Source organism: Aeromonas sp. (assembly GCF_050252055.1).
GTDB classification, from domain to species: Bacteria; Pseudomonadota; Gammaproteobacteria; order Enterobacterales; family Aeromonadaceae; genus Aeromonas; species Aeromonas caviae.
In genome coordinates this window covers 154,453-212,123 of the sequence record NZ_JBFWLQ010000001.1, presented here as the reverse complement: position 1 = coordinate 212,123, position 57,671 = coordinate 154,453, and the positions used below count along the sequence as shown (strand labels likewise).

Here is a 57,671-nt window from a genome sequence, read left to right as displayed (position 1 = left end):
CGTGAAAACCGTTGTACCAGTAAGCCCCGCAGAAGTGGGTATGCTGATGGCCACAGATCTCGCCCCGTCGCTGCTGGGCGGCGATGGAGCCCTGATTGAATACCGGATGATGATAGACGAAACGGCGCAACACCTTGCTCTCGTCCACCCGTCCACGGGGATTGAGGCTGACGCAGAAGGGCGCGGAGGAGCTTACCCCCTGCAGGATGTTCATGTTGTAGCTCACCAGGGGGCGCGCCCCGTCATCCTCACCGAGCTGGTAGTTCCAGCTCGCCCACGCCTTGCGGCGCATCGGCAGACAAGAGGCGTCGGTGTGCAGCCAGACGTCGTTGGCCTGATAGGGCATGTTCCCGAGGATGGCCCTCTCTCCGTCGCTCGCATCCGCCAGCAGGGCCAGGGCCTGATCGCTGTGACAGGCGAAGATCACCTCGTCAAAATGGGCCTCCTGCCCCTGGCTGGTGACCACGACGCCATCCGCCACCCGGCGCACCGCCTCCACCGGGGTAGCGAGGCGGATGCGCGACTGCCAGCCCGCCGTGAGCGGCCCTATGTACTCTCGCGAGCCACCCGGGATCACATACCACTGGGGCCGGTTCGCCACCTCCAGCAGCCCGTGGTTGGCGAAAAACCGCAGGAAGAAGCTCAAGGGGAAGGCACGCATGTCCGCCAGGGTGGAGGACCAGATGGCCGCTCCCATGGGCAGGATGTAGTGGCGGGCGAAATAGTCGCTGAATTTCCCCGCCTGCAGGAAGTCCCCCAGGGTCAGCTCGGGGGTCAGCTCCCGCTGGCGATGCGCGGCCAGCCAGGTCCGCGCCTCCCGGTTGAAGCGCAGGATCTCGGCAACGAAGCGATAGAAGCGCGGGCTCAGCAGATTGCGGCGCCGGGCGAACAGGGTATCGAGGTTGTGGCCGTTGTACTCCATCCCCTCGGGACTCTTGACCGAGAAGCTCATCTCGGCGGGTTGGCGCCCCACCCCGATGCGCTCCAGCAATTTGAGGAAGTTGGGATAGGTGCGGTCATTGAAGACGATGAAGCCGGTGTCGATGGCATAGTGGCGCCCAGCCTGTTCCACCTCCACGGTGGCGGTGTGGCCTCCCAGGGTCGGCGCCGCCTCGAACAGGGTGATGTCATGCAGCTTGTGGAGCAGAAAACCGGCGGTGAGACCGGAGATACCGGAGCCGACGATGGCGATCTTTTTCTTCATGAAGGGCGTCCTTTCGAAACGAGTGTGCGGCCAAGGCGCAGCCAGAGCCCTGTCGGCAGGGCGCCGAGCAGGCGCAGCAGCCAGATGAAGCGACGGGGAAAGTGGATCTGGTGGCGACCGGCGGCAAGCCCCGTCATGATGGCGCGGGAAGCCTCTTCCACCGTCACCAGGCAGGGCATGGGAAAATCATTCTTGTCGGTGAGCGGCGTCTGCACGAAGCCCGGGCGGATCAGGGTCACCCCGATGCCCTTGCTGGCCAGATCCAGGCGCAACGTATCCGCCAGATAATCGAGGGCCGCCTTGGAGGCGCCATAGGCCTCCGCCCGTGGCAGGGGCAGCCAGCTCACCGAGGAGCTGACGATGGCAAGCCGTCCACCCGCCCCCAGCCGCGGCAGCAAGGCGGCCAGGGCGTTGCCGGTGGCAATGAGGTTGGTCTCGATGACCCGGGCAAACAGGGCGCCGTCAAAGCCTTCTGCCGGATCCATGTATTCACAGTTGCCCGCATTGAGAATGAGCAGGTCGAGGGCGGGCAGACTCGCGGCCACTCCGGCCATGGCGGCGCTATCGCGCGCATCAAATCGCAAAGGGGTGATCCCCAGGTCGGCCAGTGCCTGCAAGCGCACCTCGTCCCGGCCACAACCCCACACCTGCCAGCCGGCGCGCCGATAATCCAGCGCCAGCTGGCGGCCGATGCCCGAGGTGGCCCCGGTGATCAGCACCCGGCCGCTCATGTCCCCAGCCTCCCCTTGATGGCACGTACCACGGGCCCCAGCAGCGGCAACTGCTCGTAGAGCATGGCCCCGAGATCGAAGTAGTCCCGGTGCAGGCACACCTTGCCCCAGGAGTCGAACGTCAGCCGGGTGGCACCCTCGACCCTGACAGCCCGGCCACCGGCAATCCTGGGGTGGGAGAAGGTCATGACCCAGGCGAGCCAGGCTTCGTTGCCCGACTGCTGCTGACTCGTTATCTCGAAACTGCACTGGGCAAGGCGCTCATAAAGGGAGGAAAAGTAACGGGTGAGCGCGGCCAGCCCCTCTATCCGGTGCGCAGGATCGATGAAGAGCACCTCATCGGCATAGACCTCCGGCAAGCGGTGCAACTGATGCTTGTCCAATTGCAGGTAGAGGATGACAAAGCGGGCCAGCGCGTCATTCATGCTAGTTTTTCTCCAGTTCGCGGAACATCTCGATGGCCCTCACCCGTGCAACGGCATGATCCACCATGGGGGCCGGATAATCCTGCCGCCCCTTGAGCCGCAACCAGTCGTGGGGCTCGTGGAGATAGGCAGCAGGCACATCCGCCAGCTCAGTGACCCAGGTACGAATGAACTCCCCTTGTGGATCAAATCGTTGCCCCTGGGTGGTGGGGTTGAAGACCCGGAAATAGGGCGCCGCATCGGCCCCGGTCCCCGCCGCCCACTGCCAGCCGCCATTGTTGGCCGCCAGATCCCCGTCGATGAGCCGACTCATGAAGTAGTCCTCCCCAAGCCGCCAGTGGATATGGAGATCCTTGGTGAGGAAGCTCGCCACTATCATCCGCAGCCGGTTGTGCATCCAGCCGGTGGCGTTGAGGCAACGCATGGCCGCATCGACCACGGGGTAGCCGGTGCGCCCCTCGCACCAGGCGGCGAAGGCATCCGGATCCCAGCTCCACGGCAGGGCCGCCGTCTCCGGCTTGAAGGGGCGGTTCATGGAGAGGCTCGGGATCAGCACCAGCAAGTGGCGGTAGAACTCGCGCCAGATGAGCTCGTTGAGCCAGACGAAACCGGGTTGGGCCTTCGACTGGGGCCGGTAGCCGAGACGCTGCTGCAGCGCCCCCACGCACTGGCGGGCACTGGTGATGCCCGCCGCCAGATAGGGGGAGAGCACGGAGGTGCCCGCCAGCGCCGGAAAGTCCCGGGTCTCGCCGTAATCGAGCACCGCCTGATCCAGAAAGGCGTGCAACCGGCGGCTCGCCTCGGCCTCCCCCACCGGCCAGCGGGTGTCCGCCGTCAGATCCCCCAGCCCGTCGTCCACCCACTCCCGCTCGGCCAGGGGCAGCCACGGCAACGGCTCGCCGCGTGGTGCGGGGGCACGGTGAATGACGAAGCCATCCTCCTCGAGAGCCTTGAGCCAGGCGCGGCTGAAGGGGGTGAAGACCTTGAACATCTCCCCCGACCCGGTCAGCACACGACCGGGCGGCAGCACGCAGCAGCCGTTGAACCAGTGGCTGGTCATGCCCTGCTCCCCCAGCGCGGCGCTGACGGCCTGGTCGCGGCGCAGCTCGTCAATCTCGATGGCCTGGTTGGCGTAGAGCTGGCTCACCCCGAGCTCCCGGCAAAGCGCCGTCAGCGCCGTCGGCACCTCGGCAAAGGTCTCGACCCGCAGCAGATGAAGCGGAATGCCGAGGGCCGCCAGCTCGCGGCCCATGGCATCCACCTGTGCCAGCATGAAGCGCTGGCGGACCGGGGCCAGCTTGTGCGCCTGCCACTGGGTCGGCGAGACGATGAAGAGTGCGGCGACCGGTTCATCTCCGGCGCAGGCGTGGCGCAGGGCCGGGTTGTCGGCCAGACGCAGATCGTTGCGAAACCAGACCAGCCTCATGACGGTGTTCTCCCGCCCTTGCCCTTCGCCTTGGCAGTGCGGGGCGTCGCACTGACCTCTGCCAGGGTGGCGTGCCAGTTGCGGGCACGCCGCCACGGCTCATCGTAGAGGCGTCCCAGCTCGCCAAAGAAGCGGGTGCCCTCAGGCCATTCGGCTGCCTGGTCCTGCTTGCCGAGCCCGGCCCCCAGCAGGATCAGCCAGGGGGGAGTGGCGCGCCCCTCCAGCAAGGTGGCATGGCGGGGCTCCACCGCCCCCAGCAGTTGCACCTCATATCCCTGACCGATGAGCTCATACGCAGCCCAGACAAGATCCAGCGGCCCCACCTGCCCCCAGCTTGCCAGGGTGACGGGGATGCCCTTCTCCTGCTCGATGAGGTGGCGGGCGAAGCGGGTATGCAGCCAGCCGAGCCACACCTGTTGCAGCAGCTCGCCATCGGGACGCTCGCGCCAAAGCCCCAGCAGCCGCTCCACCAGGGGCTGCAGTACCCGGCTGCGCACCAGCTCGAAGGGGTAGCTCGCCAGCAGATCGCCAAGCTCGGCCTCCGCCTTGCGCTGGTTGAAGGCGAGCAGCGCCTGGCTGAACTGCTCCAGGGTCTGCTGCCAGTGATCGCTCACTGGCGCACTCTGGGGCTCGCTCAACAGCCCCTTCACCTGACCTATGCTCACCCCCCGCTCCAGCCAGCTCAGGATCTCGCCTATCTGGCGGATGTCCTGCTCGCTGTAGAGGCGATGGCCCTTCTCGGTTCGGGCCGGTTGCACCAGCCCGTAGCGGCGCTGCCAGGCGCGCAGGGTGACGGCGTTGACGCCGGTGAGGCGGGAGACCTCGCGAATGGGGTAGACGCCCTCGTCGGGGAGAGGCGCGGCGGCTTGTGATTCATCAGACATGAGAGAGTCCATCAGACGTTGGGAAGAGGCCCCGGTGATCCGCCGGGGCCTGCACAGGGTGTTCAGAGCCCGTAGCGCAGCTTGAGCGTGTCGGGATGAAGGTCGAGGTAGGCCTGATCGGCCAAATCCAGCCACACCTTCACAGCCCGTAACGCAATTTCAGCGTGTCGGGATGGGGATTGAGGTACACCTGCTCGGCGAGATAGGGGTTCGGGTACTCGCGCAGGTAGTGGCGGATCAGGGTAAGGGGCACCAGCAACGGGAAGACCCCGGTGCGGTACTTGTCGATGGTGTCGCACAGCTCCTGCTTCTGGGCCGGGGTCAGCACCCGCTTGAAGTAGCCCTGCAGGTGCATCAGCACATTGGTGTGGCTGCGGCGGTTGGCCCGCAGGGTCAGCGCCGCCATCAACCCCTGGATGTAGCTGTCGGCCACCTCCTGCAGGTTGGCCTTGCCAAGGTTGGCGAGCAGGCGCCCCAGCGCCCGGTAGTGGGTGGTGGCGTGGGAGAGCACCAGGTACTTGTAGCGTGAATGGAAGCGGATCAGGGCTGAGGCGGTGATCCCCCGGGCGCAGAGCTGCTGCCAGTCGTGGTAGGCGAAGACCCGCAGCACGAAGTTCTCCCGCAGGATGGGGTCGCACAGGCGGCCATCTTCCTCCACCGGCAGCAGGGGGTTGGCCTCCATCAGCGCCTTGGCGAAGAGGCCGACACCCTCCTTGGCGCTCCCCTCGTTGTTGGCGCCATAGATACGCACCCGCTCCATGCCGCAGCTGGGGGACTTGGCGCAGAGGATGTAGCCGGAGAGGAAGTCGAGCTGGCGTGCCTTCTGCTCGCTGAAGGCAATCAGCTTGTCGGTGACGTCGAAGCTGCCGTTGCTTGCCTCGGCCCGCACCTCGCCCTGGCGCTTCACCAGCCGGATGGCGGCGCGGGGTGCGCCCAGGCCAATGGCCATCTCGGGGCAGACGGGGTGATAGTCGAAATGGGCACCCAGATCCCGTTCGCAGAAACTGGATCGTTTGTGGCCCCCGTCGAAGCGCACTTCCTGGCCGAGCAGACAGGCACTGATACCGACCTTGATCTTGTACATGATGAAGCCCCTTGTATAAGCCTTGAGTAAGTTATAGCAGTTATACAAAAAATTGGAAGCTGTATAACTATTGCGAACTGATACGGCCAGGGGGCGGCGGGCGGATCAGCCCCCATAAAAAAAACCCATGACCGAAGTCATGGGTAAAGGTGAAGACCCTGCAGGAAGGATGATCAGAAGCTGTATTTCACACCCAGGCTGGAGATGGAGCCTTTTTGCAGATCCCAGTTGCGATAGGTGTAGTCGGCGGTGAGGGCCAGGTTCTGGGTCAGCTTGTACGCCGCCCCCGCCTTGAAGTCGTGCATGTCGTCGGTCATGTTGGCGTAGCGATAGCCGGTGGAGAGCTCGACGGCGCCGATGTCGTAGCGCAGGCCCACTTCTCCGTAGAGGCTGCCGCTCTTCTTGCGGGCCAGGGTATCCCAACCGGAGTGGTTCACGTCGGAGGCCAGCTCCCGTTCCAGGCTGTAGCCCATCAGGCCGGTTTCACCGTAGAGGTTCAGGCCGGTGCTGAGGGGGGTGTAGACACCCATCCCCAGGCTGGAGATGGCCATGCTGTCGTTGCCGCTGCTGCGGGAGGTGTATTCGCTGCCGATCCGGCCATAGACATTGCTGGTGAAGCTCTTGGAGAGATCCAGGCTCAGGCCGCCGAAGTCGCGGTTCTCCCCATCCTTGCCACCGATGTAGTCAGACTTGGTGTGGGCCCAGGTGGCAGAGCCCTTGGCATAGCTGAAGGCATCTTGCGCCAGGACGGAGGTGGAAGAGAGACCGGCCAGAACCAGAACAGACAGTGCGATCTTTTGCATTTTGTTGACTCCATGGGTTGAGTTAGGCGGACCTAACTGGAATGGAGCCATTGTGACGGGCAAAGGGGGCAACGCCGAGGAGCAAGCTGTTGCCAAACCATGTCAGATGTAAGCGGATATTGCTGGCGGTTACCGGTGCAACACTCTGCGGGGGAGCGAGGGCTCCCCCGCCGTCATCCTAGCGGAATTCCACCTCGTCGATCTGCACCCGCACCAGCGGCTTGCCGGTGAGGCCGGCGGGTCGTGCCAGCTCGATGGCCCGGGAGGCGCGAGCCTCCCCCTTGCGCAGGTAGGAGTCAGGCAGGCGGTTCTCCCCGACCCAGAAGCGCACGGGCTCGCTCGAGAGCTGCACCCCGTCGGCGCTGAACAGGGTCAGGCTGCCGTTGACGCGCACCACGTTGCGACTGCCGGTGTTGCTCACCACGAACTGCAGGCTGAGGGGATCGTCCCCCGCCACCTGGTCCAGCTTCACCGTGATGCCGTCCCGGGTCGCCTGGGAGAGCAAGTCGGGATGGGCCATGGCCTGCTCGGTCAGCACCGGGGCCGCGACACTCGCCGTCACTGCCTGACCGGCTACCGTGGCTGCCGGCTTGACCAGCAGGTATTCCCAGGTGAAATCGTCATTGAGTTGCACCTGGCGACCATCCGGCAAGGTGATCTGGTGCAGGGGAGCCGCCTCGGCCAGCAGAGGGCACAGACAGAGGGCGACCAGCAGTCGGGAGAGGGGTTTCATGGGCAGGCACTCGATAAAGGATGCGAAGGGGGCAGTATAAAGAGTCGCGCCCTCCTTGCCTATGACCCCCCTCACGTTACGCCCCGGCTCAGATGACCAGGGGGTGGGGATCCTCCAGCGTGGCCAGATCCAGGGTCACCAGATCGAACTGGGCACTCCTGAGGGCCTTCTGGATGGTGGGCTGCATGTCGAACACCAGGGCCCGCAGCCGTTCGGGCACCCGGATCCTCGCAAGGGTGGTGACCCTGTCACCCAGGGTATGGAAGAAGACCTGGGCTCCCCCCAGCCCCATGTCCACCAGCATCTGCTCGGCCATGTCGACCATCCGCAGGTGCCGCCTGTCCAGGGAGGCCATATCGACAAACCGCCGGCTCAGGCAGGCCTCCCCCACGTCTCCCCAGAGCGCCAGTTGCCGCTTGTGAAAGCCGTAGCGAAAATCCCGGTTGGTCATCCCCTGCTCGGCAAAGATCCAGAGGGTGTTGGCGGGCAGGCTGTGGAATCGGCGCAGGTACTCCCGCTTCTCCTCCACCGAGGCCGACATCAGCAGCGGCGGGCCCTCTTCATGTTCGAGCTGCTGGCAGAGGTAGCGCACCGGGTCGGTCACCTCGGCGAGGTGGCCCAGGTGGGCGCTGAAGATCATCTCGTCGGTCTTGAGCACCTGATGGGGGATGCCGTAGTGCCGGCAGTAGCGCTGTGCCCTGGCCACCGACTGGCGGCTGAGGGTGGGGTTGTCCAGGGTGATGGCGCGAAATCGCACCCCGCTGGCCCGGCACAGATCCATGCTGTAGCAGGATTCCAGTCGGCCGGAGAAGGAGACAAGCAGTTCGCTGTAACCGGCCAGGGTGTTGATGAGCCTCTGTTCCCTGGCTTGAAAGGTCTGATCGTATCCCCGATGCAGCGCAACGACATTGGCATCCATAACAACAACTCCGGATGATGAACTGGATACCATTTTGCCCGCACCAAGCTGAATATACACTTAAAGAGCATGGATAAAGCTGTACGTTATTTGCCCTCAATCAAGGTTTTGCACACTTTTTTCGCTGCGAAGCGAAACTGGCTCTCCTCAGGCAGGCAACAACCCCTGAGCGATCAGATGCGCCCGGCACCGGGCCGGATCGGTGAAGATCAGCCCCCGCAGACCGAGCGCCTCGGCCGCCGCCACGTTGGCCGGGCTGTCGTCGATAAAGAGGCACTCCCCAGCCTTGAGGCCGAACGACACCAGCAGATAGCGGTAGATGTCGGGCTCGGGCTTGAGCATCCGCACCCGGGCCGACACCACCTTGCCGCTGAAGAAGCGCCAGAAGGACTGATGCTGCTCCAGCCAGTCGATGCTGGCGTGCCCCATGTTGGAGAGGGCATAGAGGGTGTGGCCTGCACCGTGCAATTCTTCGATGAGCGCCACCATGGCAGGATCCGGCACAAGGGAGGACGGCACAGCCTGCAAGATGGCCAGATTCTCCGCCATCGACAGGCCGGTGCGCCCCTGCGCCTGACGGGCCATGGTGTGCAGGGAGAGGGTCCCCCTGTCCACCTCCAGCCAGTCCGGGTGGTTGAACAGCTGATCCGCGATCGCTGTCGCCCCCTTGGGTCCGCGCACCCCACTCACTATGGCCACCGGATCCCAGCGCACCACCACCCTGCCCAGATCGAAGATCACCGCCATCGTCTCGTCCCCTCTATGTGTTGTTGCCACGGATGTGGTCACGGCGGTTGCCACAAACAGGGACCAGAACGACGCTCACTCCCCCTCGGCAACCCGAGCCACCACCCTGCCCCGTTCAACGCCCCCGGGCAAGTTTTACTTGCATCGCACCGCCAAATCCCTTAATGGTTATGGCGTTACATTCAGGACACGCCCATGAACACACCATTCTTCTTTGTTTTCTCGTTTACCCGGCCCACATGAGGGAAGGCCCGTCGTCACGTGAACCATTCGCGTAAACAGAAACCAAAGACGAATCGAGCCTCCCCAGCGGAGGCTTTTTTTTGCACCACACACCACAGAATCACTGGATAGGGAACCACTATGGCAACGCTCGACGAGATCAGACACGACATCACCCAGTTGGATCAGGAGCTGCTCGCCCTGCTGGCCAAACGCAAGACCCTCAGCATCGAGGTCGCCCGCGCCAAGCAGGCCAATCCCCGTCCCATCCGTGACCACCAGCGCGAGCAGGACTTGCTGGTCGCCCTGATCCAGAAAGGGCGCGCCCTCGGACTGGATGCCCAGTACATCACCCGCATCTACCACACCATCATCGAAGACTCCGTGCTCTCCCAGCAGGCCTACCTACAGAGCCTGCTCAACCCCCAGCAGCAGGAGCCCATGACCAGCGTTGCCTACCTGGGACCACGCGGCTCCTACTCGAGCCTGGCCGCCCGCAAGTACCTGGCCCGCTACAAGGATCAGGTGATCGAGGTGAACTGCCAGAACTTCCGCGAGGTGCTGGACACGGTGGAGTCGGGCCGCGCCGCCTTCGGGGTGCTGCCTATCGAGAACACCAGCTCGGGCTCCATCAACGAGGTGTACGACGTGATGCAGCACACCACCCTCTCCATCGTGGGTGAGCTCACCTATCCCATCGAGCACTGCATCCTCACCGCCGTGCCCACCGAGCTGTCCCGCATCAAGACCTTCTACGCCCATCCCCAGGTGTTCCAGCAGTGCTCCCATTACCTCAGCAAGCTGGAAGGGGCGCGCCACGAGATCTGCGACTCCTCCTCCAGCGCCATGATGAAGGTCAAGGAGCTGGCAAGCCCGGAGGCGGCGGCCATCGGCAGCGCCGCCGGCGGCGAGCTCTACGGCCTGGACGTGCTGGCCGAGCAGCTCGCCAACCAGAAGGAGAACTACAGCCGCTTCATCGTGGTGGCGCGCAAACCCATTGACGTTGCGCCCCAGATCCCGGCCAAGACCACCCTCATCATGTCCACCTCCCAGAAGCCGGGCTCCCTGGTGGAGGCGCTGCTGGTGCTGCGCAGCCACGAGATCAACATGACCAAGCTGGAATCCCGTCCGGTGCAGGGCAACCCCTGGGAGGAGATGTTCTACCTGGATGTCTCCGCCAACCTGCAGACCCCGGCCATGCAGGCCGCCCTGCTGGAGCTGACCAAGATCACCCGCTACATCAAGGTGCTGGGCTGCTACCCGAGCGAAGACGTCAAGCCGACCGCCGTGCCGCCCGTCTTGATGGGAAGCTGATGGGGAGCGGATCCCGCCCCTGCCACACAAAGGCGAGCCCCGGCTCGCCTTTGTGCTCTCTGCGCCCTCCCCGTGAGACGCGGCCCAGTCCCGCCCTTCCCTTCCGGCATTAAACCGCCCTCCACCCTCTTCCTCGTGAACCCGGGATCCTGGCGCTGCTGTCTTTCCACTCACCATCAGGCCATCTTCCTCCCGTTGCGGCCTCCTTTTGCCGCCTGCCGGGCCTTTCTATCGTTTGGCTTTATTTAACGACATGGCAACATCGTTAGATTTCCCTAAACAAAAAAGGCCGCCATTCCGGCGCCCGGGCACCTCTTGTTCGATCTCAGCCCCCTTTTTCCTCGCTACAGGCCGGATCCCGCCCGGCACCTCAACCCCGTTTCTCCTGCCGAAGACCAGCTCCTCCCAAGACGCCAACCCCGGTTATCCTCCCCAGGCGCTATACCGCCCACGCGCCAACCCCGGTTACCCTCACCGCTGGCCCTATCCCGTCCAACGCGCCAACCCCGGTTATTCCCCGCAGATCCGAGCCCCTTCCCGACCAAACAAAAAGGCGAGCCTGCGCTCGCCTTTGTCTGTACCGTGATGATCGCCGGGCTCATGCCGGCGCCCCCCGGACCCGCCCTAGAACTGGCCCGCCATCAGCTGGTTCAGGTGATAGAGGTTGCGGGTATCGAGCTCCAGCTCGGTGGCATAGGTGTTGCCACGGGGATAGGTCGCCACCACCCGGGCACCGCGCACCATGCCCGCCACCGACACATCCAGGGAGTTGGAGGTCTGGGTCAGGTCCTTGTAGCTGCTCTGGCCGCGCACCTGCTGGCCGTTGAGCTGCTCCGCCAGCTCCCGGTAGGCGTCCATCTTGGAGGCGCGGATCGCCTGCAACATCTTCTCGGACTGGGAGGGACCGGGCTGGATGTCGATCACCGCATACCCCACCGCCTTGAGCACCGGGAAGTCATCGGGCTTCTCGCCCACGTCATAGTTCACCACCCGGTTGCCACTGCACGCCGTCAGCAACATGGCCATCAGGCAACCCAACAAGATTTTCATCGCTGTTTCCCCGTTTTCCTGTTCACCACACCCGATGTTTCACGGCTCAATATCAGCCAGCCCGCTTCACGCTTCATGACGCGCCACCTCAAGGGGTCAGGTTGACCAGATGACCGGACGGGCTCTGGCCCCCCCGCATCAGGTAACCGCGATTGATGGAGGCCCGGCCAAAGGAGTTGCTGGCACCGGACAAATATTGTTTCGGGATCAAGCTCTGGGCCGTGGTCTCGACCATCTTGGTGCGCAGATCGATGATGCGGGCGTTGACCAGGATCCCCTGCTGATTGCGGCTGAAAGTGCCGGTCAGGATGCGGGAGATGGGTAGCCGGGACGAGAGATCCTTGTAGTTGCGGCTCATCACGAAGTCCCCCTGCGGGGTCACCTGGATGTTGCCCGTGGTCTTGAAGTCCACCACCACCTCACCGCGCCGGTTCAGCTCGTAGATGAAGCTCTCCTCGATCTGCTGCCCCATCCAGTTGGTGTCCTTCAGGGTGTCGAGATCGACAAAGGAGGCGACCGCAATGGGCTCGGTCAGGGTCGTGAGGGACTTGCGCTCCATCAGCTGATCCGTCATGCGGGCCACCAGCCAGTTGAGCTCCATCCCCTTCGCCGCCTGGCGGGGGTCTCCCAGCTCCCGATTGATGGGGTCGGCCGACCCGCAACCGACCAATGCCAGCGCCACCGCCAGCACCGTGATAACTCTCTTCATGGATACCTTTCCTGTATCTGCACCTGACCTGTTATCGGTCGCAACCGCCAACACTTGAGGCGGGAATGCGCGCAGGATCCTCGATGATCCCCGGGCAAAGGCGCGCACTGTGCCACCGGAGCCCACCGTACGGGCTCCGGCCAGGGAAGAAGGCATGGTTCTTGCTTTTATTTGGTCACCCGCTCCGGTGCAGACCGGATCTGTGTCCAGGATCCCTGACCCGCCCCACCGGCGGCAGCGGGGTCGCCCACTCAAGGTGTTTGTTATGAAAGTTTCGCTGCTGTTCACCCTGCTGCTGGCCAGCCTGTCGGCCAGGGCCGAACTTATCGAGGCCCAGGGCAGTGCCGCCATTCTGGGGGGCGACGAGGTCTACGCCCGCGAGCAGGCGACCCGGGATGCCCTGCGCCAGGCGCTGCTGGCCAGCGGCGCCTCCGTCTCCAGCATCCAGCGCCTGGAAAACGGCAGCCTGCGCTCCGAGCAGATCCAGATCCGCTCCGGCGGCGACATCCGCCAGTACCGCCTCAAGCGCGAAGAGGTGCGCAACGGCCGCATGTACATCACCCTCGTGGCCGACATCCAGGCGGAGCGGCAGATCTGTCAGACCCAGCACTACGCCAAGGATTTGACGCTGGTGCGTCTGCGCATGCGCTACCCGGACCAGGCGAGCACCGGTGCCCTGGACGACATGCCCGCCGATCTCTCCCGCCGGCTGTTTGAAACCATGGCGACGACGCCCCAGGTGGTCGCACGCCAGTGGCTGGACGAGAACCTGCGCATCGACCCTCTCCATCTGCAACAGGGGGATCGCAGCGCCCTCGAGGAGATCAAGGCCCTGAGCCTGCGCACCGACAGCCAGTATCTGGTGCTCGGCAGCATCGACGACCTCTCCCTCGAGCCCCAGGGCAACGCCCTCACCAGCTGGTATGAGGATCCCGTGCGCAATTTCTCCATGCAGCTCTACCTGTTCGACGGCATCAACGGCAGCCTGCTCGGCCGCAAGGAGTACAAGGGCCGCGCCAACTGGACCTTCTCCAAGCGGGAACAGGTGGGCAGCAGCGGCGGCCAGTTCTGGCAGTCGAGCTTTGGCCAGGAGGTGGGCTACCAGTTGAAGGAGGCGGCCCAGGACATCGCCGCCGAACTCGCCTGTGCCCCCGTCACCGCCCGGATCGTGGCCCAGCACGAGCGCGGCCCCCACATCAACCTGGGCCGTCGCAACGGGGTCAAGCTCGGGGACCAGTTCCGGGTCCAGCACAGCGCCGACTTCGTCGACCCCTATGGCAAGTCCAGGGTGATGCGCAACCCCGCAGACGGTCTGTTCGAGGTGGTGCAGGTGTTCGAGGATGGCGCCATCATCAGCAGTCAGAACAAATATTCGCCGTTCAATGTCCAAATCGGTGACCTGGCCGTATTGGAATAGGAATCAAGGGTTTAAAAGCACAATGCTTCTTGTATAATGCCCGCCACAAGGTTCCCGTAGCTCAGCAGGATAGAGCGGTCCCCTCCTAAGGGACAGGCCACTGGTTCGACTCCAGTCGGGAACACCATACACAGCAAGGGGCTGGCATCGTCATGATGCCAGCCCCTTGTGCGTTTCTGCGCCATTTCCCCCTCATCCCGGGCGCCACATGGCGGGCCTCGGGGAGCGACACCCCTCGCCACGGCCTGTGCGCCATGCCCGCCAGATCAGGCAGGCATCAGCTCGGGGACGAGGTCAGGTCCCCTCAATCCCATCTAGCGCTCTCCGAATGACTCGCTCAGGGTCTTGCGCAGGGGCTTGAGCAGGTAGTCCATCACGGTACGATCACCGGTGCGGATATCCACCTGGGCCGTCATCCCCGGCAACACGTCGATCTCCCTGCCCGTCGTGGAGGTCACGGGGTAGCTGGCAGGCTTGATCCGCACGCGATAATAGATGTCCATGCCGCGACTGGTCTCTTCCTTGAGGCTGTCAGCACTGACATAGGCCACCTCCCCCTTCACGCCGCCAAAGATGGTGTAGTCAAAGGTGTCGAAACGGATCGTCGCTTCCAGACCCGGCACCACACGGGCAATGTCCGCGGTGCTCACCTTGGCCTCAATCATCAGATCGTCGTCGACCGGGATGATCTGCATCAGCTCCTCCCCGGCCCTGAGCACACCGCCCACCGTGGTGACCCGGATGTTCTTGACGATGCCAGGCACCATGGCGGTAAACATGCTGTCCTGCTGCTCCTGCTTGCGCAGGGTCAGGGTCTGCGCGCCCTGCGCCATGTCATCCTCCGCCTTGGCCAGCTCCAGTCTGGCCTCCTCAAGGAACTGGTTGCGCCGGTTCACCAGCCGGGCCTCGGCCTCATTGAGCCCACGCTGCACCCGCAGCAGTTCGGAGCCGCTGGCATCGCCATCAGCATAGAGCTGCTCCACCAGACGCAGCTCCTTCTGGGCCAGTGACACCGCCACTCGCATGGTTCTCAGCTCTTCCCTGAGGCCGGTCTGGCGCTGCTTGAACAGCGCCTCCTCGACACGGGCCGTCTCGGGAGAGCGTGCCAGCAGGTCAGGTGAGAAGGTGAGTCGCGGTTCACCGATGACTTCCGCCCGCAGCCGGGTGGCCCTCGCCTCCAGCGCAAACAGGCGGGCCTCCACTTCTCCGACCGACGCCCCCACTCTGGTCTGCTCCAGACGGGCGAGCAACTGACCGGGGGCCACCCTGTCCCCCTCCTTGACCAGCAACTGCTCCAGCACGCCGCCATCCACCGACTGGATGATCTGCACCCGGCTGCTGGCAATGACCTCGCCCGTGGCACGGGCGACTTCGTCCACCCGAAACCATGAGGCCCAGGCAACAAAGATCGCCATCAGGAGCGCCGTCATCCACAACCAGCCCTGACGGCCCCGGTGAGAGTTCTGCAACTTGCGGATCCGAGCTTGGGTACGCGCATCATCGTCTTGCAGGAAACGATCAGACCACATCAAGCATTCCTCCTTTGCCAGGGTGCGAAGATGCCGCCGGTCGGGCGAGCATCTGTGTCAGCACCCGATCCGGCGTGCCATCTTTTACCACCCGCCCCTGTTGCATGGCGATGACCCTCGTCGCCAGCCGGGCGGCCGCCATGGGTCTGTGGGTCGCCACGATCACGATATCCTCGGGCTGTATCGCCCCTTGCAAGGCCGTCCAGACACGCTGCTCGGATTCGCCGTCAAGGGCCGCCGTCGGTTCGTCCAGCAGCCATACCCTGGGCTGGTTGATCAGGACGCGAGCAAGCGCAACCAGCTGCCTCTGGCCGCCAGAGAGCCCCTCTCCTCCCTCGCTGATCACGAGATCCATCCCCTGAGGGCTGGATGCCGCAATGCCGTCGATGCCGAGCTCGCGGGTGATCTGCAGCAGGCGAGAGTCGCTGGTCACGCCGGTCAGGGCCAGATTGCTGCGCAGGGTGCCCTTGAACAGCTGTACGGCTTGCGGCAGATACCCCACCTGGCTTGCCACCAGTTGGGGATCGATTTCCCACAGATCGGCGTCTCCCAGACGGATGCGGCCTTCGCTGGGGCAATACAGGCCGGCCAGCATCTTGAGCAGCGTCGACTTGCCACACCCGATCGGCCCGACCAGCAATACCCGCTCACCGGATTTGAACTGCAGGCGCTCGATGTCGAGCTGGCAGATGGGCGATTCGGGATAAGCGAAACGCACGCGCTCCAGGGCCACCTCCCTGGGGAGTTCGTCCGGCAGCAGCAGTTGCTGCTCCGGGCGCCGATCCCGCGACAGGGACAAGACCTGGTGCACCATCTGCAACGCCTGTCTGACTTGCTGCCACTGCGCAAGATACTGGACGCTCTGGGCGATGGGGGCGATCACCCGCCCCCCCAGGATGCTGCACGCGATCATCCCCCCCATCGTCAGGAGGCCAGCCTCGATCTGCCATACCCCGACAACCACGGCGGCCACATAGGCCAGGGTTGACAGGCTGCTGGTGCTGACGCTGGAGAAACTGCTGACCGCCTTCTGCTGGATGTTGTAGCCATCGATGGTCGCCGTCACGTCTTGCCACTCCTGTGCAAAACGCCAACCGGCATTGTTGGCGCGAATCGTCTCTGCGCCCCGGATCGTGTCGACCAGCAACCCCTGGCGCTCGTTGCTGCGCAGCATCTGCTGTGACAGCAAGGCGCGAAGGCGCCACTGGCTGACATATCCCAGCAGCAATGCCACTGGCAGCAGCAGGGTGTACACCCAGCCCACCGCGCCGCCGATGATGGCGATAAATGCCAGAAACAGGGCGGCAAAGGGCAGATCCACCAGTGCAAACACCACGCCGGCACTGAAGAACTGACGCACGGCATCCAGCCCGCCAACCTGGGCCGCCAGAGTGCCCAGGCTGCGCGGCTGCTGATCCAGGCGCAGATGCAGTACATGCTCGAAGACCTGCTGCGAAACCCGCTTGTCGACGGCACAGGAGAGGCTGTCCAGGATCCTGGCCCGGGTGATCTTCAGCATCCAGTCCAGCAGGATGATCAACCCCATGCCGGTCACCAGGGTGGTCAGGGTCGAATAGGCCAGGGTCGGCACCACACGGTCATAGACCTGCATGGCGAAAATGGACGTGCCGACGGCCAGCAGGTTCACCAGCACGGTGGCCACGATGACTTTCCACAGCCAGCCCCGCTCTCGAAAGAGTTCTCGCCACACCAGGCGAGACGCCAGGTTGCCGGAGAAGACACTGTCGGCATCGGCACGTCTGCTCACCGGTGCCCGCAGCCAGACCACCAGGGCATCCTGCAGCTCGCTCTCATCGGCCTCACGGCGCATCCCTGCCCCATCGAGCAGGGTCAGGCGGCCCGTGGCATCCCGCTCCGCCAGCATCCACTCCCCCTGGGCACAGACCAGTGCCGGCAAGCGGCGCTGATCAAGACGACGCCAGGCGAGTTGCACGGGTGCAAGGTTCTTCAATCCGGCCTGGATCAGTACCTGCCTCAACCACTGCGCGGGCCCGAGGGTGGCCGTGGCTGGCGCCGCCTGCTCCCACGCCTGTGCCAGTGCATCGCGGTCGAACGGGATCTGTAACGTAGCCAACAAGTGTGTCACCAACGCAGATGACATGCCGTGCGGCGCCTGCTCGGCGGTTTGCCTATCCATGGGGTTGTAACTCCTCACCGTTCAAGGTCACCAGGGGATCCAGCCCCCCTGTCAGGGCAGCCAATTGCAAGGAGTAAATCTCCCAGTCACTCTTTGCCTGAACCAGTTGCAACTGCTGTTCACTGAATTCGCGCTGGATATTCAGCACATCGAGCCAGCTCTTGGTCCCTGCCACATACTGGCGTTGATAGGATCCCAGCACGGCCCCCAACTCCGCCAGCGACTCAGTCTGTACCCGCACCAGCCCGGCCTGCAGCTCACGGCTGCGTTGCAGGCGACGCACGCTGCGCTCCAGCTCGCTGACGGCGTAGGCCAGGTCATCTTCGGCCGCGCTCTGCTGCGCCACCGCCGCGTCTGTCCTGCCACGGGTCGCAAAGCCCATCCCCTCCAGCGTACCCTCCAGCACCAAACTGACCCGGGTATCATCCCGGTAGGATGGCTGATCGTAATCCTGCTCTGCTTGCAGGTAGAGCGTGGGCATGGAGGCCGTTCTGACCTGCTCCACACTCGCCCTGGCCCGCTCGATCTCCTGCTTCTTGTAACGCACTTCGGCGCTGCCCTGCAGGGCGGCCTGGTGCAATGCCTCGCCCTCGCTGATCTGCAGCAGATCCGGTGTCACCGGTTGTCGGGCAGGAACGGGCGTCTGGGTCAGGGCCAGCAGATCGCTTCTCGCAATGGCCAGCTCCCCTTCGTATCGCTCCACCCTCGCCCTGGCTTGCGCGAGGCGAGTGGCCGCCAGGCGCACATCGGCCGTCGATGCCAGCTGACCCTGCTCCCGGCGGCTGATCTGCTCGAACAGCGACTGATGGGCAGCCAGACTGGCTTGAACCACCTCCAGGCGCTGACGGCTGCCAAGGACATTGGAGTAGGCCACGGCAGTCTGTTCCAGCAACTGGCGCCGCACTCGCAGCAGGTCGACACGCTCGACCTCTGTGTCGGCATCGGCAAACGCAATGCTGTTGTCGATGCGCCCGAATGCCCACAAAGGTTGGCGAGCGCGCAACGTCACCGGCGTGGAGAGGTCCTCTCCGGTCGCAGTATCCCGACTCGATTCTGAATACTGCTGCACCTGGGCAGTCACGCTGGGGTAGCGCTGACTGCGGGCTGCATCGGCAGAGTATTCCCTTGCCTCGATCTGTGCCCGTTTGCCACTCACGGCAGGGTGCTGACTCAGGGCCGCCTGCAACGCCGCCTGCAAGCCATCGGCCTGTTGTGCATTCGCGGCGGGCAGGGTCAACACGGCCAGGCTCAGGAGCAGCAGGCCATGCCGCCTCAGCCGCGGCAAGCTAGTTACCATGAACATTCTTCGTCGATTTCCTGTTCGTTGTGGGGCAAGGCTGTCTGTGCCACAGGCGGCGCCTTGCGCAACAGTTGCACCGCCTTTTCCGGCTCGCCCGATAGCGTATATGCCTGCGCCAGATCTTCGCGCCATTGCCCATGCCAGGGGCACTGTTCGTGGGCCTTGTGCATCAGAGCGATGCCCTCGGCCAGATGGCCCTTGCGCACATAGACAAGCCCCACCATGAAGGTGGCGGCAGCGTGCTCGGGCAGGTGATGCAGCAACTGCTTGAAGCAGTGCTCGGCCTCGTCCAGCTTCTCTTCGCGGTAGCGCGCCACGCCCGTTTCCAGCAAGCCGGGCACGGGTAGCGCCACCATGTCGTCGATCGGCTGCCATTGGATGCGCCCATTGGTGCCGCGCAGCAGCGGGGCAAGATGGGTCTCGTAACGCGCCCATCTGGCCATGGAGCTCTTGTACAGCGGCTGGCGCACCTGCCAGACGCTGGCTGTTTTCACCGGCCGTTGCAACTCGCTGAAATTGAGGACCTGAGGCTCCCAGGCCACCCCGACGTAATCCAGCATGCGCCGCGCCTCGCGTTCGGGGTCCGCCAGCACATCCTCGTAGCTCACCTCCAGGATCTCTCCGGGGAAGAGCTGGTTCCAGTGGTGCATCAGCAGGTTATGGTCGGCGAGCTGTTCCCCTATCCAGGTCAGGTCATAGGCAAAGCCCATGCCGCCGTGTTTGGCCGCGTAATCGGTAAAGTAGTTGGAGATGGCGATATCGCGGGGATCCCGCCGCACCGAGATGATCCGCGCATGGGGGAAGAGCAGCTTGATGAGACCGATGTTCTCGAAGTTGTGGGGCAGCTTGTCCACCACATGCCGCGCCCCGGGAGCATACTCCTGCAGCTCTTTGAGAAGATTGCCCGTGATGCCCGCGATCACCTTGGCGTCCAGATCGTCCACACAGTCGGGGTAATGTCGGCCGGAACCGACCCGGCGCTCCCACCGTTCAAGGCCCGCAATCACGCCGGGGATGAGCCCCAGCTCGCCCGCACCGTGGACCTGGCTGTGGCCGGCCAGCATCTGCTCGATCAACGTGGTGCCGGAGCGCGGCATGCCGAGCACGAACACCGGCAGCGTCGACTCATTGCCAATACCCCGGCGATGTTCATAGAGCGATCTGCTGAAGGCATGACGGATGCGCGCGCAAGCTTGCCGGTGCGCCGCCGGGTCATAGCCGAGCAAGGCGCGGCTGGCGCTGTTGGCCTCATCGGCGAGGGCAAAGGCCTTGGCATAGTCCTGGCGCTTCTCCCAGGAGGCCGCCAACTGCAACAGCAGACCGGGTTTCACCAGCCCCTCTGGACCGGGGCGGCGGGCCAGTACCTCCAGATGGTGCAGGGTGGCGTCATCCTCCGGGAAGCGCCGCGCATTGATAAGCGAGGCATATCCGCGCACCGGGTCGAGCTCCTTGACCCGTTCAAACAGCGCCACCGCCTCCTCAATTCGTCCCAGTTGCAGGTACAACTGCCCCAGCCCCAACAAGGCCGGCACCTGTTGCGGATGCGCTTGCAGCACCTGGCTGTAGCGCACGTCGGCTTCGTCATACTGCTGCTCCTGCGCCTCGACCCCGGCCAGCGCCACCTGTGCTTCGGCCAGCCAGTGGGATCGGGGAGCCCCGTCGAGACGCTCTGACGGCGGCAATGCCTGCGCCTCTTCGAGTGCCTGAGTGGCCATCTCTCTGGCCAGCCCCGTCTGCCCCTGGGTCGCAACGGCAACCAGCTTGAGGCGCAATGCCAGCACGGGCTGTTGCTGCTGGCCCGCCAAATGGATGGCCCGGCGCAGCAAGGCAATGGCCTGGGATGTGCGTCCTTGCAGCTCAGCCAGCTCGGCGCGATGCTGATGCAAGCCGGGATGGTCGGGATACTCTCTTCCTCCCCGGCACAGGGCATCCTCGGCCTGGGCATGGCGACCTTGCTCGGCCAGCCGCTGGGCGTATCCCCTGATCAGGCCGCAATAATCCTCTTCGTCCAGCAAGCGTTGCTGCTCGTCCAGCCAGGCATCGGCGGCGGCATATTCCTCTGCCGCCAGCCACAACTCCAGACGCAGACCTCGCAATTGCTGGCCATGCAAAGACGCCTGTGGCTCGGGCCAGTGCTCCCGCTCCCCCTCCCAGAAGGCCTCGGCCCGGGTCAGCAGTTGCTCGCCCAATGCGATGGCCCCGTCCTGCAAATAGAGGCGCAGCAGTTGCTGATAGATCAGGATATTGGGCGCAAGGGCAAGGCTGCGTTCATACAGTGGCCGCGCAACCGTCGTTTGCTGGCGCCTGAGCTGACAGGTCGCCAGCCGCGCCAGCAGCAGCGCATGATCCGGTGCGTCATGCCGGGCTGCTTCGAGCAGCGCCTGCGCCATATCAAGCTCACCCAAGAGCAGTTGGACAGCAGCCAGGTCGACACGTCCGTCGACATCAAGAGCGGCAAGATCCAGCCCTGCCAGCGCGTGGCGTGCGGCATCCAGCTCGCCAAGCTGGGCACAGGCCAGCGCCAGCAATACTTGTTCGGCGGGGTTTTGTGGGACACCGCAGGCCTCCTGCAACAGCACAAATTGTTGCTGCAGGGCCAGCGTGCGCAATAGAGAGAGTGAACTCATGGGAACCGCGGGATCCTGGGACTGGATCGCCCCTCAATGAGGGGCGATAAGGGTGAATAATTAGAGCCGGGTCAGACCAGCCCTTGAGAGGTCAGGACACCGTTTGGCATCTGGAGCATATGTGCATCATTGAATGCTTTTCCCGCATTGATGTTGGCCCAGGTGCCGTTCCACAAATCGCCGTTCCCATAGAGAGTCCCCGGAACCTGTCCGGTGCTCCATGCTATGCCACGATAGACAGTTCCTTTGGCATAAACCGTCATACCAAGGAATGACGACATCGTATATATCGCATAGTAATCCTGTGTGTTCGAACCATTACGGCCTGCTTCCGCTCTTCCTACAACGCGCCATTGCGAGCCGCTCTTGGCCATGACCCCCTGTCCCGTTCCCACAAACACCACCTTGTCATCCGCCCCCAGATTATTGGCCCCCGACCACATTCCCCAGGTTCCAGGCCCATTACCTGCGGTGCTCATCTCGGCCTTCTGGCTCTCCACACGGATATAAATGGTGTAACTGGTATTTGCATCGAAAGTACGGCTGCTGTGGTCCGAACTGACCCCCTGCACCAAGTCAAACACCACTATGCTGGTGTCGGCCACAGGCCCGGATGTATCGATCACAATGGCTTCATTTGCCCCGAGCGAACCGACCCCGCCCGGGGTCGGCAAGGTCAGCGTGGCGTTGTTGCCAGCGGCGTCGAGGATGGTGCCGCCATTGAGGCCGAGTGCCCCCGCGCTCAGGTAATCCAGATCGGCACTGGTGTCCCCCGCCTGCACCGTGTAGTTGAAGGTCAGGGTATTGGAGCCTGAACCACTGACGTAATTGATGGTCCGATCCGTGGCACCGGTCTCCAGAGTCAGTTGCGGCGTGCCAGAGACGGTGACCGCCTCACTGAAAGTGACCTGGATGCTGATCACACTCCCCACGCCGTAGGTGCCCGCCGCCGTGGTGCTGCTGACCCCGCTCACCACAGGCGCTGTGGTATCCACCAGGTAGCTGGCGTTGTCGGCCACCAGGGAATGGCTCAGGCTCGCATCATTACCCGCGGCATCGCTCAGGGTGCCACCGTAGGCCTCCAGGCCATTGGCAACGATCGAGATGCCGTTGGCATCGGTCTGACCCGCCAGAATGGTGTATTGGAACAGCAATGAGGCCGTGCCACTGCCCGAGACATAATTGGCGTAGACGGTACTGCCCCCGATATTCAGCGCCACACGGGGTGTGCCACCTGAGGTATCGACCACGGTCGCTTCATCCATGGTCACGGTGACGCTGACCACGTCACCGGCATTCAGGGTGTTGCTCTGCACACCGCTGGCCCCCGTGATACCCACACTGCTGACAGCTGGGGCCGTGGTGTCCACCAGGTAGCCGGCGTTATCCGCCACCACGCCATGAGCCAGATTGGCGGCATTGCCCGCTGCATCACGCAACGTGCCGCCGTTTGCTTGCAGTGCATCGGCATCCAGACTGATGCCGTTGGCATCGGTCTGGCCCGCCAGAATGGTGTATTGGAACAGCAAGGAGGCCGTGCCACTGCCCGAGACGTAATCGGCGTAGACGGTGCTGCCACCGACATTCAGCGCCACACGGGGTGTGCCGCCAGTGGTATCGACCACAGTCGCTTCATCCATGGTCACGGTGACGCTGACCACGTCACCGGCATTCAGGGTGCTGTTCTGTGCACCGCTTGCCCCACTGATGGCGATGCTGCTGACTGTCGGTGCGGTTTCATCCACCAAATCGTTGATAGCCAGGGTGACGGTTTGCTCGCTGGCATTGCCCGCCGCATCGGTGGCCACCACTGTGAAGCTGTAGCTGGCCTTGTTCTCGTAGTCCGGGTTGCCCGTCAGGGTCACGGCACCTGTGGTGGCATCGATGCTGAACAGCGCCGCGTCCGCTCCCGCCTTCAGGCTGTAGCTGGTGCTGCCGGTCGCGATGTCGCCGCTGTCGGTGCTGGTCACGGTGTAAACCACCTGCCCGGCACCGCTGTTCTCATTGATGGCGCTGGCCGTGGCCCCCGAGGTGATGGTCGGCGCTGTGTCATCCAGGTTGTTGATCCCCAAGGTGACCACCTGCTCGCTGGCATTGCCCGCCGCATCGGTGGCCACCACGGTGAAGCTGTAGCTGGCCTTGGTCTCGTAGTCCGGGTTGCCCGTCAGGGTCACCGCGCCCGTGCTGGCGTTGATGCTGAATAGCGCAGCATCGGCACCCGCCTTGAGGCTGTAAGTCACGGTGCCTGCATCCGTCGACGCTGCGGTGTAGACAATCTGCGCAGTGCCACTGTTTTCATCAATGGCGGTGGCGCTAGCCCCCGAGGTAAAGCTTGGTGCGGTCGTGTCGACCAAGTAGCCGGCGTTATCCGCCACCACGCCATGAGCCAGATTGGCGGCATTGCCCGCTACATCACGCAACGTGCCGCCGTTTGCTTGCAGTGCATCGGCATCCAGACTGATGCCGTTGGCATCGGTCTGGCCCGCCAGAATGGTGTATTGGAACAGCAAGGAGGCCGTGCCACTGCCCGAGACGTAATCGGCGTAGACGGTGCTGCCCCCGATATTCAGCGCCACACGGGGTGTGCCGCCCGTGGTATCGACCACAGTGGCTTCATCCATGGTCACGGTGACGCTGACCACGTCACCGGCATTCAGGGTGCTGTTCTGTGCACCGCTTGCACCGCTGATGGCGATGCTGCTGACTGTCGGTGCGGTTTCATCCACCAAGTCGTTGATAGCCAGGGTGACGGTTTGCTCGCTGGCATTGCCCGCCTCATCGGTGGCCACCACGGTGAAGCTGTAGCTTCCCTTGGTCTCGTAGTCCGGGTTGCCCGTCAGGGTCACCGCGCCCGTGGCGGCATCAATGCTGAACAGCGCCGCATCCGCTCCCGCCTTCAGGCTGTAGCTGGTGCTGCCGGTCGAGATATCGCCGCTGTCGGTGCTGGTCACGGTGTAAACCACCTGCCCGGCACCGCTGTTTTCATTGATGGCGCTGGCAGTCGCCCCGGAAGTGATGGTCGGCGCCACTTCATCCAGGTTGTTGATCCCCAAGGTGACCACCTGCTCGCTGGCATTGCCCGCCGCATCGGTCGCCACCACGGTGAAGCTGTAGCTGGCCTTGTTCTCGTAGTCCGGGTTGCCCGTCAGGGTCACAGCGCCCGTGGCGGCATTGATGCTGAACAGCGCCGCATCCGCTCCCGCCTTCAGGCTGTAGCTGGTGCTGCCGGTCGCGATGTCGCCGCTGTCGGTGCTGGCGACGGTATAGACCACCTGCCCGGCACCGCTGTTCTCATCGATGGCGTTGGCCGTGGTCCCCGAGGTGATGGTCGGCGCCACTTCGTCCAGGTTGTCGATGCCCAAGGTGACCACCTGCTCGCTGGCATTGCCCGCCGCATCGGTCGCCACCACGGTGAAGCTGTAACTTCCCTTGGTTTCGTAGTCCGGGTTGCCCGTCAGGGTCACTGCCCCTGTAGTGGCATTGATGCTGAACAGCGCAGCGTCCGCCCCCGCCTTCAGGCTGTAGCTGGTGCTGCCGGTCGAGACGTCGCCGCTGTCGGTGCTGGTGACGGTGTAAACCACCTGCCCGGCACCGCTGTTTTCATTGATGGCGCTGGCCGTGGTCCCCGAGGTGATGGTCGGCGCCACTTCGTCCAGGTTGTCGATGCCCAAGGTGACCACCTGCTCGCTGGCATTGCCCGCCGCATCGGTGGCCACCACGGTGAAGCTGTAGCTTCCCTTGGTCTCGTAGTCCGGGTTGCCCGTCAGGGTCACCGCACCTGTGGTGGCATCAATGCTGAACAGCGCTGCGTCCGCTCCCGCCTTCAGGCTGTAGCTGGTGCTGCCGGTCGCGATGTCGCCGCTGTCGGTGCTGGTCACGGTGTAAACCACCTGCCCGGCGCCGCTGTTTTCATCGATGGCGCTGGCCGTGGTCCCGGAGGTGATGGTCGGCGCCACTTCGTCCAGGTTGTTGACCCCCAAGGTGATCACCTGCTCGCTGGCATTGCCCGCCGCATCGGTGGCCACCACGGTGAAGCTGTAGCTGGCCTTGGTCTCGTAGTCCGGGTTGCCCGTCAGGGTCACGGCACCCGTGGCGGCATTGATGCTGAACAGCGCCGCGTCCGCTCCCGCCTTCAGGCTGTAGCTGGTGCTGCCGGTCGAGACGTCACCGCTGTCGGTACTGGTGACGGTATAGACCACCTGCCCGGCACCGCTGTTCTCATCGATGGCGCTGGCCGTGGTTCCCGACGTGATGGTCGGCGCCACTTCGTCCAGGTTGTTGACCCCCAAGGTGATCACCTGCTCGCTGGCATTGCCCGCCGCATCGGTGGCCACCACGGTGAAGCTGTAACTTCCCTTGGTCTCGTAGTCCGGGTTGCCCGTCAGGGTCACCGCCCCTGTTGAGGCATTGATGCTGAACAGCGCTGCGTCCGCTCCCGCCTTCAGGCTGTAACTGGTGGTGCCGGTCACTACGTCGCCGCTGTCTGTGCTGGTCACGGTGTAAACGACTTGGCCTGCCCCACTGTTCTCGCTGATAGCTGTTGCGGTAGCAGCGGAGGTAATGGTCGGGGCCACTTCGTCCAGGTTGTTGATGCCCAAGGTGACCACCTGCTCGCTGGCGTTGCCCGCCGCATCGGTCGCCACCACGGTGAAGCTGTAGCTGGCCTTGGTCTCGTAGTCCGGGTTGCCCGTCAGGGTCACCGCGCCCGTGGCGGCATCAATGCTGAACAGCGCAGCGTCCGCTCCCGCCTTCAGACTGTAACTGGTGGTGCCGGTCACTACGTCGCCGCTGTCGGTGCTGGTCACGGTGTAAACGACTTGGCCTGCCCCACTGTTCTCGCTGATAGCTGTTGCGGTAACAGCGGAGGTAATGGTCGGTGCTGTGTCGTCCAGGTTGTTGATCCCCAAGGTGACCACCTGCTCGCTGGCATTGCCCGCCGCATCGGTGGCCACCACGGTGAAGCTGTAGCTGGCCTTGGTCTCGTAGTCCGGGTTGCCCGTCAGGGTCACAGCGCCCGTGGCGGCATTGATGCTGAACAGCGCCGCATCCGCTCCCGCCTTCAGGCTGTAGCTGGTGCTACCGGTCGAGACGTCGCCGCTGTCGGTGCTGGTGACGGTGTAAACGACTTGGCCTGCCCCACTGTTCTCGCTGATAGCTGTTGCGGTAGCAGCGGAGGTAATGGTCGGGGCTGTGTCATCCAGGTTGTTGATGCCCAAGGTGACCACCTGCTCGCTGGCATTGCCCGCCGCATCGGTCGCCACCACGGTGAAGCTGTAGCTGGCCTTGGTCTCGTAGTCCGGGTTGCCCGTCAGGGTCACCGCGCCCGTGGCGGCATTGATGCTGAACAGTGCCGCGTCCGCTCCCGCCTTCAGGCTGTAGCTGGTGCTGCCGGTCGCGATGTCGCCGCTGTCGGTGCTGGTGACGGTGTAGACCACCTGCCCGGCGCCGCTGTTTTCATCGATGGCGCTTGCTGTGGCCCCCGAGGTGATGGTCGGCGCCACTTCGTCCAGGTTGTTGACCCCCAAGGTGACCACCTGCTCGCTGGCATTGCCCGCCGCATCGGTGGCCACCACGGTGAAGCTGTAGCTTTCCTTGGTCTCGGAGTCCGGATTGCCAATCAGGGTCACGGCACCCGTGGCGGCATTGATGCTGAACAGCGCCGCGTCCGCTCCCGCCTTCAGGCTGTAGCTGGTGCTGCCGGTCGAGATGTCGCCGCTGTCGGTGCTGGTCACGGTGTAAACCACCTGCCCGGCACCGCTGTTTTCATTGATGGCGCTGGCCGTCGCCCCGGAAGTGATGGTCGGCGCCACTTCATCCAGGTTGTTGATGCCCAAGGTGACCACCTGCTCGCTGGCATTGCCCGCCGCATCGGTCGCCACCACGGTGAAGCTGTAGCTTCCCTTGGTCTCGTAGTCCGGGTTACCCGTCAGGGTCACCGCGCCCGTGGCTGCATTGATGCTGAACAGCGCCGCGTCCGCTCCCGCCTTCAGGCTGTAGCTGGTGCTACCGGTCGAGATGTCGCCGCTGTCAGTGCTGGTCACGGTGTAAACCACCTGCCCGGCACCGCTGTTCTCATCGATGGCGCTGGCCGTGGTCCCCGAGGTGATGGTCGGGGCTGTGTCATCCAGGTTATTGACCCCCAAGGTAACCACCTGCTCGCTGACGTTGCCCGCCGCATCGGTGGCCACCACGGTGAAGCTGTAGCTCCCCTTGACTTCGTAATCAGGATTGCCAATCAGGGTCACAACCCCCGTCACGGGGTTGATGCTGAAGGCTGCGTGATCACCCACCACCTTGAGGCTGTAAGTGACATCGCCCGCATCGCTTGCGACAGCGGTATACACGCTCTGCAAAGCACCGCTATTTTCCGAAATGGCAGCAGCCGTCGCGCTTGAGCTGAATTTAGGTGCGAAGGTATCAACCACCCCGGCAACGGCATCCGTCAAATTCTGCCCCGTTTGCGCTGACGTATATTCCCCGCCCTGGACGACAATCCCCTGCGCACTTTCTGTCAACGTCGCCTTGCCGTTGCTGACCTGCAACCCGGCAAGCAGATCCTCGATGGTTTTCTGGCTATTGCCACCGTTCTGACTATCGGCACCCGATAGTGCTGCCAGTACGGCTCCATATATTTCGCCTGCGCTCAGGCCGTTGGCGCTATCAAAGGCGCCGCCATTGGTCGGCACTACCGTGGTGCCATGCAAACTCGGCAGACCAAACAGGTCGGCCACGGCATTGTTGATGTCGTTGACCATGGATTCGGCGGGCAAACTACCGGCAGCCGCATCTTGCACCTTGTGATAAGCCAGGGTGCTCAGGACGTTGAGATTGACGGTAACGGTAGAATTAGGCTGCGACACCACTTCCATCGCAAACAGCTCTGCATTCAGGTCTTTGCCTGCCTGGGTCGCCTCATCGAGATAGTCGGCACTGGAGCCGGTGTTAACGACCCGGGCGATGACCACGCCAAGATAGCTGCCAACCGCGATTGAGAAGGTGCCATCCGGATTGACCTGCGCCTCTCCCAGCAGAGTGACACCGTCAGCCTGGTAAACCTCGACCCGCAGATCATTGCCAGCGACAACCGGGCCGCCCACTATGGTCCCCGCAACTCTGTTGACGACGCTGGCATCGGTACCACCATCACTATCACTGCCTCCACTACTGCCAGCAGCCAGCGCAATCCCGCCAAGACCAAGTGCCCCCAGCCCGACCGTGATGGGGGTGAAGAAATCACTATCAGAACTCCCCTGCCAGATGAGTTGCTCACCATTGGCAGCCGTCTCTATTACCGGGCTCTCACTCGTCACCGCGGCACCGTTCAAGGCCGAGCCATCCAGCTCCGCCTGGGGAATAAACGCAGTATCTGGTTCATCATAAAAATCGGTGAGTTCCACCAGAACGCCATCGTCACTGGATTCGATGATCAGCGAGCCGCCCTTGCGTTTGACGAACAAGCCATCTGGGGATTTGCCGGTCGAGGTGTCGATTAACGCGTACTTGGCGCCAGATTGAGCCGGAATGATGACAGCATCGGTAAGAGGTATTTGCCGCAGTGAGCCGTCAGCAAGGCGCTCTACAAGTTGCAATGACTGTTTAACGCCTGTTTTTGAAGCCATGTAGATCTCCCTATCCACTTGTATTTAAATGATATATTTATTAGGAATGACGGCCTGCGACAAAAGGCGACGGAGTCGATACTAGCAGACAAGTTGCAGTCGAAGATAGCTGACACTGACCGGCCCGCGACGGCTCAATCCAACCAGGTGCATACGCCAAAAGACGGTGATGTCCCCCCCTCTCACCATGTCTTGGGGCCAGAACCACTCCCCTGAACCTGATGTCTAACATCCCCCGGTAGTTGCCACTCCCGGTGGCGGCACACCGTCATCTACCCTTGAAGGGCGCCGTCCGGCAGGACGGCCCTCCATTCGCCGAGACACAGAGAAGGACATCATGGGCAGCAAACGAAAATCCAGAACGGAAGAACCGGTCGTGGCCGAGGCGCAAAAGCCCCTTGGCAACAAGGCATACGAAAAGGCGCTGCGCCTCTTGCACGTGGAGCTGGTCAGGCTGCAGCAGTGGGTGGTGCACAAGGGGCTCAAGGTCTGCATCGTCTTCGAGGGGCGCGACGGGGCCGGCAAGGGGGGCACCATCAAGGCGATCACCGAGCGGGTCAGCCCCCGGGTCTTTCGGGTCGTCGCACTGCCCGCCCCCACGGAGCGGGAGAAGAGCCAGCTCTACTTCCAGCGCTACATCCCCCATCTGCCGGCGGCGGGGGAGATCGTCATCTTCGATCGCAGCTGGTACAACCGGGCCGGGGTGGAGCGCATCATGGGCTTTTGCAGCGAGGAGGCGAGCGACAAATTCCTGGCTGGCACCCCCATGGTGGAAAAAGCCCTGGTGGACTCTGGCATCATTCTGCTGAAGTACTGGCTGGAGGTGACCCCACAAGAGCAGGAGCGGCGGCTGCGGGATCGCATCGACGATGGCCGCAAGATCTGGAAGCTCTCCCCCATGGACATCAAGTCCTTCGATCGCTGGGATGAGTACACCCGGGCGCGGGATGCCATGTTCATCGCCACCGACACCGCCTGGGCCCCCTGGTTCGTGGCCCACTCCGAGGACAAGAAACGGGTGCGCCTCAACATCATCTCCCACCTGCTGGCGCACATCCCCTACGAGGCGCTGCCGGCGGAGCCGGTGAAGCTGCCCAAGCGCAAGATAGGCAAAGTCAAACCATCGGATCACCCGCTTCGCATCGTGCCAGCCCTCTTCTAGCCAGACGGGGTGAGCCCTGGCTCACCCCCTTTCCCTTCCAACCCCAAGGGACAACAGGCGCTGCCGGTATCACCCAATAGCTTGTTGTTGTTCACGTTTTCCCGTTTGCCTCCCCTATACTTCAGCGACATTCAGGTCTGGCCGAGCGAGGAGGCCCCCATGTTGCGACTGTTTGCCCTGCTGCTTGTCTGCCTGGTGCTCCCGGTGCGGGCGCTGACCCTGACCCCGGTGGCGGGGGAGCTGCGCCACCCCTGGGGGCTCGCCTTCCTGCCGGATGGCAGCTACCTCGTCAGCGAGCGCCCTGGGCGCCTGCTGCGCATCGACGCGGGTGGCAACCGCCATGTGGTCTCCGGCCTGCCGCCCCTCGCCGCCACGGGTCAGGGGGGTCTGCTCGATCTCGCCCTGGACGGCGATGGCTGGCTCTATCTCAGCTACAGCGAGCCGGGGGACGGAGGCGCCGGCACCGCCGTGGCCCGGGCCCGACTGCAAAAAAACGCCCTCGTCGACTGGCAACTGCTGTTTCGCCAAGAGCCCAAGGTGGCCGGCGGCGCCCATTTCGGCTCCCGCCTGGTGCTGACGGATGACCACCTCTTCATCACCCTGGGGGATCGCTACAGCGAGCGGGAGCGGGCCCAGACGCTGGACAACCACCTCGGCAAGACGGTGCGCCTGCACAAGGATGGCCGGGTCCCCGCCGACAACCCCTTCGTCAAGACGCCGGGGGCCCTGCCGGAGATCTGGAGCCTGGGCCATCGCAACATGCAGGGGGCGGCCCTGCGCCCGGGCAGCCAGCAGTTCTGGGCTCACGAGCACGGCCCCCAGGGCGGGGACGAGGTCAACCTCATCCTGCCAGGCCACAACTACGGCTGGCCCAGAGTGACCTTTGGCGAGGAGTACGGGGGCGGCAAGATTGGCGTGGGCCAGAGCGCGCCGGGCATGACGGCGCCACGCTGGATCTGGGTGCCCTCCATCGCCCCCTCGGGCATGGCCTTTTATCAGGGGAACCTGTTCAGGGAGTGGCAGGGGGATCTGTTCGTCGGCGCCCTGCGCGGTCAGGCCTTGTTGCGCCTGCACCTCGACGGAGACAAGATAGTGTCGGCGGAGCGGCTGCTGACCGATCTGGGGGAGCGGATCCGTACCGTCAAGGAGGGCCCCGACGGCGCCCTCTACCTGTTGACGGATTCAGGCCAGGGGCGCCTGCTCAAACTGACCCCTTAGCATGAAAGGAGCAAGAATGAAGACGAATCGCACGCTGCTGGTGCTGTGCACCAGCCTCTGGTTGCTGGGCTGCAACACCATCCACGGGATGGGACGGGACATCGAGAAGGCGGGGGAGGTGATCCAGGGCTCCGCCAAGCTGACGGACGCACCGGCCGCAGAGGGTCGCTGATCCCGGCCGGGTGGCGCTGTGGTTCGCCGCCTGTCGCCCCTCTCCTTACCCCTGTTCGGCGCTGGCCACCAGACTGGCCAGCGGCGCCATGGTCACCCTGACCCCGTGCTGTGCCAATGCCTCGCGGGCGCTCTGGGGCAGTTGCTCGTCGGTGATCACCTGATCGATCGCATCCCAGCTCACCACGTTGAAGGTCCCCACCTTGCCATATTTGGACGAATCGCAGATGAGGATGCGGGTCGCCGCCGACTCCACCACGGCTCGCTTCACCGGCACCTTCTGTTCGCTCGGGGTGGAGATCCCCTGACTGTCCCAGGAGGAGGCTGACAGGAAGGCGATGTCCAGATGGAGGTTGCGCAGGAAGTGGGCGGTGGCCTCCCCGGCACAGGACTGGTTCTCGCGAATGACCTGACCCCCGGTGTGATAGAGGCGGCAGCGGCCGTGCTCGATGAGGTAGGCGCAGACCATGAAGTCGTTGGTCACTATCATCAAGTCTTCCCGAAGCGCCAGCTCCCGGGCCAGCTCCAGGGAGGTGGTACCGGCATCCAGATAGACGGTGCTCCCCTCGCTCACCTGGGCGGCGGCGAGCCGCGCAATGGCCAGCTTGGCCCCCTGCATCAGGCTGCGCTTGGCAGCGTGAGAGGGCTCGCTCTTGATCCGCTGGGAGAGGCTGACCCCGCCGGAGACGGAGAGTACCCGCCCCTGCTCCTCCAACTTCTGGATGTCGCGCCTGATGGTCATGTGGGAGACCTGCAGCCAGTCGGTCAGCTCCACTATGCTGACCACGCCGCGCTCTGCCAGCAGTTGCAGGATACGTTGCTGTCGCTCTACGGGAATCATCTTGCCTCGCGCCTCGGGAAAAGGAAGGTGCCATTCTACCCCAGCGACCTGGGAAAAAATGATAAATAACCTGAAACGGGCTCACAAATCACATTTATTCACACAAAAAACGCCAAAACTTGACTCGAAAGAATCTCAACCCTCATAAATAACAAAAATTAACACCAATTAAGTTACTTTTTGTGACGACTGCCTGATATTTCATCGCCGCAAGCCTCTACTATCTGCTCATCAGTCGTAATCGAGGAATCACGAGATGAGCACTCCCTATCATGTTGCGGTCATCGGCCTGGGCGCCATGGGCATGGGCGCCGCCCGTTCTTGCCTGCGGGCCGGGCTCACCACCTATGGCATCGACCTCAGCGAACAGGCTCGCGGCCAGTTGCAGCAGGCCGGTGCCGCCGCCGTCATGGCCGATGCCAGGCCCCTGGCCGAGACGCTCGATGCCGTGCTGTTGCTGGTGGTCAACGCCACCCAGGTGCGCCGCATCCTGCTCGGCGAAGCGGGGCTGGCTCGCCACCTCAAACCGGGCACCGCCATCATGGTCTCTTCCACCATCGCCGCCGAAGAGGCGAGCGCCCTGGCTGCCGAGCTGGCGCAGATGGGACTGCCGATGCTGGATGCGCCGGTTTCCGGTGGTGCCATCAAGGCCGATGCCGGCGAGATGACGGTGATGGCCGCAGGCTCCGACGCCGCCTTCGACAAGCTGGCCCCGGTGCTGGATGCGGTGGCCGGCAAGGTCTACCGGGTCGGCAACGAGCCGGGCCAGGGCAGCACGGTCAAGATCATCCACCAGCTGCTGGCCGGGGTGCACATCGCGGTGGCCGCCGAGGCCATGGCCCTGGCCAGTCGGGCAGGGGTGTCCCTGGATCTCATGTATGACGTGGTGACCCATGCCGCCGGCAACTCCTGGATGTTTGAAAACCGCATGCCCCGGGTGCTGGCCGGTGACTACCAGGCCCGCTCCGCAGTGGACATCTTCGTCAAGGATCTCACCCTGGTGGCGGACACCGCCAAGGCGCTGCGCTTCCCGCTGCCGCTCGCGAGCACGGCGCTGAACATGTTCCTCGGCGCCAGCAACGCAGGGTACGGCCAGGAAGATGACAGCGCCGTCATCAAGATCTTCTCCGGCATCCAGCTGCCGGGTCAGGAGGATCAAGCATGAAACTCGGTGTCATCGCAGACGACTTCACCGGCGCCACCGACATCGCCGGTTTCTTGGTGGAGAACGGCCTCTCCACCCTGCAACTCGCCGGCGTGCCGGAGCATGACGGGGATCTGCCCCCGGTCGATGCCGTGGTGATCAGCCTCAAGAGCCGCTCCTGCCCCGCGGACGAAGCGGTGCGCGACTCCCTGGCGGCCCTCGACTGGCTCAAGGCCCGCGGCTGCCCGCGCATCTACCAGAAGTACTGCTCCACCTTCGACAGCACGGCAGCGGGCAACATCGGCCCCGTCACCGACGCCCTGCTGGCGGCGCTGGAGAGCAAGTTCACCCTGATCTGCCCGGCCCTGCCGGTGAACGGTCGCACCGTCTATCAGGGCAACCTGTTTGTCGGCACCCAGCCGCTCGCCGAGTCCGGCATGCGCCATCACCCCATCACCCCCATGACCGACAGCAACCTGCTGCGGCTGATGGAGGGACAGGCCCAGGGCCGTGCCGGTCTGGTGCCGTTCAATACCATCGCACAGGGTCCCGGCGCCATTGCCGACGCCTTTGAGCAGCTAACGCAAGCTGGTGTGCGCTACGCCGTGGTCGACACCCTGACCGAGCAGCACCTGCTGGACATCGCCACCGCAGCCCTCGACATGCCCCTGGTGACCGGCGGATCCGGCCTCGCCATCGGCCTGGCCCGGCAGCTTGGCAGCGGCGATCTGCAGGGTGCCCGCGAAGCGGGCTGGCCCAGAGGCACCCGCGCCGCGGTGCTGTCGGGCTCCTGCTCCGAGATGACCAACCGTCAGGTGGCCCGCTATCGCCAGCACGCTCCTGCCCTGGCGCTGGATGTGGTGCGCGGCCTCGAAGAGACCGACTACCCGGCCGAGCTGGCGCGCTGGGTACTGGACCAGCCCCGTACCCCGGCGCCGCTGGTCTACGCCACCACCAGCCCGGCAGAGCTGGCCCGCATTCAGGAAACCCACGGCCAGCAGGCGGCCAGCGATGCGGTGGAACACTGCTTTGCCCGCCTCGCCCAACTGCTGCAAGGCGCCGGCGTGGACCGCTTCATCATCGCCGGTGGCGAGACCTCGAGCCGGGTCACCCAGGCCCTCGGCGTCAAGGCGTTCCACATAGGCCCGCAGATCGCCCCCGGTGTGCCCTGGGTGCGGGCCATCGACGCCCCCCTGTCGCTGGCCCTCAAGTCCGGCAATTTCGGGAGCGACGACTTCTTCGACAAGGCTCAGGAGTACTTCCATGACTGAACAGGCACTGCGCGACACCATGGTGATGCTGGGAGCCTCCCTCTTCCAGCGCGGTTATGCCACCGGGGGCGCCGGCAACCTCTCCGCCCTGCTACCGGACGGCACCCTGATCGCCACCCCGACCGGCTCCTGCCTGGGACGGCTCAGCGCCGACAGGCTCTCTCACGTCAATCTGCAGGGGGAACACCTGGGGGGAGATCGCCCCTCCAAGGAGGTGGCCTTCCACCTTGCCATCTACCACAACAATCCGGACTGCCGGGCCGTGGTGCACCTGCACTGCACCCACCTGACCGCCCTCTCCTGTCTGGAGGGACTGGATCCGGCCAACGTCATCCGCCCCTTCACCCCCTACTACGTGATGCGGGTCGGCCAGTTGCCGCTCATCCCCTACTACAAGCCGGGGGATACCCGCATCGCCGAGGAGCTGGGGCGCCGCGCTCCCGAAGGCAACGCCTTCCTGCTTGCCAACCACGGCCCCGTGGTGACGGGCAAGGATCTGGTGGATGCGGTCAACAACATGGAAGAGCTGGAGGAGACGGCGCGCCTGGCACTGATGCTTCATGGCCACTCCATCCGCTACCTGAGCGAACCCGAAATTGATGAATTGAGGAGGATGAAACCATGAGCAAGTTTGCCGCCAATCTCACCATGCTGTTTACCGAGGTGCCGTTCCTGGAGCGCTTCGCCGCCGCCCGCGACGCAGGCTTCGAGGCGGTGGAGTTCCTTTTCCCCTACGAGTGGCCGGCCGCAGAGCTGGGCCGCCGCTTGCGCGAGCAGGGGCTCTCCCAGGCCCTGTTCAACATGCCGCCGGGCAACTGGGGCGCGGGTGAGCGCGGCATGGCTGCCATCCCGGGGCGGGAAGCGGAGTTTCGCGGCCACCTGCCAAGCGTGCGTGACTATGCCCTGGCGCTCGGCTGCACCAAGGTACACGCCATGAGCGGCATCGTGGACCCGGCTCATAGCCTCTCGGCCCACCGCCAGACCCTGATCGACAACATCCGCTTCGCCGCCGACTTCCTGGCCGAAGACGGCATCAAGGTACTGCTGGAGCCGCTCAACGATCGGGATGTACCCGGCTACTTCCTGGCCCACCAGCTCGACGCCCTGGCCCTGGTGCAGGAGATAGACAGACCCAACGTGGGGGTGCAGCTCGACCTCTATCACGCCCAGATCATGGACGGGGATCTCACCCGCCTCATCGGCAAGCTGGGTCCGGCCATCGGCCACGTCCAGATCGCCTCGGTGCCGGATCGCCACGAGCCGGACGAGGGGGAGATCGCCTACCCCCACCTGTTCAAGGCGCTGGCGCAGGCGGGCTACCACGACTGGATAGGCTGCGAGTACAACCCCAGAGCCGGCACCCGGGAAGGGCTGGGCTGGCTGACACAACAATAACGACCCTGAACATGAACGAGTCTGAGGATAACAAGATGCAGATCATCATCACCGGCGGCGGTGGCTTCCTGGGCCAGAAATTGGCCCGGGCTCTGCTGCAAGGCCCCCACCCTTTCACCGAGCTGCTGCTGGTGGACATCCAGCAGCCGCAATCCCCCCTGCCGGACCCCAGGGTTCGCTGTCTGCGGGCCGACCTCACCGAACCCGGTGTCGCCGAGTCCCTCATCAGCGAGCGGACCGCCGTGGTCTACCACCTGGCGGCCATCGTCAGCAGCCACGCGGAGCAGGACTTCGATCTCGGCTGGCAGGTCAACCTGGACACCACCCGCACCCTGCTGGAGGCGTGCCGCCATGCCCGGCCGGGCATCCGCTTCGTCTTCACCAGCTCGCTCGCCGTCTATGGCGGCCCGCTGCCGGAGCTGGTGAATGACGGTACCGCCCTGACCCCCACCTCCTCCTACGGCGCCCAGAAGGCCATGGGGGAACTGCTGGTCAACGACTACAGCCGCAAGGGCTTCGTCGACGGTCTGGTATTGCGCCTGCCCACCATCTGCGTGCGGCCGGGCAAGCCGAACCGCGCCGCCTCCTCCTTTGTCAGCAGCATCATCCGCGAGCCGCTGCAAGGGGAGAGCGCCATCTGCCCGGTGAGCCCGGATCTGCGCCTCTGGCTCTCCAGCCCCGCCACCGTGGTCGCGAACTTCCTGCTGGCGGCCAGACTTCCCGCCACCGGTGACGCCCGCAGCATCAACCTGCCCGGCATCAGCGTGACCGTCGGCGAAATGCTGGAGGCCCTCGCCCGGGTCGGTGGCCAGGCGGCCCGGGATCGGGTGCAGTTTGCCGCCGATCCGGCCATCGAGCGCATCGTGGCGAGCTGGCCGGGACGCATCGACAACCAGCGGGCCAGTGCCCTCGGCTTCGCGGCAGACAGGACGTTTGCCGACATCATCGACAGTTTCATCACCCATGACATGCAGGAGGCATCATGAGCGACATCCCAACCCCCATCATCGGTCTCATCATCGCGGTCTTCGTGCTGGTGTTCCTGGTCATCCGCACCCGGGTGCACGCCCTGATCGCCATGCTGGCGGCGGCCTGCATCGCCGGGATCACCGGCGGCATGAGCATCGACAAGACCCTCACCGTGATCACCCAGGGCTTTGGCTCCACCCTCGGCAGCATCGGCATCGTCATCGGCCTCGGGGTCATGATGGGTCGCCTGCTTGAGGTCTCCGGCGCCGCCGAACAGATCGCCTACAGCTTCATCAAGTGGCTCGGCAAGCGCCGCGAGGAGTGGGCACTGGCCATCACGGGCTACATCGTCAGCATCCCCATCTTCGTGGATTCCGCCTTCGTCATCCTCTATCCGGTGGCCAAGGCGCTGGCAAAAAGTGGCAAGCGCTCCCTGCTCACCCTGGGGGTGGCGCTCGCGGGCGGCCTGGTGGTAACCCACCATACCGTGCCGCCGACCCCGGGCCCGCTGGGGGTTGCCGGCCTGTTTGGCGTGGACATCGGCGCCATGCTGCTGACCGGCATGGCCCTGGCCATCCCCTGCGTGCTCGGCATCGTCTTCTACGCCCAGTGGCTCGACAAGAAGTACCCCGAGTTCGGTGCCCAGGCCGCCCAGACCCCGGACGAGCTGCAAGCCACCTATGAGCAGTACCTCAAGGAGAAGGAGGGCAAGACCCTGCCGAGCCTGACCCTGTCGCTGCTGCCGATCCTGGTGCCCATCGTGCTCATCTTCGTCAAGGCCATCTTCACCACTCTGGCCACCCTGGAGGGCATGGATGGCCTGATGGCGAACCCCCTGGTGCAGGGCATCAACTTCATCGGCACCCCCATCATCGCGCTGGCCATCAGCGTGCTGCTGGCGGTCTATACCCTGGTCCCGCACATGGACAGGCACGCCACCGCCGCCCGCCTGGAAGAGGGGTTGCAATCCGCCGGCATCATCTTGCTGGTGACCGGTGCCGGTGGGGCGCTGGGGGCCGTGCTGCGCGACAGTGGTGCAGGCCAGCAACTGGCCGAGCAGATCGCCCAATTGCCCATCTCCCCCATCCTGATCCCCTTCATCGTGGCGACTCTGGTGCGCCTCATCCAGGGGTCCGGCACCGTGGCCATGGTGACGGCGGCCTCCATCTCCGCCCCCATCCTGGCGCAGATCCCCGGGGTCAACATGCTGCTGGCCGCCCAGGCCGCCACCATGGGGTCGCTCTTCTTCGGTTACTTCAACGACAGCCTGTTCTGGGTGGTCAACCGCATGATGGGGATCTCCGACGTCAAGCAGCAGATGATCGTCTGGTCCATCCCGACCACCATCGCCTGGGCCATCGGCGGCACCGGCGTCGCCCTGCTGAACCTGCTGTTCGGCTCCGGCGGCACCTGGTTCGACCCCGTGCTGCCGCTGCTGGTGCTGGCCCTCATCGTCTGGTACGTCAAGGGGCAGTCCCTGGCTCCGGCGGCAGGGGCCGTCCCGAGCCGGGAGTCATAACTCGCGCCGTCACGGCAACGCTGTGTGACGAGGGCCAGTCTGCTAGACTGGCCCTCTTTTTCGTTCATTCATCTTGCAAAGGAGTGTTGGATGCCTGCGTCTTCCTGGCGGGACAAGTCCACCGGTTTTGCCCTGCTCACCATCTTGCTGTGGGCCTCCCTCGCCGCGCTCACCTCCCGGATCACCAGCGTCTCGCCGCTGGTGCTGGTGGGGCTGGTGCTGCTGTTCTGCGGGGCGGGCACCCTGCCATTCTGGCGCCAGTGGCGCGCCAGCCCCCTCACCTGGCTGGTGACCATCAGCGCCCTGCTGCTCTATCACCTGCTGCTGTTCACAAGCTTTCGCCACGCCCCCGTGCTGGAGGCAAACCTCATCAACTACCTGTGGCCGCTGTGCATCATCCTGTTCACCCCCTTGCTGCTGCCGGGTCATCCCCTGAGCCTGCACCATCTGCTGGCCGGGGCCCTGGGTCTCGCGGGATCGGTGCTGGTGATGGTCGATGGTCACCTGCAGTTGCAACAGGCCCATCTGCCCGGCTACCTGCTGGCCCTCGGCGCCGCCATCGTCTGGGGCGCCTATTCCGTGCTCTCCCGCCGCCTGCCTCCCGCTCCCGCCGTGGTCACGGCCGCCGCCTGCCTGCCCGCAGGGCTCCTGGCCCTGCTGCTGGCATGGATGCTGGAAGGCCCCTTGCCATTCGCCCGGATCCCCCTGGGGGACTGGCTGCTCATCGCCGGGCTCGCCCTCGGCCCCATGGGGGCGGCCTTCGTCACCTGGTATCTGGCGCTGCGGGACGGAGATCCGCGCCGCATCGGCGCGCTCGCCTACCTCACCCCCTTGCTGAGCACCCTGCTGCTGGTCTGGCTCAACGGCGAGGCGCTCACCCCGCGCCATCTGCTGGCGGGGGGGCTCATCATGGGCGGCGCCCTGCTCGGCCTGCTGGTGAAGAGCCCAAGTCAACGGGAGCTGGCACGGCCACTGTCATAAAAACGCCATCAGACCTGATTAAGCTCGCGCCCATTGCGTGATTCAAGCAGGAATCTGATGTGAAAATTGCCCATTTTGCCTCCCTCTCTTCCCTCGTCTTGCTGCTGGTGGCCGGTGTCCAGGCCACCGCGCTCTATCATGGCTGGCAACAATTCAACCACTCGGCCCAGGCCCAGCGTTTGCAGGAGCGCCTGCAACAGCAACTGAGCGGTCCGTTGCAGGGGGCGCTTCGCGACTATCTCGGCAGCGGGGATCCCCTGCTGCTGGCCCAGGCCCAAGGAGTGCGCCAGCAGGCGCTGGCCCTGCTGTCCCGCCTGGAGGATCCCCAGACCCAGCCGCTAAACGCCCGGCTTGAGCAGATGAAAACCCGCATTGACGGCGACTATCTGGCGGCGGGCAAGCTCTCCGGCAACAGCCAGTGGTTGCTGCAAAATGCCGAGAACGAGTTGACCACCCAGGCCAAAGCCTTGCTCCGTTACGGCCAGCAGGGGGCGGCCGCCGGGCGGGATCCGGCCCTTGCCGAGCAGTATCGCCAGGGGTCGGCCGACATCCTGACCGCCCTCCCCTCCCTCGCCCACCAGCGCCAGAACTACATGGAGCAGGCGAGTGCCAAGCGTCTCGAAGGGCTGCAATTCGAGCTGGCTGCCCTGCAAAAGCAGGCCGACTCCCTGGCCGCCCTGCCGAGCCTGGCACTTTTCGAGGAGGCACCGGCCGACGAATTCACCCTGGGAGAGCCAATACGCAAGGAGCTCGGGGATCAACCCAAAGCCGAGTTGACCTCCCTGCTCAAGCGCTATCCCCAGGAGCTGGAAAACAGCCGCAAGGCGCTGCAACAGCAGCAGGCCGCTCGTCAGATGGTGCAGCAGGACATCACCCAGCTGCTGCAAGCGGGGGAGCAATTGGGTGAGCAACTCGCCGCCGCCCGTCAGACCATGAACCGGGAGCTGGCCACCGTGCTCGGCATGCTGGCGCTCTGCCTGGTCGTGGTGGCCCTGCTGTTCGCCCTGGTGCAGCGTCGCTGGCTGGTCAGGCCCCTGCTGCAACTGCGGGCAGCCTTCCTGCAGCTCGACGCCACGGGTCAGGCCCAGCTCCTGACCCCGGGGCGCGAGCGCAACGAGCTCGCCGACATAGTGGCGAGCTACAACCGCCTGATACAGCGCCTGCAACAGGATCAGCAGCAGAAAGAGGGCCAGCTATCGGCGGTGTCGCAAAGTCTGCAAGGGATGGTCAACCAGGTGCAGGAGATCCATCACAGCACCCGCACCACGGAGCAGGCGGTGGATGAGAGCGACACCATGATGCAGGAGCTCAACCAGCTCGCCAGCGAGGTGCACCAGGTCGCCGCCGAAATCGCCCAGCACGCCCAGCACAATGAACACTCCATGAGCCAGAGCGAGCGGCTGGTCGGGGGCATGCTGACGGCTACCGCCCAGACCGGGCTCGCCATCGACGAGAGCAGCGGCGCCCTGGCCCAGCTGACCCGCTCGGTGGAGGACGTGACTGCCATCGTCGACGTCATCGGCCATATCTCCCAGCAGACCAACCTGCTGGCCCTCAACGCCGCCATCGAGGCGGCCAGGGCCGGGGAGCAGGGACGCGGCTTCGCGGTGGTAGCCGACGAGGTGCGCCACCTCTCCGCCGACACCCAGCGCTCCCTCGGCCAGATCACCGAGATCCTGGCGAGCCTCACCCAGGCGGGGGATCAGCTCGCCACCGTGCTGGCCCGCATCACTGCAGAGGCCGCCGAGCAGCGCCAGCAGGCGGAGCAGCTGCGCCAGACCACCCTGACGGTGCGGGAGATGGCGCGCAGCACCGCCGTCATCGCCCTGCAGGGCGCCGACAATGCCAAGAGCCAGGAGCACAGGCTGGCGAGCTTCGCCGCCCTCATCGGTCGCATCAGCCAGCACGCCCGCCAGGGCAGCCGCCTCTCGGTACAGGTCTCGGAGCACATACACCACCAGGCCCAGCAGATCCCCCGGATCCTGAGCCAGAGCTGATAACCCCCGGGCCTGGAACGCACCAGACCCGGGGCGCGCTCCCTGTCAATCTCCCCGCGGCCCGGCCTTGCCGCAACCCTTCCCCTGATACTCCCGTCACGTCTTCACGGGCGATGACGGGTTGCCTCATCCATTCAGTCACAGGCTCCCTCACCCCTTTCACATCTCTGGTCCCCCTGTCTGTCGGGCGACGGCTCACGCTCACGACAGTGGGCATCCGGCCGGGCCCATCTTTTTTTGTGATACAAAATTATATGTTGCCACCGGGTTAACAAAGAAAGTTCTGCCTTGACGGCAAGATCTGCGCAGGAGAACGGTGAAATCACCATGAAAGCGCTGTCATTGCCGACATGAGTGGCCTGGGAGTGCCCACACCAAGAATCATGATTATTTGCACTCGGTCATATTTTTGAAACTTGCCGGGAACTTTACATTGATATTTCGCACCGCGAACGTACTCTTGGTGATGTCAGATCGCCAAGGATCGACAGCCAAAAAATAACGACTGTAACGATGCAGATAGCCCCGACCGATGCGCCAAGGCATCAGGCACAAGGGCACGACAGAGAACCATTTTTTTGCCCTTCGGGGTGTTGATTGCAATGCCAATACCGAGCGGCGGGTGCCTACCCGGCTGCCGGATAAAAAAGCTAAGTCCATAAAATCAGGAGCAATAACAAATGGAAAAAGTGATCTTCAAGCGCGCCGCGTTGAGTGCTGCCGTGGTCGCGGCACTGGTCGCACCCGGCATGGCGTTCGCCGCTCAAGACATGATGAGCCCGGAATACGGCAAGTCCTACAGCGCCTTCATCGACGAAGGCAAGCTCACCGGTGGCCTGTTCTACTTCCAGCGTGAGCGTGATCGCGTCCAGGCCGGTCCGGGTCAGGATGGCAAATACCACTCCAACCTGAGCCATGCCACCACCCAGGCAGCCCTGAACTTCAACTCCGGCTATGCATGGGGTGTGGTCGGCGTCGACGTGGGCGGCTTCGGTGCCTACGACCTGGCCGTTGACGAGAGCAATGGCGTCAACGAAGAGAACGAGTTCTCCTTCTGGGGCGACAAGTGGGGTTCAGGTGGTGACGGTGTTCCCGAGAACGGCTTCAGCCTCTCCAACGCCGCCCTGAAATTCAAGTTCGGTGACGCCGTCACCGCCAAGGGTGGTTACACCCAACTCTACGTACCCGGCATCCTCGGCGTCAACTGGTCCTATCAACCCGGTACCTACCGTGGTGGCCAGATCGAAGGCACCTTCGGCGGCCTCTACCTGACCTACGCCATCGCCGACGAGTACAAGGCTCCCTGGTTCAAGAACACCACCGGCTTCTCCAAGAGCAGCCCCTATGCCAGCGATCCCTTCACCGATGCGAACAAGATCGACTACATCCACGGTCTGGCCGCTCGCTACACCTTCGAGAACGGCACTGCCGTCACCGCCGGCTTCGGTCAGTCCGAAGGCTACATGGACAGCTACCACTTCAAGCTGGCCCACAAGTTCGACGTACTGGGTGGCCTGAACACCAGCTACCAGTTCTACGGTTCCGACACCGAGAACAGCGACTATGACGGCCTGGCCTGGCAACAAGCCCTGACCGCCAGCTGGGCAGCCGGCCCCTATGGCTTCCGTCTGGAAGGCCTGTGGACCAAGGCTGAAGGGGATCTGGGCAACTACCTGCCCCGTCTGACCCGCGGCTACGGCAACTCCCAGGGCGCGAACGAAATCTGGTGGGATTCCCGCTCCGACTGGAACCACAACGACGAGAAGGCCCTGTTCTTCGGCGTGACTCGTTCCCTGGATGATCTGGTGGGTGCACCGGGCTGGGGCGTGGGTGTCTCCGGTGCCTACGGCTGGGATGCCAACAACGGCGACAAGTCCCTGGAAGGCGGCAAAGAGTGGGCAGCCAACTTCGACGTCATGTACACAGTGCAGGACGGCAAGCTGAAGGGCACCCTGTTCAAGCTGCACTACACCGACTACAACAACGAACAGGACGACAAGGGCAGCTGGTACTACCCGAACATGTTCAGCTCCGAGCATGACGTCAAGTTCCACATCATCATGCCGTTCACCATCATGTAATCAGGCATCTGACGTGACCGAAAACCGGGCCTCTGGCCCGGTTTTGTTTTTGGTGGCACCACGCTACCATGCCAGCTTCGGGCCACCTGCCGGCCGTCAATCAGGACCATGCTCATGCCCCATCCCTTCGTGCTCGTCACCGGCTGCTCCAGCGGCATCGGCCTCGCCGCCGCAAGAAAGCTCGGCGCCCGGGGCTTCACCGTCATCGCTTCCGCCCGCAAGGCCGAGGATGTGGCCCTGCTACAGCAGCAGGGTCTATTGGCGGTGCAACTGGATCTGGCGGACAGCACCAGCATAGAGCGAGGGGCGGCAGAGGCGCTGGCCCTGGCAGAAGGGCGCCTATACGGCCTCTTCAACAACGGCGCCTACGGCCAGCCCGGTGCGCTGGAAGATCTGCCCACCGAGGCGCTGCGCGAGCAGTTCGAGACCAACCTCTTTGGCTGGCATCACCTCATTCACCAGATATTGCCCCCCATGCTGGCGGCAGGCGAGGGGCGCATCGTACAGAACAGCTCGGTGCTTGGCCTGGTGGCCATGAAGTATCGTGGCGCCTACAACGCCAGCAAGTTCGCGCTGGAAGGCTATACCGACACCCTGCGCCTGGAACTCGCGGGCAGCGGCGTGCACATCAGCCTGATCGAACCCGGCCCCATCGACACCCGGTTTCGCGCCAATGCCCGGGAGGCCTTCCTGCGCCACATAGACCCGAGCGCGAGCCGCCATCAGGACGCCTATGCCCAGACACTGGCCAGGCTGGAGCGTGAAGGGGGTGCCCGGGGCTTTACCCTGCCAAGCGAGGCCTGCATCCCGCCGTTAGTGCATGCACTCACGAGCAAGCGTCCCAGGCACCGCTACCCGGTCACCTTCCCGACCAAATTGTTTACCGTGCTGCGCCGCCTGCTGCCAAGCCGCTGGCTTGACAAGCTGCTGATCAAATCCGCCTGATAAAGGGAGCCCGGACGGCAGGGGCCCTCGGCGGGCCTCCTCTTGACATGCACCTGTCTCAGCAACGATACCCGCTCAATCTCAATAGTGCTGGCCGTTGCTGTAGTAGTGACTCTTGACGATGGGCAGCACCTGCACCACCACATAGGTCTGCTCCCCCAGCACCCCTTTCAGGTGGCGGGTGATGAGGGCGGCGGCGGCATCCTGCATCTCCTGCGGTCGCTCGAACCAGACCAGCTCCACGAAGGGGAAACCGGCTTCGGGCTGGCCATCTCGTACCCACTGGCTCGGCACGCACTCCAGGGTGACGAACTCCGGCTTGCCACCGGTCAGGGCGCAGAGATCCGCCATCAGGGGGGCGCTTATCCGCTGCAGGGTGTCGACAGAAACTGCCCGAAAACGAAGGTGGGGCATGGGAAACCTCTTGGCTGTGACAAATGAAGACTTATCATAGAGCACTCATCCCGCTCACATAAGGTGCCTCATGAGATTCCATCCCACGCTGCTCTCCTTCCTGCTCTGCCTGCTGCTGCCGCTCCATGCCATGGCCGATCCGGCCTTTTACCGCATCAACAAGGGCAACGAACAGCACTGGCTGCTGGGGTCCATCCACGCGGGCAAACCCTCTCTCTATCCCCTGCCGGACCCGGTGGAGCGCGCCTGGCAGCAGAGCCGCGCCCTGGTGATGGAGGTGGACATGACCCACATCAGCCAGGAGCAGTGGCAGGAGATGGGCGCCATCACCCGGCTCGTCGACGGCAAGACCCTCAAGGATCACCTGCCCATCGACCTCTACCGTCGCACCCTCATCGCTGCGGGCCAGAACGGTCTGAACGAGAGCATGCTGGCCCCGCTGCGTCCCTGGTTTGCGGCCATTACCCTGACCCAGGCGGCCCTGGAGCGCACCGGCTATCGCGGTGAATACGGTGTCGACCAGCACTTCGCCAAGCGGGCGAACGACGGCGGCAAGCCCATCGTCGGGCTGGAGACCCTGCTGGAGCAGCTCGGCTATCTCGCGAGCGTCGGCGACAACCAGACCCTGATGCTGGAGAGCACCCTGGACGAGCTACCCGACATCCAGCAGGGGTTCGACGCCGTGATGACCGCCTGGCAGAACGGGGATCAGGACACCCTCATCAATCTGCTCAGGGAGGAGATGGCGCCGCCCAAGCTGCAAGCCTGGCTGGAACAGACCCTGCTGGCAGAGCGCAACCGCAACTGGGTCAAGAAGTGGCCCAGCCTGCCGAATGAGAGCTTTATCGTGGTAGGGGCCCTGCATCTTTACGGCGAGCACGGGCTGCTCGCCCTGCTGGAGCAGCAGGGCTGGCGCATCACGCCCCTCACCGAACCGACCCTGGAGAAGGCAAAATAGCGTCCAGTCCGGCGACCTGACGCGCCGGATGCGCGTCGGCTCACAGAATTCGCTGCCGATTAAATAACCAGAGAGGGAGTTGATCGAGATCATCCCCTCCCTCCTGAAGAGGTATCTATCATGCCTGTCACCGCCCAGTGACAGGAGTGAACGAGATGGAATTCTGGATGAACCTGATGTTCGGCAACAGCGTGGGGCTGATGTCCATGCTGGTGATTTTCGGCACCTTCCTGCTCATCAGCGCCTATGCGGTCTATTTCATCTACAAGGTGATGCACGCAGAGCCGCCCAAAGAGGGGCAATAACCAGGCTCGCTCAGACCGCCCTCCCCGGCAGGGCCGAGGCCCGCGAGCGTTGCCATTCTAAGGCCCACCAAGGCCCGCTATACTGGCTCCCTCATTTTCATGCGGGGAGCCTGCCGTGTCTCATAACGACGAACTCTCACTGTTCCTGCAGGAAGTGGCCGACGTGCGGCCCCTTCGCAGCGACCATATCGCCCCCGTTGCGGGCAACAGCCAGCCCACCGAGGCGCAACTCGCGCGCCGGGAAGCCGCCACCGCCGAACAACTCACCCTGGATCACCTCGGCACGGAAGCAGTCGAGATGCTGGACCCCCATGCCATCGTCGGCTTCAAGCGTGACGGCGTGCAGGAGGGGGTCTACAAGAAGCTGCGCCTTGGCAAATACGAGCTGCAAGGCTCCCTCGACCTGCACCACAAGACGCTCAACGAGGCCCGTATCGCCCTGGTGCAGTTCATTGCCGAATGCGAAGTGCGGGATATCCGCTGCCTGCTGATCCTGCACGGCAAGGGGGAGCGCAGCACCCCGCGTGCCCTGCTCAAGAGCCATGTCAGCGCCTGGCTGCCACAGTTGCCTTCGGTGATGGCCATGCACAGCGCCGAGCGCCGCCACGGCGGCAGCGGTGCGCTCTACGTATTGCTGCGCAAGAGCGAGCGCAAGAAGGCGGAAAACCGCGAACGGCACCAGAAGCGCCTCAGCTGACTGCCTGAGGGTGGCACCAGGGTGGATGGCAGTGCTAGCATCGGGCGGCCCCGATCATGCCAGGTACGGGGTGCATACCATCAGGGACGATAACAAGGACAATCCCATGTCATACCAGAAACTCGAACAACATCAGCAACAACTGCACCGCCTCTCCCACCTCTCCGCCATCTGCGGCTGGGATCAGGCCGCCATGATGCCGGAGGGGGGCAACGAGGCCCGCGCCGAGGCAATGGCGGAGCTCGGCGTGCTGATCCACGGCAAGCGCACCGCCCCCGAGCTTGGGGAGTGGATTGCCAAGGCAGAGAGTGAACCGCTGGACGAGCACCAGCGTGCGAACCTGCGGGAGATCAAGCGCCAGTGGCAGGATGCAAGCCTGCTGCCGGGGGCGCTGGTGGAGGCGCTGTCGCTCGCCGGCAGCAAATGCGAGCACGCCTGGCGTCGCCAGCGCAAGGAGAACGACTGGGCAGGTTTTGCCCCGAACCTCGAGGAGGTGGTGCGCTTGTCGCGGGAGGTGGCTCGCCTGCGCGCCGACGCGCTCGGGGTGCGCCCCTATGACGCCATGCTGGCGCTGTACGAGCCCGGCATGACAAGCGCGAGACTGGATCAGATCTTCGGCGATCTGACGAGCTGGTTGCCCGGTCTCATCCAGACCGTGAGCGAGCGGCAGAAGAGCGACACCCTCCTCACCCCGCAAGGCCCGTTCCCGGTTGCGACGCAGCAGGCGCTCGGCCAAGAGGTGATGGGGCTGCTCGGCTTTGATTTTGCCCACGGCAGGCTAGACGTGAGCAGCCACCCGTTCTGCGGCGGCGTGCCGACGGACGTGCGCATCACCACGCGCTACAACGAGCAGGAGTTCGTCTCCAGCCTGATGGGCATCGTCCACGAGACGGGCCACGCACGCTACGAGCAGGGCCTGCCGCGCGCACGGCTCGGCCAGCCGGTGGCCGAGGCGCGCTCCATGGGCATTCACGAGAGCCAGAGCCTGTTCTGCGAGATGCAACTCGGCCATCACCCCGCGTTCCTCACGCTGATTGCGCCGCGCATTCGCGCGCACTTCGGGGCAGAGGATGCGCTCGCACCCGCGAACCTCGAGAAGCTGTACAACAGGGTCGAGCCCGGCTTTATCCGCGTCGATGCGGACGAGGTCACCTACCCGGCCCACGTCATCCTGCGCTACGAGCTGGAGCGGGACCTGATGGAAGGGCGCATCGAGGTCGCGGACATCCCCGAGCTGTGGGACGCGAAGATGCAACAGTGGCTCGGCTTGTCCACGAAGGGCAATTACCAGAACGGCTGCATGCAGGACATCCACTGGACGGACGGCTCGTTTGGCTACTTCCCGAGCTACACGCTCGGCGCCATGTACGCGGCGCAGCTGCGCTTCGCACTCGAGCGTGAGCTCGGCGACATGGGCACGCTCGTAGAGTCCGGCCGCCTGCCGGAGATCTTTGGCTGGCTCGGTCGCCATATCTGGTCCCAGGGCAGCCTGCACGGCACGGACGAGCTCATTCGCCGCGCGACCGGTGAGGCGCTCAATCCCCAGTGGCTGCGCAAACACCTCGAACAGCGCTATCTGAAATAAGCGAGGTTGAACCCCCTCCCAGCCTCCCCCTTCACAAGGGGGAGGAGCTAACCCCGCCCCCGTTCACAGAGGGGAGCTGTTTGTCCCCTCCCCTTACGAAGGGGAGGGTTAGGGTGGGGTCCTGCCCCCCTAACCTTACAAAGGGAGGACTGGGATTCCTCGGATCGCACTATTTTTGCTATTCCTGTCCGTTTTTGGCTAGTCACCCCTCTCGCCCCCGCTTAGTCTCTGGGACATGCCCACAGCAACCCGAGCCATGCCATGACCACAGCGCCCCCGCATTCATCCCAACGGGACGAGATCATCCCGGGTCTCACCCGGGAGCAGTGCCACGCCGCACGCCTCGCGCGAGACGCGCGTTTCGATGGTCGCTTCTTCACCGGGGTGCTCTCCACCGGCATCTATTGCCGCCCCGTGTGTCCGGCGCGGGCACCGCACGAGCACAATGTGCGCTATTTTCGCTTCGCGGCGGCGGCAGAGCAGCACGGGCTGCGCCCCTGCCTGCGCTGTCGCCCCGAGCTCGCACCGGCCCAGAGCGGCGATCTGCCACCGCTCGTCGCCCAGGTGCTGGCGCGCATCGAGCGCGGCGAGCTGGCGGAGCACAGCCTGGGCTCCCTTGCAACGCAGGCCGGGATCACGGAGCGCACCCTGAGGCGCCAGTTCGAGCAACATCTCGGCGCCTCGCCGAAACAGGTGGAGCAGACGCGCCGCCTGCTGCTTGCGAAACGGCTGCTGACGGAGACGCGCCTGCCCATCACGGACGTGGCGTTTGCCGCAGGCTTTGCAAGCATTCGCCGCTTCAACGACGCCTGGCTGCAGGCGTATGGCATGACACCGGGCGCCCTGCGCAAGCAGGAAGGGGGCGCGCCGCAGGAGACGCCGCAATCTAGCCTGCAACTGCACCTGCTGTATCGCCCGCCGTTCGACGTCCAGGCCATGCTCGCGTTCTACCGGTTACGCGCCATTCCGGGGCTGGAGCGGGTGGATGAGCACGGTTACGAACGCCGTCACCGGGTCGGCGAGCAGGAGGGGATCATCCGCATCGAGCCCGTCGAGGGGGAAAGGCTCAGACTCACGGTGCGGGATCTGCCCCCGGGTGCGCTGCCGGACATCCTGTACCGCGTGCGCCGCATGTGGGATCTCGACGCCGACATGGGCCGCATCGGCGAACACCTGGGGCAGGATCCGCTGCTCGCCGGCATCCAGGGACGATGGCCCGGGGTGCGGCTGCCGGGGGGGTGGGATGAATACGAGGTGATGCTGCGCGCCATCGTCGGCCAGCAGGTGTCGGTCAAGGGTGCCATCACCATCATGGGGCGCCTGGTGGCGCGCACCCTGGCGCAGTTCGGCACCGCGCAGCTGCCCACCCCGACCCAGCTGTGCGAGCTGGATCTCGACGGCATCGGCATGCCGGGCAGCCGCATCCGCACCCTGCAAGGGCTTGCTTCGGCGCTCGCAAGCGGCGCACTCACCCTCGCCACGGCAAGCGACGAACAACTGCTCGCGCTGCCGGGCATAGGCCCCTGGACGGTCGCTTACTGGCGGCTGCGCTGCGGGCTGGACACGGATGCCTTCCCCGCCTCGGATCTCGTGCTGCAAAAGGCGCTGGGGGGCGGTGACAAGCTGCCGGTGAAAGAGGTGACAGCGCGCAGCGCCCCCTGGCAACCGTGGCGCGCCTATGCCGCGAGCTGGCTGTGGCACGCCATGAGTGAACAACCGGCGCTGCTCACCCGGCCAACACAGACACAAGACGAGGAGAAGAGCCCATGATCCGCTATGACATGATGCCCACCGACCAGGGCGAACTGCTGGTCGCCATCGACGAACGCGGCCTGGTCCATGTGGACTTCCTGGCCGGACTGCGGCCGCTGCCCGACATGCAGGACTGGCAGCAGGACGGCGAGGCGCTCGCCCCCTTCCTCGCCGAGTTTCGGGACTACTTCGCGGGCCGGTTGCAGCGCTTCACCCTGCCGCTCGCCCCCAGGGGCACGGCGTTTCAGCAAGCGGTGTGGCAGGCGCTGTGCGACATCCCCTACGGGGAGACCCGCAGCTACGGCGACATCGCCCGCGCCATCGGCAAGCCAAACGCGGTGCGGGCGGTGGGTGCCGCGAACGGTCGCAATCCGCTCTCCATCATCATCCCCTGCCACCGGGTGATCGGCCAGAATGGCAGCCTCACCGGCTATGCGGGAGGCCTGCCCATCAAGCAGGCACTGCTGACGCTGGAGAGGGCCTCTCGTTGATCCGGCGCAGCCCGGCCAGGGCTCACTGCCGCTGCGCCAGCCAGCCGTGAAACCCCAGCGCCTGAAAGAAGCGGTGCGCCGCCGCGAAACCGGCCCCTTGCAAGAGGCGGCGGGTCTGTCCCTCGTCCAGGGAGGTGAAGTCCTCTCCGAGGCGGCGCACCATCTGCTCGCAGGCAGGAAGCGGCAGACCGGCGAGGGCGGCTTGCCACCCCATCGCCTTGCGCTCAAGCGGGTCCGTTGGCGCCATCAGATCCGCCAGCAGCAGGGGAGCGCCAGGATTGAGCTGGCGATAAATATCACCCAATAGCGCGGCTTTGGCATCTTGCGCCAGAAAATGCAGCACCAGCAGACAGAGTGCACCATCGCAAGGCTTATTCACCACAGGCAATGCGCCCAGGTGCCAGCACACCCTCTCCCCCATGCCCGCCTGCTCGGCCCGCATCCTAGCCTGGGCCAGCATGTCCGCCGAGATATCCTGGGCCACAAAGGTCCAGCGGGGGCAGAGACGGCCAAGCAGCAGCAACTCGCTGCCCGTGCCCACCCCCACCAGCAGCACCCGGGCCTGCTGGCCCAGCGCGGCCATCAGCCGGGAGGCACAAAGCTGGTGCAGCAGCTCGTAGCCTGGCACCAGCAGGGGGATGCGGCTGTCATAGGCCTTCGCCCCTTCTCCTTCGAATCGCTCCGTCATCTTTTGCTCCTTTGGTGTGAGCCCCCTTGATAGGGGCTGCCGCCGGGAGAAGGTCAAGAGCCACAGGGGCGAGCCAGTTGCCAGCCCTTCCCATGAAGGGAGGGCCCTAGCCCCCCTTGCCCAGCGCCGCTTTCAGAGCCGGATTGAAGACGCGCTGGAGGGAGGCGGGGTTGTTCACCAGCTTGGCCGCCGGGCGGCGCGGGCGCCTGACCAGCTCGCCGCCACAGTTGGGGCAGGTCAGGTGCAGATACTGATCATTGCACTCGGCGCAGAAGGTGCACTCGAAGGAGCAGATGTAGGCCGTCGCCGTGTCGGCGGGCAGATCCCGGTCACAGCACTCGCAGTTGGGTCTGAGTTCAAGCATGGCAAGTTCCTGATGTACAAGGGGAAGCGGGAAAGAGAGCGGCTCAGTCGACGATAAAGAGGCGAGCGCCCAGTTCGGTATAGGAGCGATGGGGTTCGGCGTTGTCCGCCACCTGGTAGCTCATGCCCGGCGTCAGGGTGAAGACGCGACCATCCTGCAACTCGGTGTGCAGCTCCCCTTCGAGGCAGAGCAGCACATGGCCCTTGCTGCACCAGTGATCCGCCAGATACCCGGGGGAGTACTCCACCATTCGCACCCGCAGATCCCCGAACTGCCGGGTGTGCCAGCGGGCGACGCCGCGCTCTCCCTTGTGTTCGGTCGGCGGGACTTCGGCCCAGTTCGTGGTGCAAAACGGCAGTGCATTGATGTTCATGACGGATCCTTTGTCAGAAGAAGGCTGGGGGAAGGCGCCTCATCACGGGATATCCGTGACTAGGCCGCGCCCCATACTGCCATCAAATCCGCTCCAGCCCCATGCCCACACGGGTAATCATCCCCTCTTCAGGCTGCCCATCACCTGCATCTCGCAGCGGTGGCAGTCAAAGCGCAGGCGGAAACTCTCCTTGCCCATCTTGAGCTCCAGGGGCTCGGCCTTGAGACCGGGCACCTCCTTGGGGCAGAGCTGCTGGCTGTAGCGGATGCAGTGCTTCGTTGTCATCAGCACCACTTCCCGCTCCTCCTTGTTTGCCTCATACGCGGGGGCGATGCTCCCCACCCCGTGTTCGCGAAAGAACTGCTCCGCCGCGCTGTTCAGCACGTTGCCGAGGTAGGAGAGCCGATGCTGGGGATAAACGGCGCCTCGCAGGGGAATGCGCCGCTCGGGTCGCCGGTAGGCAGCCAGACGGGCCGCCTCCAGGGCGGCAATGCCGTCCCGGCGCAATCCGTTAAGCTGTGAAGCCGCAATAAACAGCGGGCGAGTGAATGCCAACTCAATCTGGCGAGCCACAAACAGGGTGTTGCCGAGTTTGCCGAGCTGATCCCTGGCCTGTTGCAGCGCCCGTTCCGGGTTGTCGGCCGACGGCTGGTCGCAGGGGAGCGTGACGGCGGCACCAATGCCCTGCTCGTCCACAAGTTCGAACCGCAGTCCCTCGTCGCACTCCGATAGCCGCATATCGACCCGGATGCGGCGATCCGCGCTCCCCTTTTCGAGCTGCTTGCTGAAGGCCTGATCGTGGTTGCGAAAGATCTCGGTGCCCACCTTGAGACCGGGCATGGGTTCCGACAGGAGTAACCGCTTGCTCTGTGCCTTCTCTTCCACTTTATTGAGGCGCATCCCCACCAGCTCGCCCCCCGGCTTGAAGAAGCCGAGGCCATCGCCGTTGTTGAGGGCAACGGCCTGGCCGTCGATCTCGATGCCATCGCGGGTCACGCTGGTGACGCGCCCGAGCGGCTCCCCGACGTATTTCGGGCTGCGCGGCGAATCGATGCCTGGCTGTCGGCCATGGAGGAAGTAGTCGGTGCTGCCCCGGTTGAAACTCTTCTTGGGATCCGGCGTAAAGGTGTAGCTGCAACGACCGGCGGAAGCGGCCACCAGATCGGGGCGGCGCTCCAGGATGGTGTCCAGCTTCTGGCGATACCAGGCGGTGACGTTCTTGACGTAGTCGAGCCCCTTGAGGCGCCCTTCAATCTTGAAGGAGCGGATCCCTGCGGCGATCAGCGCCTCCAGGTTGTCGGTCTGATCCATGTCTTTCAAGGAGAGCAGGTGGCTGTTTTCCACCAGCACCTCCCCCGCCGGCGTTTGCAGGGAACAGGGCAGTCGACAGAGCTGGGCGCACTCGCCGCGGTTCGCGCTGCGCCCGGTGCGGGCGTGGCTGATGTTGCACTGGCCGCTGTAGGAGACGCACAGGGCACCGTGGATGAAGAACTCCAGCTGCACGCTCGTGGCGGCGCTTATCTCGCGGATCTGCGCAAGGGATAGCTCGCGGGCCAGCACCACCTGGGAGAAGCCCACGTCCTGCAGAAACTTTACCTTTTCCGGGGTGCGGTTGTCGGTCTGGGTGCTGGCGTGCAGCGCGATGGGGGGCAAATCGAGCGCCAGCAGCCCCATGTCCTGCACGATCAGCGCATCGGCCCCTGCCTCGTAGATCTGATGGGTCAGGCGCCGGGCCTGCTCCAGCTCGTGGTCGTGCAGCAGGGTATTGAAGGCGACGAAGACCTGGGCGCCGAAGCGGTGGGCATGGCGCGCCAGCGCCTCAACGTCCTCGAGGCTGTTGCCCGCCGCGCTGCGGGCACCGAAGGCGGGGCCGCCCATGTAGACGGCATCGGCGCCATGGTTGATGGCCTCGATGCCATAGGCGAGGTTCTTGGCCGGGGCCAGCAACTCCAGGCGGTTGTGATGGTTCTGATCGCGCATAACGTCCGGTTCGAAGGGCTGCAAATGGCCGCCACTCTAGCCAGACTCCCCGCCCCCCGCCTTGATCCCGCTTAAGATCACCGCAGAATGCAGGATTGGCCCCCGTACAAGGACATCTGGCGGGCCCTCATCCCCCGGCCCTGAGAGAGTGCCGACTACGCAGGCACCCGACGCGGAGCTAGATCACGACCTTGAGGGCCAGCCCCAGCAGCACCAGGCCGCTCACCTTGTCGATCACGGTGGATTTGGCCTTGAGCCAGGCGAGTACGGGCCCGCGAGAGAGCACCAGGGCCACCAGCACATACCAGAGCGCATCGATGCCGCCTGCGGTCAGCATCATGATGCCCCCCTCACGCCAGCCGGTGTCGGCGTGCACGAACTGGCTGAACAGGGCGATAAAGAAGATGGCGAGCTGGGGGTTCAAGAAGGCCACCATAAAGCCCTCGAACGCCCCTTGACGTCCCCGTGGCGGGTGCCCCTCCTCCTTGCCTGCCTCCCCCCCTGCGGGCCTGGCCAGCAACGCCTTGATCCCGAGCCAGGCGAGAAACGCCGCGCCGCCGTAGCGGATGAGATCGAACAGCAAGGGGGTCTGGGTGATCAGGATGGCGAGGCCGAGGGCCGTGATCAGCGCATAGATGCCAACTCCCAGGCCGTGTCCCAGCGCCGTGGCAACCCCGTGGCCCTGCCCTCCCTGCACCGTATTGCGGATGATCAGTGCCAGGCTCGGCCCCGGGCTGATGGCCCCCATCACGCAAATGGCGGCCAGCGCCAGCCAACTCGTCAGCTCCATACCTTCTCTTCCTTCGTGTCGATTGTTGTCACCCTGGATCAGGGTAGGGGGTGGCTCGCTATGCCAGAAGTGAAAGTTATGAATAGAGTCCATAGCCAGTGGCTATAGAGTGGCACAACCCGCTGCCATCAGCGGCTCACCTGCGGCCCTCGGGCCAACTGCTTGCGACTCTCCCCCAGGGTGAATTGCAGGTGATCCCGCAGGAAGGGATAGGCCAGCTCGCGAAACCAGCGGTGAGCCGGATCCAGGTGGTGGCGCTGGTGCCACAGCAGATGATACTGCTGGACCCGGGTGGCGAAGGGGAGATCGCAAAAACTCAGGGCATGTTCCCGGGAGAGCTGCCAGGCGATATGGGCCGGGGTGGTCATCAGACAGTCTGTGCGCAGCAGCACCTCCACCGCCGCCTGGAAGAAGGGCACCCGGGCAAACCAGCGGCGGGAGAGCCCGCGGGGGGCCAGCACCTGCTCCACCGGGCTGTCCTTGTCCCCGCCCCCGCTCACCTGCAGGTGGGGCCAGGCGAGGTAATCCTCCAGGCTGAGCGCCATGCCAGAGAGCGGGTGATGGCGCCCCATCAGCACCACCAGCCTGTCCTCCCCCTGATGCAGGCCGCGGATCTGGTCCGGCACCAGCTCCGTGATGGTGGAGACCATGTCCAGCTCCGATTGCCAGAGCTGGGGCAACTGGCGCTTGTCCCACAGGCTGTACTCCAGCGCCGCCCGGGGGGCGGCCCTCGCCAGGGCCGCACAGATATCCGGCAGGATGTGCTGGGCCACGTAGTCGGAGGAGGCGAGCCGAAACACCCGCTCGCAGCGCTCGGGGGCAAATTCCGGCGCCTCGTAGAGCCGCTCCAGGGCACCGAGGGAATCGGCAAGCTGGGCCGCCAGGGCCTCGGCCCGCGGGGTCAGCAGCCAGCGCTGCCCTTCCCGCACCAGCAGCTCGTCGCCAAACTCGCTGCGAAGCTGGCCGAGCTGCTTGCTGATGGAGGGCTGGCTCAGGTTCAGCAGCTCCGCCGCCCGGCTGATGTTGCGGGTCTCCAGCAGCACCTTGAGGGTGGGCAAGAGATTGAGATTCGCTTTGTGCACAGGAGTCACCTCGGGAAGGGGTCGCCGGGATCGGGCCTTCATCTTACGGCAAGGAGAAGCGGAAATTTAAGCAAAATCACGGTCTTGCTCCCGCCACTCCCCTTACACTGGGGGGACCGCAGGATGACAGTGAACGCCCCGTGCGGCATAATTTCGCCACTTTCCGCCCCAGGGCGGCCATCACGACAAGCGACGACAAGATGACATACGCCACTATCACCGGGTGGGGAAAATGCCTGCCCCCCGCCTCGCTGACCAACGATGACCTCGGCACCATCATGGATACCTCGGACGAGTGGATCTACCCGCGCACCGGCATCAAGGCCCGCCGGGTCTCCCATGTCAGCACCCAGGCGCTCGCCACCCTGGCCGCCCGTCGCGCCCTGGCGTGCGCAGGTCTGGACGCCGCCGCCCTCGATGGCATCATCCTGGCGACCGCCACACCGGGCACGCTGGTCCCCAATGGCGCCTCCGCCGTGCAGCAGGCCCTCGGCGCCCACAAGGCGGCGGTGTTCGACCTCAACGCCGCCTGCACCGGCTTCGTCTATGCCCTCTCGGTCGCCACCTCCCTGGTGCAGACCGGCATGATGCAAAAGGTGCTGGTGATCGGTGCCGAGCGGCTGACCCAGTTGCTGGACTGGGCCAAGCGCGACACCGCCGTGCTGTTCGGGGATGGCGCAGGCGCCGTCATCATCGAGGCGAACGAGCAGGAAAGCGGCCTGATTGCCAGCAAGCTCGGTTGTGACAGCGAAGCGCGGGAGATACTGCACGTGCCGAACTTCGGTACGGATCGGGTGCGTTTCGCCGACATTGACGGCCTCTTCACCTTCAACTTCGAGGGGCAGGAGATCTTCAAGCGCGCCGTGCGCGGCATGGGCGAAGCCACCGGCACCGTACTGGCCCAGGCCGGCATCGCCCCCGAGCAGATCGACCTCATCGTGCCGCACCAGGCGAACGTGCGCATCATCGAGACCCTGGCCAAGCGGATGAACGCCCCCATGGAGAAGGTGATGGTCAACATAGAGCAGTACGGCAACACCTCCGCCGCCACCGTGCCCATCGCCCTGTGCGAGGCGCTGGAGCAGGGTCGGGTCAAGCCGAACAGCTACCTGCTGACCGCCGCCTTCGGGGCCGGGCTGACCTGGGGCGCCGCCCTCATCAAATGGGGAGATCGCGTCACCCCGATCGCGAGTTGCGACGAGGTGCTGCCCCCCTGCGAGCAGAGCGCCCTCGAACTCATCGCCCATGCGGTGCAGGGTTGCCAGCAGGCCCGCCCCGCCGACGCCTGAGCGAGCGCCCGCTCCCCATGATCCGCCAGGAGCCCGAGGCTCCTGGCTGCCAGCCCCCCTACGCCCCCTCGCCGTTTCGGCAGCGACATAAAAGTCATTGAAAAGTGTGAATTTTGAGCGAAACATATCAAAAAATGACCACTTGACACTTTTTTGTCGTCAGAATGCGGCCAAGGGGTTCACAACCTTGCCGGATCTGGTAGTATGCGGCCTCGCACTTGGGGAGGGGTTCCCGAGCGGCCAAAGGGATCAGACTGTAAATCTGACGGCTCTGCCTTCGAAGGTTCGAATCCTTCTCCCTCCACCAT

General features: G+C 64.5%; 47 protein-coding genes, 2 tRNA genes and 1 other annotated feature (1 of these 50 running past the window's edge). Of the genes, 24 read left to right on the top strand and 25 right to left on the bottom strand.

Translation table 11 applies throughout. The features are described from left to right. The 10 genes from AB7E19_RS00930 to AB7E19_RS00885 all read right to left on the bottom strand — a co-directional run. Window positions 1-1,204, bottom strand: partial view of an NAD(P)/FAD-dependent oxidoreductase gene (locus AB7E19_RS00930; RefSeq protein ID WP_201888513.1) — the 5' portion only. 56 nt of this gene lie to the left of the window's left edge; the window shows 1,204 of its 1,260 coding nt (coding positions 1-1,204); it begins with the start codon at window positions 1,202-1,204; the stop codon falls past the left edge of the window. After that, the gene (locus AB7E19_RS00925) at window positions 1,201-1,935 is read right to left on the bottom strand and encodes an SDR family NAD(P)-dependent oxidoreductase (protein ID WP_010673321.1); all 735 of its coding nucleotides are present in this window, start codon (window positions 1,933-1,935) and stop codon (window positions 1,201-1,203) included. The genes AB7E19_RS00930 and AB7E19_RS00925 overlap by 4 nt, the downstream gene beginning before the upstream one ends. Further along, window positions 1,932-2,360 carry a nuclear transport factor 2 family protein gene (locus tag AB7E19_RS00920; protein WP_010673320.1) on the bottom strand — a complete coding sequence of 143 codons (429 nt, stop codon included), beginning with the start codon at window positions 2,358-2,360 and terminating at the stop codon, window positions 1,932-1,934. Before AB7E19_RS00920 ends, AB7E19_RS00925 begins: the two co-directional genes overlap by 4 nt. A 1-nt stretch (window position 2,361) precedes the next feature. Beyond that, window positions 2,362-3,786: a deoxyribodipyrimidine photo-lyase gene (phrB, locus tag AB7E19_RS00915; protein WP_322131497.1), complete on the bottom strand. Its 1,425-nt coding sequence runs from the start codon at window positions 3,784-3,786 to the stop codon at window positions 2,362-2,364. Further along, the gene (locus tag AB7E19_RS00910; RefSeq protein WP_143237944.1) at window positions 3,783-4,670 is read right to left on the bottom strand and encodes a MerR family transcriptional regulator; all 888 of its coding nucleotides are present in this window, start codon (window positions 4,668-4,670) and stop codon (window positions 3,783-3,785) included. The genes phrB and AB7E19_RS00910 overlap by 4 nt, the downstream gene beginning before the upstream one ends. A gap of 139 nt (window positions 4,671-4,809) precedes the next feature. Beyond that, complete coding sequence (locus AB7E19_RS00905) at window positions 4,810-5,754, bottom strand: YbgA family protein (RefSeq protein ID WP_010673317.1); 945 nt, start codon at window positions 5,752-5,754, stop codon at window positions 4,810-4,812. Window positions 5,755-5,927: 173 nt separating this feature from the next. Further along, a complete protein-coding gene (locus tag AB7E19_RS00900) occupies window positions 5,928-6,557 on the bottom strand; it encodes an outer membrane beta-barrel protein (RefSeq protein WP_039041374.1) in 630 nt (209 codons plus the stop codon). 178 nt (window positions 6,558-6,735) lie between these two features. Then, entirely contained in the window at window positions 6,736-7,290 is a 555-nt protein-coding gene (locus tag AB7E19_RS00895) for a DUF3157 family protein (protein ID WP_039041373.1), read from the bottom strand. An 88-nt stretch (window positions 7,291-7,378) separates the two neighbouring features. Then, window positions 7,379-8,209 carry a hypothetical protein gene (locus AB7E19_RS00890; protein WP_010673314.1) on the bottom strand — a complete coding sequence of 277 codons (831 nt, stop codon included), beginning with the start codon at window positions 8,207-8,209 and terminating at the stop codon, window positions 7,379-7,381. A gap of 147 nt (window positions 8,210-8,356) precedes the next feature. Next, complete coding sequence (locus tag AB7E19_RS00885; protein ID WP_322131503.1) at window positions 8,357-8,956, bottom strand: HAD family phosphatase; 600 nt, start codon at window positions 8,954-8,956, stop codon at window positions 8,357-8,359. A gap of 191 nt (window positions 8,957-9,147) precedes the next feature. Then, window positions 9,148-9,281, top strand: a sequence feature (Phe leader region). Between the two features lie 38 nt (window positions 9,282-9,319). On the opposite strand from AB7E19_RS00885, the gene pheA reads away from it, so the two are divergent. Next, window positions 9,320-10,492: a prephenate dehydratase gene (gene pheA / locus AB7E19_RS00880; protein ID WP_103244400.1), complete on the top strand. Its 1,173-nt coding sequence runs from the start codon at window positions 9,320-9,322 to the stop codon at window positions 10,490-10,492. Window positions 10,493-11,116: 624 nt separating this feature from the next. Here the strand turns inward: pheA and AB7E19_RS00875 are convergent. Further along, window positions 11,117-11,542 (bottom strand): LPP20 family lipoprotein, encoded by a 426-nt coding sequence (locus AB7E19_RS00875; RefSeq protein ID WP_010673311.1) that lies wholly within the window; start codon window positions 11,540-11,542, stop codon window positions 11,117-11,119. Window positions 11,543-11,630: 88 nt separating this feature from the next. Next, on the bottom strand, window positions 11,631-12,251 hold the full coding sequence (locus AB7E19_RS00870) for a FlgO family outer membrane protein (protein ID WP_010673310.1): 621 nt from the start codon (window positions 12,249-12,251) through the stop codon (window positions 11,631-11,633). A gap of 265 nt (window positions 12,252-12,516) precedes the next feature. Between AB7E19_RS00870 and AB7E19_RS00865 the strand changes: the two genes are divergently transcribed. Together AB7E19_RS00865 and AB7E19_RS00860 are read left to right on the top strand one after the other, a co-directional pair. After that, window positions 12,517-13,668, top strand: coding sequence for a flagellar assembly protein FlgT (locus tag AB7E19_RS00865; protein WP_427934491.1), 1,152 nt, complete (start codon window positions 12,517-12,519; stop codon window positions 13,666-13,668). Window positions 13,669-13,718: 50 nt separating this feature from the next. Further along, window positions 13,719-13,795, top strand: a tRNA-Arg gene (locus AB7E19_RS00860). Between the two features lie 187 nt (window positions 13,796-13,982). Here the strand turns inward: AB7E19_RS00860 and AB7E19_RS00855 are convergent. The 5 genes from AB7E19_RS00855 to AB7E19_RS00835 all read right to left on the bottom strand — a co-directional run bounded on the left by AB7E19_RS00855 (window position 13,983) and on the right by AB7E19_RS00835 (window position 28,901). Continuing rightward, window positions 13,983-15,197 carry an HlyD family efflux transporter periplasmic adaptor subunit gene (locus AB7E19_RS00855; protein WP_052688010.1) on the bottom strand — a complete coding sequence of 405 codons (1,215 nt, stop codon included), beginning with the start codon at window positions 15,195-15,197 and terminating at the stop codon, window positions 13,983-13,985. Next, window positions 15,187-17,295, bottom strand: a complete 2,109-nt coding sequence (locus AB7E19_RS00850) for an ATP-binding cassette domain-containing protein (protein ID WP_322131496.1) — start codon at window positions 17,293-17,295, stop codon at window positions 15,187-15,189. Before AB7E19_RS00850 ends, AB7E19_RS00855 begins: the two co-directional genes overlap by 11 nt. Before the next feature lie 52 nt (window positions 17,296-17,347). Beyond that, window positions 17,348-18,652, bottom strand: a complete 1,305-nt coding sequence (locus AB7E19_RS00845; RefSeq protein WP_427934488.1) for a TolC family protein — start codon at window positions 18,650-18,652, stop codon at window positions 17,348-17,350. Further along, entirely contained in the window at window positions 18,646-21,282 is a 2,637-nt protein-coding gene (locus tag AB7E19_RS00840) for a sulfotransferase (protein WP_322131494.1), read from the bottom strand. Before AB7E19_RS00840 ends, AB7E19_RS00845 begins: the two co-directional genes overlap by 7 nt. A gap of 71 nt (window positions 21,283-21,353) precedes the next feature. Further along, on the bottom strand, window positions 21,354-28,901 hold the full coding sequence (locus AB7E19_RS00835) for a cadherin domain-containing protein (protein WP_427934486.1): 7,548 nt from the start codon (window positions 28,899-28,901) through the stop codon (window positions 21,354-21,356). 337 nt (window positions 28,902-29,238) lie between these two features. Between AB7E19_RS00835 and ppk2 the strand changes: the two genes are divergently transcribed. The 3 genes from ppk2 (at window position 29,239) to AB7E19_RS00820 (ending at window position 31,453) form a co-directional block, all read left to right on the top strand. Continuing rightward, window positions 29,239-30,063, top strand: a complete 825-nt coding sequence (ppk2, locus tag AB7E19_RS00830) for a polyphosphate kinase 2 (RefSeq protein WP_319862038.1) — start codon at window positions 29,239-29,241, stop codon at window positions 30,061-30,063. 159 nt (window positions 30,064-30,222) lie between these two features. Continuing rightward, window positions 30,223-31,281: a PQQ-dependent sugar dehydrogenase gene (locus tag AB7E19_RS00825; RefSeq protein ID WP_322131492.1), complete on the top strand. Its 1,059-nt coding sequence runs from the start codon at window positions 30,223-30,225 to the stop codon at window positions 31,279-31,281. 16 nt (window positions 31,282-31,297) lie between these two features. Continuing rightward, window positions 31,298-31,453, top strand: coding sequence for an entericidin A/B family lipoprotein (locus tag AB7E19_RS00820; RefSeq protein WP_139736637.1), 156 nt, complete (start codon window positions 31,298-31,300; stop codon window positions 31,451-31,453). Window positions 31,454-31,498: 45 nt separating this feature from the next. Here the strand turns inward: AB7E19_RS00820 and AB7E19_RS00815 are convergent, their stop codons facing one another. Then, entirely contained in the window at window positions 31,499-32,293 is a 795-nt protein-coding gene (locus tag AB7E19_RS00815) for a DeoR/GlpR family DNA-binding transcription regulator (RefSeq protein ID WP_010673300.1), read from the bottom strand. Between the two features lie 256 nt (window positions 32,294-32,549). Here AB7E19_RS00815 and ltnD point away from each other — a divergent pair, with 256 nt between their 5' ends. The 10 genes from ltnD to AB7E19_RS00765 all read left to right on the top strand — a co-directional run bounded on the left by ltnD (window position 32,550) and on the right by AB7E19_RS00765 (window position 44,595). After that, on the top strand, window positions 32,550-33,458 hold the full coding sequence (ltnD, locus tag AB7E19_RS00810) for an L-threonate dehydrogenase (protein WP_322131840.1): 909 nt from the start codon (window positions 32,550-32,552) through the stop codon (window positions 33,456-33,458). Beyond that, a complete protein-coding gene (gene otnK / locus AB7E19_RS00805) occupies window positions 33,455-34,708 on the top strand; it encodes a 3-oxo-tetronate kinase (protein WP_322131841.1) in 1,254 nt (417 codons plus the stop codon). Before ltnD ends, otnK begins: the two co-directional genes overlap by 4 nt. After that, window positions 34,701-35,333, top strand: a complete 633-nt coding sequence (locus tag AB7E19_RS00800; RefSeq protein WP_202041102.1) for an aldolase — start codon at window positions 34,701-34,703, stop codon at window positions 35,331-35,333. Before otnK ends, AB7E19_RS00800 begins: the two co-directional genes overlap by 8 nt. Then, window positions 35,330-36,103 (top strand): 2-oxo-tetronate isomerase, encoded by a 774-nt coding sequence (gene otnI, locus AB7E19_RS00795; RefSeq protein ID WP_010673296.1) that lies wholly within the window; start codon window positions 35,330-35,332, stop codon window positions 36,101-36,103. Before AB7E19_RS00800 ends, otnI begins: the two co-directional genes overlap by 4 nt. 35 nt (window positions 36,104-36,138) lie before the next feature. Next, window positions 36,139-37,089: a D-erythronate dehydrogenase gene (denD, locus tag AB7E19_RS00790; protein WP_010673295.1), complete on the top strand. Its 951-nt coding sequence runs from the start codon at window positions 36,139-36,141 to the stop codon at window positions 37,087-37,089. Then, complete coding sequence (locus AB7E19_RS00785; RefSeq protein ID WP_010673294.1) at window positions 37,086-38,591, top strand: GntP family permease; 1,506 nt, start codon at window positions 37,086-37,088, stop codon at window positions 38,589-38,591. The genes denD and AB7E19_RS00785 overlap by 4 nt, the downstream gene beginning before the upstream one ends. A gap of 90 nt (window positions 38,592-38,681) precedes the next feature. Further along, window positions 38,682-39,572, top strand: a complete 891-nt coding sequence (locus AB7E19_RS00780) for a DMT family transporter (protein WP_319892059.1) — start codon at window positions 38,682-38,684, stop codon at window positions 39,570-39,572. A 59-nt stretch (window positions 39,573-39,631) separates the two neighbouring features. Further along, window positions 39,632-41,569 (top strand): methyl-accepting chemotaxis protein, encoded by a 1,938-nt coding sequence (locus tag AB7E19_RS00775; RefSeq protein WP_319892058.1) that lies wholly within the window; start codon window positions 39,632-39,634, stop codon window positions 41,567-41,569. Between the two features lie 680 nt (window positions 41,570-42,249). Next, a complete protein-coding gene (locus AB7E19_RS00770; protein WP_010673291.1) occupies window positions 42,250-43,650 on the top strand; it encodes an OprD family outer membrane porin in 1,401 nt (466 codons plus the stop codon). A gap of 114 nt (window positions 43,651-43,764) precedes the next feature. Further along, window positions 43,765-44,595: an SDR family oxidoreductase gene (locus AB7E19_RS00765; protein WP_322131842.1), complete on the top strand. Its 831-nt coding sequence runs from the start codon at window positions 43,765-43,767 to the stop codon at window positions 44,593-44,595. Between the two features lie 81 nt (window positions 44,596-44,676). Here the strand turns inward: AB7E19_RS00765 and AB7E19_RS00760 are convergent, their stop codons facing one another. Then, on the bottom strand, window positions 44,677-45,009 hold the full coding sequence (locus AB7E19_RS00760; RefSeq protein ID WP_041214640.1) for a DUF1904 family protein: 333 nt from the start codon (window positions 45,007-45,009) through the stop codon (window positions 44,677-44,679). Between the two features lie 70 nt (window positions 45,010-45,079). Between AB7E19_RS00760 and AB7E19_RS00755 the strand changes: the two genes are divergently transcribed. The 6 genes from AB7E19_RS00755 to AB7E19_RS00730 all read left to right on the top strand — a co-directional run bounded on the left by AB7E19_RS00755 (window position 45,080) and on the right by AB7E19_RS00730 (window position 50,797). Then, window positions 45,080-45,967, top strand: a complete 888-nt coding sequence (locus AB7E19_RS00755) for a TraB/GumN family protein (RefSeq protein ID WP_041211227.1) — start codon at window positions 45,080-45,082, stop codon at window positions 45,965-45,967. A 155-nt stretch (window positions 45,968-46,122) separates the two neighbouring features. Beyond that, window positions 46,123-46,272: a DUF3149 domain-containing protein gene (locus AB7E19_RS00750; protein WP_010673287.1), complete on the top strand. Its 150-nt coding sequence runs from the start codon at window positions 46,123-46,125 to the stop codon at window positions 46,270-46,272. 115 nt (window positions 46,273-46,387) lie between these two features. Beyond that, window positions 46,388-46,969: a DNA endonuclease SmrA gene (smrA, locus tag AB7E19_RS00745; protein WP_322131844.1), complete on the top strand. Its 582-nt coding sequence runs from the start codon at window positions 46,388-46,390 to the stop codon at window positions 46,967-46,969. Window positions 46,970-47,075: 106 nt separating this feature from the next. Further along, entirely contained in the window at window positions 47,076-48,554 is a 1,479-nt protein-coding gene (locus AB7E19_RS00740) for a carboxypeptidase M32 (protein ID WP_201890688.1), read from the top strand. 261 nt (window positions 48,555-48,815) lie between these two features. Continuing rightward, entirely contained in the window at window positions 48,816-50,324 is a 1,509-nt protein-coding gene (locus AB7E19_RS00735) for an AlkA N-terminal domain-containing protein (RefSeq protein ID WP_322131845.1), read from the top strand. Further along, window positions 50,321-50,797 carry a methylated-DNA--[protein]-cysteine S-methyltransferase gene (locus tag AB7E19_RS00730; RefSeq protein WP_041211223.1) on the top strand — a complete coding sequence of 159 codons (477 nt, stop codon included), beginning with the start codon at window positions 50,321-50,323 and terminating at the stop codon, window positions 50,795-50,797. The genes AB7E19_RS00735 and AB7E19_RS00730 overlap by 4 nt, the downstream gene beginning before the upstream one ends. Window positions 50,798-50,819: 22 nt before the next feature. Here the strand turns inward: AB7E19_RS00730 and AB7E19_RS00725 are convergent, their stop codons facing one another. The 6 genes from AB7E19_RS00725 to AB7E19_RS00700 all read right to left on the bottom strand — a co-directional run bounded on the left by AB7E19_RS00725 (window position 50,820) and on the right by AB7E19_RS00700 (window position 56,074). After that, the gene (locus AB7E19_RS00725) at window positions 50,820-51,485 is read right to left on the bottom strand and encodes a class I SAM-dependent methyltransferase (protein ID WP_319883912.1); all 666 of its coding nucleotides are present in this window, start codon (window positions 51,483-51,485) and stop codon (window positions 50,820-50,822) included. A gap of 106 nt (window positions 51,486-51,591) precedes the next feature. Beyond that, on the bottom strand, window positions 51,592-51,849 hold the full coding sequence (locus AB7E19_RS00720) for a DUF1272 domain-containing protein (RefSeq protein WP_010673281.1): 258 nt from the start codon (window positions 51,847-51,849) through the stop codon (window positions 51,592-51,594). Window positions 51,850-51,892: 43 nt separating this feature from the next. Continuing rightward, a complete protein-coding gene (locus AB7E19_RS00715; protein WP_041995799.1) occupies window positions 51,893-52,222 on the bottom strand; it encodes a DHCW motif cupin fold protein in 330 nt (109 codons plus the stop codon). Between the two features lie 117 nt (window positions 52,223-52,339). Then, the gene (locus tag AB7E19_RS00710; RefSeq protein WP_427934475.1) at window positions 52,340-54,202 is read right to left on the bottom strand and encodes a peptidase U32 family protein; all 1,863 of its coding nucleotides are present in this window, start codon (window positions 54,200-54,202) and stop codon (window positions 52,340-52,342) included. 178 nt (window positions 54,203-54,380) lie between these two features. Further along, the gene (locus AB7E19_RS00705; RefSeq protein WP_039041052.1) at window positions 54,381-54,992 is read right to left on the bottom strand and encodes a LysE family translocator; all 612 of its coding nucleotides are present in this window, start codon (window positions 54,990-54,992) and stop codon (window positions 54,381-54,383) included. 128 nt (window positions 54,993-55,120) lie between these two features. Beyond that, window positions 55,121-56,074 carry a LysR family transcriptional regulator gene (locus AB7E19_RS00700; RefSeq protein ID WP_042017736.1) on the bottom strand — a complete coding sequence of 318 codons (954 nt, stop codon included), beginning with the start codon at window positions 56,072-56,074 and terminating at the stop codon, window positions 55,121-55,123. Window positions 56,075-56,274: 200 nt separating this feature from the next. Here AB7E19_RS00700 and AB7E19_RS00695 point away from each other — a divergent pair, with 200 nt between their 5' ends. Then, entirely contained in the window at window positions 56,275-57,363 is a 1,089-nt protein-coding gene (locus AB7E19_RS00695; protein WP_427934472.1) for a ketoacyl-ACP synthase III, read from the top strand. A 222-nt stretch (window positions 57,364-57,585) separates the two neighbouring features. Next, window positions 57,586-57,670: transfer RNA gene (locus AB7E19_RS00690), tRNA-Tyr, on the top strand. Window position 57,671: the final 1 nt, after the last annotated feature.

Bases quoted from the DNA above. Each gene is read 5' to 3' on its own strand.
- AB7E19_RS00780 (WP_319892059.1), top strand. From the start codon at position 38,682: ATGCCTGCGTCTTCCTGGCGGGACAAGTCCACCGGTTTTGCCCTGCTC.
- AB7E19_RS00855 (WP_052688010.1), bottom strand. From the start codon at position 15,197: ATGTGGTCTGATCGTTTCCTGCAAGACGATGATGCGCGTACCCAAGCT.
- AB7E19_RS00885 (WP_322131503.1), bottom strand. From the start codon at position 8,956: ATGGCGGTGATCTTCGATCTGGGCAGGGTGGTGGTGCGCTGGGATCCG.
- AB7E19_RS00740 (WP_201890688.1), top strand. From the start codon at position 47,076: ATGTCATACCAGAAACTCGAACAACATCAGCAACAACTGCACCGCCTC.
- AB7E19_RS00710 (WP_427934475.1), bottom strand. From the start codon at position 54,202: ATGCGCGATCAGAACCATCACAACCGCCTGGAGTTGCTGGCCCCGGCC.
- AB7E19_RS00840 (WP_322131494.1), bottom strand. From the start codon at position 21,282: ATGAGTTCACTCTCTCTATTGCGCACGCTGGCCCTGCAGCAACAATTT.
- AB7E19_RS00900 (WP_039041374.1), bottom strand. From the start codon at position 6,557: ATGCAAAAGATCGCACTGTCTGTTCTGGTTCTGGCCGGTCTCTCTTCC.
- denD (WP_010673295.1), top strand. From the start codon at position 36,139: ATGCAGATCATCATCACCGGCGGCGGTGGCTTCCTGGGCCAGAAATTG.
- otnI (WP_010673296.1), top strand. From the start codon at position 35,330: ATGAGCAAGTTTGCCGCCAATCTCACCATGCTGTTTACCGAGGTGCCG.
- otnK (WP_322131841.1), top strand. From the start codon at position 33,455: ATGAAACTCGGTGTCATCGCAGACGACTTCACCGGCGCCACCGACATC.
- AB7E19_RS00785 (WP_010673294.1), top strand. From the start codon at position 37,086: ATGAGCGACATCCCAACCCCCATCATCGGTCTCATCATCGCGGTCTTC.
- AB7E19_RS00905 (WP_010673317.1), bottom strand. From the start codon at position 5,754: ATGTACAAGATCAAGGTCGGTATCAGTGCCTGTCTGCTCGGCCAGGAA.
- AB7E19_RS00750 (WP_010673287.1), top strand. From the start codon at position 46,123: ATGGAATTCTGGATGAACCTGATGTTCGGCAACAGCGTGGGGCTGATG.
- AB7E19_RS00835 (WP_427934486.1), bottom strand. From the start codon at position 28,901: ATGGCTTCAAAAACAGGCGTTAAACAGTCATTGCAACTTGTAGAGCGC.
- pheA (WP_103244400.1), top strand. From the start codon at position 9,320: ATGGCAACGCTCGACGAGATCAGACACGACATCACCCAGTTGGATCAG.
- AB7E19_RS00695 (WP_427934472.1), top strand. From the start codon at position 56,275: ATGACATACGCCACTATCACCGGGTGGGGAAAATGCCTGCCCCCCGCC.
- AB7E19_RS00725 (WP_319883912.1), bottom strand. From the start codon at position 51,485: ATGACGGAGCGATTCGAAGGAGAAGGGGCGAAGGCCTATGACAGCCGC.
- AB7E19_RS00760 (WP_041214640.1), bottom strand. From the start codon at position 45,009: ATGCCCCACCTTCGTTTTCGGGCAGTTTCTGTCGACACCCTGCAGCGG.
- AB7E19_RS00715 (WP_041995799.1), bottom strand. From the start codon at position 52,222: ATGAACATCAATGCACTGCCGTTTTGCACCACGAACTGGGCCGAAGTC.
- AB7E19_RS00730 (WP_041211223.1), top strand. From the start codon at position 50,321: ATGATCCGCTATGACATGATGCCCACCGACCAGGGCGAACTGCTGGTC.
- AB7E19_RS00875 (WP_010673311.1), bottom strand. From the start codon at position 11,542: ATGAAAATCTTGTTGGGTTGCCTGATGGCCATGTTGCTGACGGCGTGC.
- AB7E19_RS00735 (WP_322131845.1), top strand. From the start codon at position 48,816: ATGACCACAGCGCCCCCGCATTCATCCCAACGGGACGAGATCATCCCG.
- AB7E19_RS00825 (WP_322131492.1), top strand. From the start codon at position 30,223: ATGTTGCGACTGTTTGCCCTGCTGCTTGTCTGCCTGGTGCTCCCGGTG.
- AB7E19_RS00920 (WP_010673320.1), bottom strand. From the start codon at position 2,360: ATGAATGACGCGCTGGCCCGCTTTGTCATCCTCTACCTGCAATTGGAC.
- AB7E19_RS00720 (WP_010673281.1), bottom strand. From the start codon at position 51,849: ATGCTTGAACTCAGACCCAACTGCGAGTGCTGTGACCGGGATCTGCCC.
- AB7E19_RS00845 (WP_427934488.1), bottom strand. From the start codon at position 18,652: ATGGTAACTAGCTTGCCGCGGCTGAGGCGGCATGGCCTGCTGCTCCTG.
- AB7E19_RS00705 (WP_039041052.1), bottom strand. From the start codon at position 54,992: ATGGAGCTGACGAGTTGGCTGGCGCTGGCCGCCATTTGCGTGATGGGG.
- AB7E19_RS00865 (WP_427934491.1), top strand. From the start codon at position 12,517: ATGAAAGTTTCGCTGCTGTTCACCCTGCTGCTGGCCAGCCTGTCGGCC.
- AB7E19_RS00895 (WP_039041373.1), bottom strand. From the start codon at position 7,290: ATGAAACCCCTCTCCCGACTGCTGGTCGCCCTCTGTCTGTGCCCTCTG.
- AB7E19_RS00765 (WP_322131842.1), top strand. From the start codon at position 43,765: ATGCCCCATCCCTTCGTGCTCGTCACCGGCTGCTCCAGCGGCATCGGC.
- AB7E19_RS00820 (WP_139736637.1), top strand. From the start codon at position 31,298: ATGAAGACGAATCGCACGCTGCTGGTGCTGTGCACCAGCCTCTGGTTG.
- phrB (WP_322131497.1), bottom strand. From the start codon at position 3,786: ATGAGGCTGGTCTGGTTTCGCAACGATCTGCGTCTGGCCGACAACCCG.
- AB7E19_RS00870 (WP_010673310.1), bottom strand. From the start codon at position 12,251: ATGAAGAGAGTTATCACGGTGCTGGCGGTGGCGCTGGCATTGGTCGGT.
- AB7E19_RS00910 (WP_143237944.1), bottom strand. From the start codon at position 4,670: ATGTCTGATGAATCACAAGCCGCCGCGCCTCTCCCCGACGAGGGCGTC.
- ppk2 (WP_319862038.1), top strand. From the start codon at position 29,239: ATGGGCAGCAAACGAAAATCCAGAACGGAAGAACCGGTCGTGGCCGAG.
- AB7E19_RS00815 (WP_010673300.1), bottom strand. From the start codon at position 32,293: ATGATTCCCGTAGAGCGACAGCAACGTATCCTGCAACTGCTGGCAGAG.
- AB7E19_RS00755 (WP_041211227.1), top strand. From the start codon at position 45,080: ATGAGATTCCATCCCACGCTGCTCTCCTTCCTGCTCTGCCTGCTGCTG.
- ltnD (WP_322131840.1), top strand. From the start codon at position 32,550: ATGAGCACTCCCTATCATGTTGCGGTCATCGGCCTGGGCGCCATGGGC.
- AB7E19_RS00925 (WP_010673321.1), bottom strand. From the start codon at position 1,935: ATGAGCGGCCGGGTGCTGATCACCGGGGCCACCTCGGGCATCGGCCGC.
- AB7E19_RS00800 (WP_202041102.1), top strand. From the start codon at position 34,701: ATGACTGAACAGGCACTGCGCGACACCATGGTGATGCTGGGAGCCTCC.
- AB7E19_RS00890 (WP_010673314.1), bottom strand. From the start codon at position 8,209: ATGGATGCCAATGTCGTTGCGCTGCATCGGGGATACGATCAGACCTTT.
- AB7E19_RS00770 (WP_010673291.1), top strand. From the start codon at position 42,250: ATGGAAAAAGTGATCTTCAAGCGCGCCGCGTTGAGTGCTGCCGTGGTC.